Origin of the sequence: Komagataeibacter sp. FNDCR2 (assembly GCF_021295395.1) — a bacterium.
In the GTDB taxonomy this organism is placed as follows: Bacteria; Pseudomonadota; Alphaproteobacteria; order Acetobacterales; family Acetobacteraceae; genus Komagataeibacter.
Window position 1 is genome coordinate 1,602,844 of sequence record NZ_JAIWOU010000001.1, and the last position, 57,253, is coordinate 1,660,096.

General features: G+C 64.3%; 55 protein-coding genes, 1 tRNA gene and 1 riboswitch (2 of these 57 running past the window's edge). Of the genes, 25 read left to right on the plus strand and 31 right to left on the minus strand.

Going from position 1 to position 57,253, the window contains the following annotated elements; all coding sequences use genetic code 11:
• From LDL28_RS07565 to LDL28_RS07575, 3 genes are all read right to left on the minus strand, one after another.
• Positions 1–899: the 5' portion of a glycosyltransferase family 2 protein gene (locus LDL28_RS07565; RefSeq protein WP_233058000.1), read on the minus strand. It extends 424 nt beyond the left edge of the window; only the first 899 of its 1,323 coding nucleotides appear in the window; it begins with the start codon at positions 897–899; the stop codon falls past the left edge of the window.
• Positions 900–1,099: 200 nt separating this feature from the next.
• A complete protein-coding gene (locus LDL28_RS07570; protein WP_233058001.1) occupies positions 1,100–2,845 on the minus strand; it encodes a Hint domain-containing protein in 1,746 nt (581 codons plus the stop codon).
• A 331-nt stretch (positions 2,846–3,176) separates the two neighbouring features.
• Entirely contained in the window at positions 3,177–4,076 is a 900-nt protein-coding gene (locus LDL28_RS07575; RefSeq protein WP_233058002.1) for a 3'-5' exonuclease, read from the minus strand.
• 156 nt (positions 4,077–4,232) lie between these two features.
• Here LDL28_RS07575 and LDL28_RS07580 point away from each other — a divergent pair, with 156 nt between their 5' ends.
• Entirely contained in the window at positions 4,233–5,201 is a 969-nt protein-coding gene (locus LDL28_RS07580) for an ion channel (protein WP_233058003.1), read from the plus strand.
• Positions 5,131–6,297, plus strand: coding sequence for a retroviral-like aspartic protease family protein (locus tag LDL28_RS07585; RefSeq protein ID WP_233058004.1), 1,167 nt, complete (start codon positions 5,131–5,133; stop codon positions 6,295–6,297). Before LDL28_RS07580 ends, LDL28_RS07585 begins: the two co-directional genes overlap by 71 nt.
• Before the next feature lie 7 nt (positions 6,298–6,304).
• Here the strand turns inward: LDL28_RS07585 and LDL28_RS07590 are convergent, their stop codons facing one another.
• The 5 genes from LDL28_RS07590 to LDL28_RS07610 all read right to left on the minus strand — a co-directional run bounded on the left by LDL28_RS07590 (position 6,305) and on the right by LDL28_RS07610 (position 11,720).
• On the minus strand, positions 6,305–8,062 hold the full coding sequence (locus LDL28_RS07590) for an ABC transporter ATP-binding protein (RefSeq protein ID WP_370636370.1): 1,758 nt from the start codon (positions 8,060–8,062) through the stop codon (positions 6,305–6,307).
• Between the two features lie 193 nt (positions 8,063–8,255).
• Positions 8,256–9,593, minus strand: coding sequence for a DUF763 domain-containing protein (locus tag LDL28_RS07595; protein ID WP_233058006.1), 1,338 nt, complete (start codon positions 9,591–9,593; stop codon positions 8,256–8,258).
• Between the two features lie 22 nt (positions 9,594–9,615).
• The gene (gene mntR, locus LDL28_RS07600) at positions 9,616–10,134 is read right to left on the minus strand and encodes a manganese-binding transcriptional regulator MntR (protein ID WP_255663110.1); all 519 of its coding nucleotides are present in this window, start codon (positions 10,132–10,134) and stop codon (positions 9,616–9,618) included.
• Entirely contained in the window at positions 10,131–11,012 is an 882-nt protein-coding gene (gene purU / locus LDL28_RS07605; RefSeq protein ID WP_233058007.1) for a formyltetrahydrofolate deformylase, read from the minus strand. The genes mntR and purU overlap by 4 nt, the downstream gene beginning before the upstream one ends.
• Before the next feature lie 30 nt (positions 11,013–11,042).
• Positions 11,043–11,720 carry a peroxiredoxin gene (locus tag LDL28_RS07610; RefSeq protein WP_233058008.1) on the minus strand — a complete coding sequence of 226 codons (678 nt, stop codon included), beginning with the start codon at positions 11,718–11,720 and terminating at the stop codon, positions 11,043–11,045.
• An 89-nt stretch (positions 11,721–11,809) separates the two neighbouring features.
• Between LDL28_RS07610 and LDL28_RS07615 the strand changes: the two genes are divergently transcribed.
• The 3 genes from LDL28_RS07615 (at position 11,810) to LDL28_RS07625 (ending at position 14,716) form a co-directional block, all read left to right on the plus strand.
• On the plus strand, positions 11,810–12,733 hold the full coding sequence (locus tag LDL28_RS07615) for an MBL fold metallo-hydrolase (RefSeq protein WP_233058009.1): 924 nt from the start codon (positions 11,810–11,812) through the stop codon (positions 12,731–12,733).
• Positions 12,734–12,791: 58 nt separating this feature from the next.
• The gene (locus tag LDL28_RS07620) at positions 12,792–14,078 is read left to right on the plus strand and encodes an FAD/NAD(P)-binding oxidoreductase (RefSeq protein ID WP_233058010.1); all 1,287 of its coding nucleotides are present in this window, start codon (positions 12,792–12,794) and stop codon (positions 14,076–14,078) included.
• 68 nt (positions 14,079–14,146) lie between these two features.
• Positions 14,147–14,716 (plus strand): DUF1643 domain-containing protein, encoded by a 570-nt coding sequence (locus LDL28_RS07625; RefSeq protein ID WP_233058011.1) that lies wholly within the window; start codon positions 14,147–14,149, stop codon positions 14,714–14,716.
• A gap of 32 nt (positions 14,717–14,748) precedes the next feature.
• Here LDL28_RS07625 and dinB read toward each other — a convergent pair whose 3' ends face one another.
• Positions 14,749–15,834, minus strand: a complete 1,086-nt coding sequence (gene dinB, locus LDL28_RS07630) for a DNA polymerase IV (protein WP_233058012.1) — start codon at positions 15,832–15,834, stop codon at positions 14,749–14,751.
• A gap of 420 nt (positions 15,835–16,254) precedes the next feature.
• Between dinB and LDL28_RS07635 the strand changes: the two genes are divergently transcribed.
• From LDL28_RS07635 to LDL28_RS07645, 3 genes are all read left to right on the plus strand, one after another.
• A complete protein-coding gene (locus LDL28_RS07635; protein ID WP_233058013.1) occupies positions 16,255–16,965 on the plus strand; it encodes a YfdX family protein in 711 nt (236 codons plus the stop codon).
• A gap of 102 nt (positions 16,966–17,067) precedes the next feature.
• Positions 17,068–17,685, plus strand: coding sequence for a hypothetical protein (locus LDL28_RS07640; protein WP_233059230.1), 618 nt, complete (start codon positions 17,068–17,070; stop codon positions 17,683–17,685).
• 181 nt (positions 17,686–17,866) lie between these two features.
• A complete protein-coding gene (locus LDL28_RS07645; RefSeq protein ID WP_233058014.1) occupies positions 17,867–18,118 on the plus strand; it encodes a hypothetical protein in 252 nt (83 codons plus the stop codon).
• Positions 18,119–18,137: 19 nt separating this feature from the next.
• On the opposite strand, the gene LDL28_RS07650 is transcribed toward LDL28_RS07645, so the two are convergent.
• From LDL28_RS07650 to secA, 19 genes are all read right to left on the minus strand, one after another.
• Entirely contained in the window at positions 18,138–18,581 is a 444-nt protein-coding gene (locus tag LDL28_RS07650) for a hypothetical protein (protein ID WP_233058015.1), read from the minus strand.
• A 324-nt stretch (positions 18,582–18,905) separates the two neighbouring features.
• On the minus strand, positions 18,906–19,631 hold the full coding sequence (locus LDL28_RS07655; protein WP_233058016.1) for a response regulator transcription factor: 726 nt from the start codon (positions 19,629–19,631) through the stop codon (positions 18,906–18,908).
• Positions 19,632–19,768: 137 nt separating this feature from the next.
• Positions 19,769–20,572, minus strand: coding sequence for a bifunctional hydroxymethylpyrimidine kinase/phosphomethylpyrimidine kinase (thiD, locus tag LDL28_RS07660; protein WP_233058017.1), 804 nt, complete (start codon positions 20,570–20,572; stop codon positions 19,769–19,771).
• A 3-nt stretch (positions 20,573–20,575) separates the two neighbouring features.
• Positions 20,576–21,934 (minus strand): phosphoglucosamine mutase, encoded by a 1,359-nt coding sequence (gene glmM, locus LDL28_RS07665; protein ID WP_233058018.1) that lies wholly within the window; start codon positions 21,932–21,934, stop codon positions 20,576–20,578.
• Between the two features lie 51 nt (positions 21,935–21,985).
• Positions 21,986–23,023, minus strand: coding sequence for a dihydropteroate synthase (gene folP / locus LDL28_RS07670; protein ID WP_233058019.1), 1,038 nt, complete (start codon positions 23,021–23,023; stop codon positions 21,986–21,988).
• A 110-nt stretch (positions 23,024–23,133) separates the two neighbouring features.
• The gene (ftsH, locus tag LDL28_RS07675) at positions 23,134–25,065 is read right to left on the minus strand and encodes an ATP-dependent zinc metalloprotease FtsH (RefSeq protein ID WP_233058020.1); all 1,932 of its coding nucleotides are present in this window, start codon (positions 25,063–25,065) and stop codon (positions 23,134–23,136) included.
• 133 nt (positions 25,066–25,198) lie between these two features.
• Positions 25,199–26,467, minus strand: coding sequence for a tRNA lysidine(34) synthetase TilS (gene tilS, locus LDL28_RS07680; RefSeq protein WP_233058021.1), 1,269 nt, complete (start codon positions 26,465–26,467; stop codon positions 25,199–25,201).
• A gap of 16 nt (positions 26,468–26,483) precedes the next feature.
• The gene (locus LDL28_RS07685; protein ID WP_233058022.1) at positions 26,484–27,242 is read right to left on the minus strand and encodes a hypothetical protein; all 759 of its coding nucleotides are present in this window, start codon (positions 27,240–27,242) and stop codon (positions 26,484–26,486) included.
• Positions 27,243–27,358: 116 nt separating this feature from the next.
• Entirely contained in the window at positions 27,359–27,829 is a 471-nt protein-coding gene (gene pal / locus LDL28_RS07690; protein WP_233058023.1) for a peptidoglycan-associated lipoprotein Pal, read from the minus strand.
• Between the two features lie 249 nt (positions 27,830–28,078).
• Entirely contained in the window at positions 28,079–29,449 is a 1,371-nt protein-coding gene (gene tolB / locus LDL28_RS07695) for a Tol-Pal system beta propeller repeat protein TolB (protein ID WP_233058024.1), read from the minus strand.
• A gap of 31 nt (positions 29,450–29,480) precedes the next feature.
• On the minus strand, positions 29,481–30,473 hold the full coding sequence (locus LDL28_RS07700; protein WP_233058025.1) for an energy transducer TonB: 993 nt from the start codon (positions 30,471–30,473) through the stop codon (positions 29,481–29,483).
• 29 nt (positions 30,474–30,502) lie between these two features.
• A complete protein-coding gene (gene tolR, locus LDL28_RS07705; protein ID WP_233059231.1) occupies positions 30,503–30,940 on the minus strand; it encodes a protein TolR in 438 nt (145 codons plus the stop codon).
• A gap of 2 nt (positions 30,941–30,942) precedes the next feature.
• A complete protein-coding gene (gene tolQ / locus LDL28_RS07710; protein ID WP_233059232.1) occupies positions 30,943–31,608 on the minus strand; it encodes a protein TolQ in 666 nt (221 codons plus the stop codon).
• Positions 31,609–31,809: 201 nt separating this feature from the next.
• Positions 31,810–32,226 (minus strand): YbgC/FadM family acyl-CoA thioesterase, encoded by a 417-nt coding sequence (locus LDL28_RS07715; RefSeq protein ID WP_255663111.1) that lies wholly within the window; start codon positions 32,224–32,226, stop codon positions 31,810–31,812.
• Positions 32,216–33,274 carry a Holliday junction branch migration DNA helicase RuvB gene (gene ruvB / locus LDL28_RS07720; protein ID WP_233058026.1) on the minus strand — a complete coding sequence of 353 codons (1,059 nt, stop codon included), beginning with the start codon at positions 33,272–33,274 and terminating at the stop codon, positions 32,216–32,218. Before ruvB ends, LDL28_RS07715 begins: the two co-directional genes overlap by 11 nt.
• Positions 33,271–33,894, minus strand: coding sequence for a Holliday junction branch migration protein RuvA (ruvA, locus tag LDL28_RS07725; protein WP_233058027.1), 624 nt, complete (start codon positions 33,892–33,894; stop codon positions 33,271–33,273). Before ruvA ends, ruvB begins: the two co-directional genes overlap by 4 nt.
• A complete protein-coding gene (gene ruvC / locus LDL28_RS07730; protein WP_233058028.1) occupies positions 33,891–34,397 on the minus strand; it encodes a crossover junction endodeoxyribonuclease RuvC in 507 nt (168 codons plus the stop codon). Before ruvC ends, ruvA begins: the two co-directional genes overlap by 4 nt.
• Positions 34,398–34,405: 8 nt before the next feature.
• Entirely contained in the window at positions 34,406–35,155 is a 750-nt protein-coding gene (locus tag LDL28_RS07735; protein ID WP_233058029.1) for a YebC/PmpR family DNA-binding transcriptional regulator, read from the minus strand.
• A 57-nt stretch (positions 35,156–35,212) separates the two neighbouring features.
• Positions 35,213–37,954, minus strand: coding sequence for a preprotein translocase subunit SecA (gene secA, locus LDL28_RS07740; RefSeq protein WP_233058030.1), 2,742 nt, complete (start codon positions 37,952–37,954; stop codon positions 35,213–35,215).
• Between the two features lie 284 nt (positions 37,955–38,238).
• On the opposite strand from secA, the gene LDL28_RS07745 reads away from it, so the two are divergent.
• From LDL28_RS07745 to LDL28_RS07795, 11 genes are all read left to right on the plus strand, one after another.
• Complete coding sequence (locus LDL28_RS07745; RefSeq protein ID WP_233058031.1) at positions 38,239–39,108, plus strand: peptidylprolyl isomerase; 870 nt, start codon at positions 38,239–38,241, stop codon at positions 39,106–39,108.
• A gap of 99 nt (positions 39,109–39,207) precedes the next feature.
• Positions 39,208–40,443, plus strand: coding sequence for a bifunctional glutamate N-acetyltransferase/amino-acid acetyltransferase ArgJ (argJ, locus tag LDL28_RS07750; RefSeq protein WP_233058032.1), 1,236 nt, complete (start codon positions 39,208–39,210; stop codon positions 40,441–40,443).
• 110 nt (positions 40,444–40,553) lie between these two features.
• On the plus strand, positions 40,554–41,144 hold the full coding sequence (locus tag LDL28_RS07755) for an RDD family protein (RefSeq protein ID WP_025813700.1): 591 nt from the start codon (positions 40,554–40,556) through the stop codon (positions 41,142–41,144).
• 195 nt (positions 41,145–41,339) lie between these two features.
• On the plus strand, positions 41,340–43,871 hold the full coding sequence (locus LDL28_RS07760) for a mechanosensitive ion channel domain-containing protein (protein ID WP_233058033.1): 2,532 nt from the start codon (positions 41,340–41,342) through the stop codon (positions 43,869–43,871).
• Complete coding sequence (locus LDL28_RS07765; protein WP_233058034.1) at positions 43,864–44,598, plus strand: 2OG-Fe dioxygenase family protein; 735 nt, start codon at positions 43,864–43,866, stop codon at positions 44,596–44,598. The genes LDL28_RS07760 and LDL28_RS07765 overlap by 8 nt, the downstream gene beginning before the upstream one ends.
• Complete coding sequence (locus tag LDL28_RS07770; protein ID WP_233058035.1) at positions 44,595–45,644, plus strand: hypothetical protein; 1,050 nt, start codon at positions 44,595–44,597, stop codon at positions 45,642–45,644. Before LDL28_RS07765 ends, LDL28_RS07770 begins: the two co-directional genes overlap by 4 nt.
• A 237-nt stretch (positions 45,645–45,881) precedes the next feature.
• A complete protein-coding gene (locus LDL28_RS07775; protein WP_233058036.1) occupies positions 45,882–47,018 on the plus strand; it encodes an ABC transporter permease in 1,137 nt (378 codons plus the stop codon).
• 5 nt (positions 47,019–47,023) lie between these two features.
• Complete coding sequence (locus tag LDL28_RS07780) at positions 47,024–47,827, plus strand: ABC transporter ATP-binding protein (protein WP_233058037.1); 804 nt, start codon at positions 47,024–47,026, stop codon at positions 47,825–47,827.
• A 5-nt stretch (positions 47,828–47,832) separates the two neighbouring features.
• Positions 47,833–48,786, plus strand: a complete 954-nt coding sequence (locus LDL28_RS07785) for an MlaD family protein (RefSeq protein ID WP_233058038.1) — start codon at positions 47,833–47,835, stop codon at positions 48,784–48,786.
• Entirely contained in the window at positions 48,783–49,451 is a 669-nt protein-coding gene (locus LDL28_RS07790; RefSeq protein WP_233058039.1) for a membrane integrity-associated transporter subunit PqiC, read from the plus strand. The genes LDL28_RS07785 and LDL28_RS07790 overlap by 4 nt, the downstream gene beginning before the upstream one ends.
• A gap of 77 nt (positions 49,452–49,528) precedes the next feature.
• Positions 49,529–50,035, plus strand: coding sequence for a hypothetical protein (locus tag LDL28_RS07795; protein WP_370636277.1), 507 nt, complete (start codon positions 49,529–49,531; stop codon positions 50,033–50,035).
• Between the two features lie 22 nt (positions 50,036–50,057).
• On the opposite strand, the gene LDL28_RS07800 is transcribed toward LDL28_RS07795, so the two are convergent.
• Positions 50,058–50,131 (minus strand) — tRNA-Gly (locus LDL28_RS07800).
• Positions 50,132–50,252: 121 nt separating this feature from the next.
• Positions 50,253–50,333: riboswitch (SAM riboswitch) on the plus strand.
• Positions 50,334–50,458: 125 nt separating this feature from the next.
• On the opposite strand from LDL28_RS07800, the gene metZ reads away from it, so the two are divergent.
• The 3 genes from metZ to folE are packed head-to-tail and all read left to right on the plus strand — an operon-like array spanning position 50,459 to position 52,820.
• Complete coding sequence (gene metZ, locus LDL28_RS07805) at positions 50,459–51,661, plus strand: O-succinylhomoserine sulfhydrylase (protein WP_233058040.1); 1,203 nt, start codon at positions 50,459–50,461, stop codon at positions 51,659–51,661.
• A 19-nt stretch (positions 51,662–51,680) separates the two neighbouring features.
• Positions 51,681–52,157 carry a Co2+/Mg2+ efflux protein ApaG gene (gene apaG / locus LDL28_RS07810; RefSeq protein ID WP_233058041.1) on the plus strand — a complete coding sequence of 159 codons (477 nt, stop codon included), beginning with the start codon at positions 51,681–51,683 and terminating at the stop codon, positions 52,155–52,157.
• A gap of 57 nt (positions 52,158–52,214) precedes the next feature.
• Positions 52,215–52,820 (plus strand): GTP cyclohydrolase I FolE, encoded by a 606-nt coding sequence (gene folE, locus LDL28_RS07815; RefSeq protein ID WP_233058042.1) that lies wholly within the window; start codon positions 52,215–52,217, stop codon positions 52,818–52,820.
• Positions 52,821–52,851: 31 nt separating this feature from the next.
• On the opposite strand, the gene LDL28_RS07820 is transcribed toward folE, so the two are convergent.
• Positions 52,852–53,427: a DJ-1/PfpI family protein gene (locus LDL28_RS07820; RefSeq protein ID WP_233058043.1), complete on the minus strand. Its 576-nt coding sequence runs from the start codon at positions 53,425–53,427 to the stop codon at positions 52,852–52,854.
• 136 nt (positions 53,428–53,563) lie between these two features.
• Positions 53,564–54,118, minus strand: coding sequence for a molybdenum cofactor biosynthesis protein B (gene moaB, locus LDL28_RS07825; RefSeq protein WP_233058044.1), 555 nt, complete (start codon positions 54,116–54,118; stop codon positions 53,564–53,566).
• A 263-nt stretch (positions 54,119–54,381) separates the two neighbouring features.
• Here moaB and LDL28_RS07830 point away from each other — a divergent pair, with 263 nt between their 5' ends.
• The 3 genes from LDL28_RS07830 to LDL28_RS07840 all read left to right on the plus strand — a co-directional run.
• Positions 54,382–55,860 carry a carbohydrate porin gene (locus LDL28_RS07830; protein ID WP_370636278.1) on the plus strand — a complete coding sequence of 493 codons (1,479 nt, stop codon included), beginning with the start codon at positions 54,382–54,384 and terminating at the stop codon, positions 55,858–55,860.
• A 45-nt stretch (positions 55,861–55,905) separates the two neighbouring features.
• Positions 55,906–56,889 carry a phosphotransferase enzyme family protein gene (locus tag LDL28_RS07835; protein WP_233058046.1) on the plus strand — a complete coding sequence of 328 codons (984 nt, stop codon included), beginning with the start codon at positions 55,906–55,908 and terminating at the stop codon, positions 56,887–56,889.
• 297 nt (positions 56,890–57,186) lie between these two features.
• A protein-coding gene (locus LDL28_RS07840; RefSeq protein ID WP_233058047.1) for a hypothetical protein crosses the window boundary here: on the plus strand, positions 57,187–57,253 show its beginning. It continues 116 nt past the right edge of the window; 67 of the gene's 183 nt are visible here — the first part of the coding sequence; the start codon lies at positions 57,187–57,189; the stop codon falls past the right edge of the window.

The following is a 57,253-nucleotide window of genomic DNA, read 5'->3' on the forward strand; positions in this document are numbered from 1 at the left end:
GAAATGTTCCGGCCCGGCATCCGGGCAGGCACCGTTACTTTCGTGGCGTTTTGTACTATATTGTTCCAGTAATCACACAGCGATACATTTTCCGCCGCGTTGAATGCGCGCATGGACTCTTCCAGCGCATTTTTCCGGCCCGCTTCCGTTTCATCCCATATGACCTGACCGGAAAACGCGCCCGTTGTTCCACGCCGTATCCGGTGCTTCAGATATTCCTTTGACTTGATCATGTAGTGATGAACACTGGCCGTATTTTCAATAACCTGTATTTCCGTGGCGGAAAGGGTATGGATATCGGACACCTCACGGTGCAGGACATCCACAACCCTTATATCCCCATAGGCGTGCCAGACGGGGTTATGCCAGAACCCGAAACCTTCGGGTGAGAAAATCTTGTCATCCAGCAGGGCAGCCGTCCTGCAGATATACTTGGTGTATTCATTAACACCCACGGCCCTTTTCGTATAATTTTCCAGAACTGGGCCGGGCGGGTTCCTTTCATGGCCATTATGACCAAAAACAATCCAGTAAAACAGGATACAGTCCGCTTCCGGGTAATGGGCGACCAGATCATCAATATCGCGGAACGCGGGAATGTTCAGGAATTCATCCACATCGAAAAAACTGACCCACTCCGTTTCCTGCTGGTAGTTGGTCAGGAAATGCAGGTACATCTGCTGCTGAAAGCCCTGCGTTGTAAAATGCACGAATGTAACAAAGGGATCCCGGCCTACAACAAAGGGTAAAATCTCCCGGTAAAGCTCATCCGGTCGGTCATCATTGCAGTACAGGTAGATATGATCGTATCCAATGGATTTATAATAGGTTATCCATTCAAGTATATAAGGCTTTTCCCATCTGGCACATACGACAACCGAGCAATTATAACGCTTCATTTCAACCCGTGACCCTTTGTTTTAAAATGACTGCCTGCTCTCCTGTCAGGATAAGGTTACGGCTTTGATCCTGATTTCTGGTAAGGGACTGGCGGGAAACCGAAGCGCCGGGACAACCCTGATAAAAAACAATAAACGTTTCTGGACGCCCCTTTTTTTCAAAAAGGCGGCGTCTGGTGAATGGTCCCCCAAGTGGATGTTCATGCCGTAAGGCGCGCGGGACCATGGGCCGTCTCCGCTGCCACGCGATAGGGGCCGGAGACGGGTATTTCCATACAGAGCAGACCGATGGACGCCGGATTACGCGCGCCCAGTTCCAGCAGCGCCTGCCCGTCCGTCCACCGGCTGGTCGGGCTTTCACCGCCATGCCATCCGTCCGGTGCGGCGGGCGCGAGATGCGACGTGATGGAGCGCCCGACATTCCCCTCAAACAGTTTTATATTTCGTACCAGAACACCAAAATGACGACGATCATCCACATAGGGGCCAACCGTATCGGATGGTCGGCTGGTACGCGACATGATCCGCACCGTGTGGACACAGGGCGGGATCATGAAAAAAGCAAACCCGTTGGCGCCATGCATGCTGCGGATGGTCACGCCGGAATCCGTTACGAGATGCAGGTCGGCATCCCCCGTTGTTTCCATGGCGGGGTAGCGGGGGGCAATATTGCTGGCCAGGGCACGCGCGGCAATGGCTTCAAAAACGGGGCGGACGACATCCACCGCAACCCCCAGCGGCGCGGCGCTGTCCCTGGCCCATGTCTTTTCCTGCCCCGGAAAGCCCACAACCGCCCCTGTCTGCCGGAATCCATGGCGGTTTCCGGTATCCAGATAGCTTTCCGTCAGGACACCATCCACCGTGATGATGGAATGATGCGCGGTTTCGAGATGGTAGTAAGTATAGGATGTAATACTCAGGTCGTAATAGATGCTGCGGTTATTGACCAGCATGCGGACGGGAATGAAGCACCCCTCCAGAAAAAGGCAGTGTTCAGGCGTAATCAGCATGTCCTTGTAGGGAACGCCCTGTGCTATGGCGTCCTTGAGAATACGCACGGGATAACCGGCTTCATCGGGGTATGGCCCCGGCCGCACGGTGGCCGACTGGCTGCCGACCCAGCTTACGGGGCGAAAGACCTGCGGCCCGTCGCCCGGCACCAGAACCTCATCACCAATCCTGACATCTTCAATGGCCACCTCACCGCGCGCGGTATGGACCATGGAACCGGACAGGAAGCAGACCAGCACCGTGCCCACGCCGTTTTTATCCGCAACCGTCGCAAGGTAGTTGCTCGCGCTGGGGTCCGTATCCTGATACGACCCGTTCAGTTCCAGCGTATCCCCATTGGAGAAGGTTATGGTGGACGTATCAAAAAGTGCGTCATAGCTTACGTCGGATACGGTTGCCGTCGCACCATTGCTTTCAACAATAATGTTATCTCCGGCGCCAAATCCGTTTATGCTGGCGCCGTCAAGCAGCGCCAGCCCATCACTGGATCCCACAAGGTTCAGCGTGCCGCCACCATTGCCGAAATTGAGTGTCAGCCCGGTAACGGCTGAAATCATGCCGTTACCGTCAAACGTACCGCCATTGGATATATTGACCGTAATCCCGGAAACCGCCGTCAGCAGCCCCCCCGCCAGGTTGGCGCTGCCGCCATCCGCGTTCACCACAACCGTGGTACCCAGGGCCACGGTACCGGTCGAGACCGTAACATAGGTGTTCTTTTCCGCGGTAATGGTATAGGTGCTGAGCGCCGTAACGGACGAATCCAGCAACCCGTTGAGGGAAATGCTCGCCGTGACCGGATCGCCATCCGTCGAGACGACATCAACACTGGCATTACCCGCGACGCCAAGAATGGCGACCGGGGCCAGGGTGTACGACCCGCCCTGCGTAATCGTATTTCCCGTATTGAAATACTCATTCCCGATACTGGTCATTTCTTACATTCCCACATGCCCGAGAGCCCACGCATTCACACTGTTTTCCTGCTGCCCACGTTGTTTCATGGAAATATGAAAAAAGGGTTTTCACGGATGCGCCACGCAACCGTTCCGCTGGTCATGAGCGTGGAGGGCGGCGGGAGTGCACGGCGGCAAGTTAGCCTGTCGCCATGTCATGGCGCCTCGGGAACACCACGGGCGGGGCTTTGGCAATATTCCCCTCACCATGAAACATCCCGCCAATCATCACGAAACGCCGCCTTTTGGGGAAAAGGCGGCGCCTGACAGGTTTTGTTATTTTATATCAGCCAGTTGATTCAAAAATCTTCTAACACCGGGTGGAAAAGCGGTCCCATGGCGTAATGCGGGTTACGGGCAGTTCGACAGGGCGGACATAGACCTCCGCCGACAGGAAGGCCAGTTCCCCCTCCACCTCCGCTTCCGGCAGGGAGATGGACCAGGCGCGCGGGTTGCCATCCGTTCCATCATTCCAGCGGTAGCCGCGCTGGCGCAGCATGTCCTTGTATTCATAGGGCGCGTTTTCGGCCCAGATGCGGCACAGTATCCGCCGCGCGTTTTCCAGCAGGGCCGCCAGTGCCGGACGGCCGGACACCGGCAGGGTCCGGTCAAGAATGGCGATGCCGGCCTGACAGTCATCCGTCGCGCGGTGCCCGTCAAACCAGAACCCCGACTGCATGCCCAGATAGGACAGCTTGCGTCCCTCATACCCTTCCGCCGCCCAGTCCACGTCCCGCATGGAGCACGCCCATGGCTTGGTGGTGAAGACAGGGCTGAAACGCTCCGCGAACTTGCGGTCAAAAGATGCATTATGTGCGATAATAAGTGAGGCGGGCGCAACAAAACCGGCCACCTCCTCAGGTGTGACGGACTGCCCGGCCACCATTTCGGGGGTAATGCCGGTCAGCGCCGTAATTTGCGCGGGGATAGGGCAGGACGGTTCCCGCAGGCGGCTGAAAGGCTCCAGGCTGCCCAGAATCCGCCCCTCCAGCGTATAGACGAACGGTACGATCCCGAATTCGATGATCTCGTCCTTCGCGGCATTGAGCCCCGTTGTCTCAAGGTCAAGAAACATGCCAAGCCGCGTGCCGGGTTCGGGCGGATAGGCCTCCAGCACCCGCGCCGCAAGCGGGCGCAGGACACGGTAGCGGCCGCTCCCCTCCAGCGCGGTGGCCATATGCTCCATCCGTTCGGGGGTCAGTTCTGTCATGTGGTGCCTCCTGCCAGCCATATGGGCATGGATATGCAAATCGCGCACGGCCCTGTCCATCACGGCGCAGATTGCCCCGCCGGGACGGCTGTAATATTACAAAATTTGTCAGGTCAGCACGATCCTGATGCCACATGATGTGCGGACCCGAACGCCATGGCCCAGAACGCCGCGCCTCCCCATACCCCACACCGCCCCGCACCGGGGCCACTGTCGGCCCGCGCCCACCGACTGGAAGACCGCGGGCATGACGCAATCATACGCGTGGGGCAGGTGGACCGGATCTGGTCGGACTTCTACCATCATGCGCTGACCGCCCCGTGGCGGACGTTCTTCTATGGCTCCCTGGTGCTCTATGTCGGCGTCAACCTGATATTCGCCCTGCTCTACATGGCCGATGGCGCGGGCATAAGCGGCGCGCATCCCGGCAGCTTTGCCGATTACTTCTTCTTCAGCGTACAGACGCTTTCCACCGTCGGTTATGGCGGCATGACCCCCATCAGCCGCACCGCCAACCTGATCGCAACGGTGGAAGTGCTGGGCGGCATGATGATCAACGCCCTGGCCACGGGGCTGATCTTCGCCCGCTTCTCGCGCCCGCGCGCGCGGGTCATGTTCAGCGGCAAGGTCCTTATCCTGGCGGAAGGCAACCAGCTTCACCTCGATATCCGCATCGCGAACTGCAGGCGCAGCCCGATCCTGTCGGTGGATGTGGAATTCGCCCTTGCGCGGCTCATCCGCACGCCAACCGGGCGGGTGGTGCGGCAGTTCGACCCGCTGCCCCTGCAGCAGGCCCATATTCCCGTGCTGCGCTTTGCCTGCACGCCCAGCCATGTCATCAACGAACAGAGCCCGCTTTATGGCCTGACGGAACATGACCTCTCGGCGGAGGAGGCTGAAATCATCGTCAGCCTGACCGGAACGGACGAAGCCTCCGGCCAGAGCGTGTTCGCACGTTCGGCTTACGGATTCGACCGCATGCTGTATAATCACCGCTTCGTGGATATCATAAACGCCGGGCCGGATGGACGGATCACCGTTGATTACAGCCGCTTTGACCAGACCGAATCCCCGCCCGACGAACGCGCCCGGACTGCGGACGCCATGGTGGACCTGCCTGACTGAACCCGCATCCCCCTTCCGCCACGTGGCCGCGCTGGCCCTTGCCCTGCTGGCCATCCCCTGCCTGCCCGCCTGCGCCGCCCCCCGTCATGCCACCGTCGCGCCACCCCCGCCGCCTGCTGAACTGTTCGGCCTGCCGGAAGCCTGCCTGGCGCATGTGATCGCGGTCCCTTTGCTGACCAATAGCGGCAGCCCCATCATTCCGGCCACGTTCAACGGTGTAAGCGGGCTGTCCTATGTCAGCGTGACACAGGGGCGGATGGGTGTTTACGCCCGCGCGCCCGATGATTTTCCCGTGGAGGCCCCGGTGCGCATCCAGACCATCGCGGGCACGGGCATGACCTACACCACCGTCCTGAACGAACTGCGCATAAGCAACGGAACCGCACGGGACATCCCCGCCGTAATGGAGGGCATTGGCTGGCCACAGCTCAACGACATGCCTGTTCTCGGCATTATCGGCTACGACATATTATGCAATTACAATGTGCTGTTTGATTTTCCGGCCCGGCGGATGGTCCTGTTCCTGACCACGGACGCCCCGGGCTGCACGCCCACGCGCAACTGGGTGGACGCGGATGGCATGGCCACCCCCCTGCTGCCCGACGCGGAGGGAAGGCTGACCGGCATCACCGTCCAGTTCGGGGATCATCCGGTGCGGATGGAAATCGAACCGGGGGCGGACATGTCCTCCCTCACGCGCAAGGTGGCGCGGGGCGTGGGGCTGAGTGCCGCAATCCTGCACAGGGACATGAATGTCCGCACCAATGCGGGCCGGATCCTGACCGGACGCCGGCATCATTTTGATGGTATCACCATCGGTGCATGGCGCGACCTGCCGCTGGACGTCAATATCGAGAAAACGACCTACAATGTTCTGGGCATGAACTTCCTGCGGCGCAGGCGCATCCTGCTGGCCTTCCCGCAGGGCATGGTGTTCATGTCCCCCCAGCAACCCGTGCCCGATGACCGGGGGCAGGCCACGCACGGCCTGCTCAGCACCCGCACCGCCATCGCCCGCCTGATCGACATGGCCCCGCCACCCGATGCGCCAGCCCCCGCGGGCACGGCCACGCCACCACCCCCGTCACCGCCCTGACTTCCCCCTACCCCGGCATGGCGCCCGCACCGGCCAGCAGCCTGTCACGATAGGGGCCGGGCACATGTTCCAGTTCCGCCATGCTGCCCTGCTGGGCAATACGCCCCTGTTCCATCACCACGATCCGGTCAAACCCGCGCAGGGTGGACAGCCGGTGCGCCACCGCGATCACGGTGCGCCCCACCATGAGCCGCTCCAGCGCGGCATGGACATGGCGCTCGCTTTCCCCATCCAGCGCGCTGGTCGCCTCGTCCAGGATCAGCACCGGCGCATTGCGCAGGAATGCGCGCGCGATGGCGATGCGCTGGCGTTGCCCGCCAGACAGCATCACCCCACGCTCCCCCACGATCGTATCGAAGCCCAGGGGCATGGCCGCAATGAAGCCCGTGCAGCCCGCGGCTTCCGCCGCCGCCTGGATTTCAGCCTCGGTCGCATCGGGGCGGCCGTAGCGGATATTCTCGCGCACGGAGCGGCGCAGCAGGTACACATCCTGCGGCACGACGGCCATGCTGGCACGCAGGCTGGCGTCATCAAGTTGCAGGATATTGATATCGTCTATCTCGACCGCGCCTTCCTGCGCGAAACGCTGGCGCTGCAACAGGGCCAGCACGGTGCTCTTGCCCGAACCGGACACCCCCACCAGCCCGATACGCGCGCCCGCCGGGATATCGAGATTGAAATGCGACAGCACCGGCGCGCCACCGGGATAGGCAAAGCTGACATCGCGCAGCCGGACGTGCCCCCGCCCCCCGTTGGGGGCCAGCATGAGCGTTTCCGCGACACCACTGCGCTCATGCGGGGCCAGCAGGTGATCCAGCGTTTCCGACAGCCGGGTGACATGCTTCATGGCTTCCACCATCGAAAACGCGAAATCGCGCGTGCAGTTCAGGATCAGGAACCCCAGTGTCGTCACCATCACCACATCACCCGTGGTGGCCCGGTGCATGCGCCATAACAGCACGGCCCACACCAGCAGCCCCGTGGTCATGAATGCGGTGACGAAGGAATGGATCATGCGCAGCTTTTCCATATACCGCAGCGAAAGGGTGTGCATGCCGGTCTCCCCCCCTATGCGCTGGCGCATGCGGGCATGTTCCGCGCCGATCATGCCATAGGCGCGCACCAGCGGCAGGTTCTGCACCACATCGAGCATTTCCCCATCCACCTCCGCCGCTTCGCGGGCATAGGACAGGTGCAGGCTCTGCCCACGCCCGGCCAGACGGTAGATGGCGAGCCCCACCCCCATCGTCATGGCCACCAGCGCCAGCGCCATCCACGGGCTGACCGTGCCCAGCGTCGCGATGGCCAGCAGCAGGTTCAGCCCGGCGGGAAGCAGGTTCCACGCCGCCATGTTCTCCAGCGATTCCACCGCCGCCGCAGCAGCCGAAACCCGGGCCGCCAGCGCGCCGGACAGCCTGTCCGCGAAATAGGTGGAGGCGTGGCCGGTCAGGTAGCGGAACAGGTCATGGCGCACATCGCCCCCCACGCGCACGATCACGCCCGACGCCGTCCACCCTGCCAGCCGCCACGCCGTGTTGTCACAGATGATGGTGAGGCAGAACAGGACGATGGACACCCATATGGCCTCACGCCCCTGCCGGCCTTCCGACATGCCGTTGACCAGATGGCGGATGATGGCGGATATGCCCACATTGCACGCAACCGCCACCATGATCGCGCCGATGATGGTGGCATGCCCCCGGCCATGCAGCCGCACGTAATGCAGGATGAAGGCAATCGGGTGATGGCGGTAGCGGTGCAGCATGGCCGCGCGCGCCACATCGGCGGGCGGGGCGGAGGGCGGTTGCACGGACAGGCTGGTGTCGGGTGGTGTCATGTAGGGTGCGGCCTCCGTGGTATGACGGTGTGGGACTGGGCGCGGCAAGACGGGCCGGGCGGGAGCATCCGCAGTTCCGCCGCATTTGCCCCGGTATCATACCCGCATGTCACGCGCTCCCTTACCCCGCCTGGCGGCACGCATCGTGATCGGGCTCCTGCTGGCCCTGTGGCTTGCCATCATGGCGCATGATCCCGTGTCCCTGCCCTTCTGAAACCGGGCGGGGCGGTGGTGGTTCATGACCAAATACGGACCGCCCCCCATATTCGTGCGAATGCGCGCGCTCATGGGCCATCATGTCGGAAAAGGACGGCCCCGTCGCCTCCCGCTCCAGCCGCCTTGCCGCGCTGTCGAGCCGACGGATGGCGTCGAGCCGTTCCTCCCGCCCCAGGCGCGCCGCCGCCACCGCCGCCTTCATGACCGACAGGGTGCGGTCATAAACCGCGACCGGCACCGGATAGGGGTGACGGTCCTTGCCCCCATGGGCAAGGGAAAACCGCGCCGGGTCAGAAAAACGGCAGGGCGCGCCATGCACCACTTCCGCCACCAGCGCCAGCGCCCGCACGGTGCGCGCGCCCACGCCGGGCACGCGCAGCAGGTCGGAAAAGTCCCGTGGCCCCGCTTCCGCCGCCGCCGTCAGCGCGCCATGCAGGCGGCGCATGTTCACATCCACGGGCCGGACATCGTGGCGGGCGGGCAGCAGCAGGTGCGGCAGTTCCCCCTGCGCCGGGGCAGGTGCCGGGGGCGCGCCCTCGATCCGCATGAGTTCATGGGTCAGCCGGTCCGGCCCCATCTCATGCAGCACGGCCATCTGCCCCCGGCGTGAGGCCCCGGCCCGCCTGTCCGTCAGGTTCATGATCGCACCGCCCGTGGCGCGCCCGTCAATGGCGGCGTGCGGGGCCTCGACAAAACTGTCCAGCCCTTCGGACAGCCAGTGATAGCGCCGCGCCATGCGCCGCCCGGTATGCATGCCCTGCTGGATGACGGTCCACCGCCCATCCGCCGCCACCACGAAGCCGTGCAAGTACAGGTCGAAGCCATCCTGCACGGCGGCGCTGTCCACCTTGGCCACCATGCGACTCGTCGCCACAAGCGGGATCGCGTCAAGGCCGGTGGCGTGGCCCACGTCCAGCAGCTCATCGGGCGTGCGGCGCGAATGGCGCCCCCGCCCGCCGCATACATACAGCCCCAGCTCATCCGACAGCGGGGCAAGCCCGCGCTTGAGCGCGCCGATGACGGCGGTTGTCATGCCCGAGGAATGCCAGTCCATGCCCATCACCGCGCCAAAGGACTGGAACCAGAACGGATGGGCCAGGCGGCGCAGGAACTCGTCGCGCCCGTAATGATGGATGATGGCCTGCGTCATGACCGCGCCAAGGCTGGCCATGCGCTGGCCAAGCCATGCGGGCACGCGGCCCGTATGCAGGGGCAGGTCGGCGGAGCCTGCGCGTCGGGTCATGGCGTCCCCTTACGGTAGTGGGTCAGTCGCGGCGTTTCTTTCCGCCCGCCCCGAGAAATTCGGCCAGTCCGGCATCGAGCGCATGGCGGAAGGCGTCCAGCGTTTCCGTGCCCACGTAATGTTCCATCCCCTCCGCATCGATGCGGGCATTGGCCTCGCTCACGCCCAGCGCGCGCAGGAACCGCTCGACCGTGTGGTGCCGCTCCCGGCTCTGCCCCGCCATGTCGTGCCCGGCTTCGGTCAGGAAGATACCACGATAGGGGCGGCGCGTGACCAGTCCATCCGCCTCCAGCCGCACGAGCATCTTGGCCACCGTGGGCTGCGATACGCCCAGCCGTGCGGCGATATCGACCTGCCGGGCTTCCTGCCCCTCGTGCAGCAGGTCATCGATCAGTTCGACATAATCCTCGATCAGGGCGGTCTTGCGCGCCAGACGCGCCTGCCGGAAACCGGCGCACTGCATATCCGGGTCGGGCATGGCGTCGGTGCGCGCGGTGGTGTGCCCCTCCGGCCCGGACCTGGCGTTTCCATCAGGCGTCATGGGCTGAACACGATCGTCTTGTGGCCGTTGGGGATGACGCGCCGTTCGGTAAAGTAGCGCACGGCGCGGGCCAGCACGCGGCGTTCGATATCGCGGCCCTTGCGGATCAGGTCATCGGGGCTGTCGGCATGGGTGATGCGCTCGACATCCTGTTCGATGATCGGGCCTTCATCCAGATCGGGCGTTACGAAATGGGCCGTCGCCCCGATCAGTTTCACCCCGCGCGCGAAGGCCTGGTGATAGGGTCGCGCCCCCTTGAAGCCGGGCAGGAAGGAATGGTGGATGTTGATGCACCGCCCCGCCAGCCACGCGCTCATCTGGTCCGACAGGATCTGCATGTAGCGCGCCAGCACCACCAGTTCCGCCCCCGTGTCCCGCACCACATGCTCGATCCGCGCTTCCTGCTCGGCACGGGTGGCGGCGGAAACCGGCAGGTAATGGAACGGCACGCCTTCGAGGTTGAGATGCGCGTAGGTCTCACGCGGGTGGTTGGAGATGATGGCGACCGGCTCGATGGCCAGTTCGCCGATACGCCAGCGATACAGAAGATCCACAAGGCAATGGTCGAAACGCGAGACCATGATGACGGTGCGGGTGGGGCGCGCGCTCTCGCGCACGGACCACTTCATGTCCAGCCGGGCGGCGATGCCGGACAGCACCTCATGCAGGGTGTCCAGTTCCGCCCCGCCGGCGGGCAGGCTGAACACGATGCGCATGAAAAAGACCCGGCTTTCACGCTCGTCGAACTGCTGCGCGCCCGCGATGTCACCGCCAAGTTCGAACAGCGCGCGACTGATCGCCGCCACGATGCCCGGCCGGTTCGGGCACGAAAGCGTCAGGACATAGGAACGGGTGGGAGTGGGTTCAGGCTCGGACATGCTTCCCCTGCTGCTGGCTGGCCAGATATACTAACGGGTGCGCGGGCGGCCCGTATCGTCGGGCATGACATTGTAGAACCAGCATTCCCCCGCCGCGCGCACATCCGCCTGCGTGGCCGGGACGGGCTGGACCACATCGCCGCCCGGCGTCCACCCTTCGGGGATCATGACCGCGCCGTCGTCGCTGCGGCGCAGGGCCGCGACAAGGCGGAGCAGTTCGTCTACCGAGCGGCCCACGGTCATGGGGTACCACAGCAGGGCGCGGATCGTGCCCTCCGGGTCGATCACGTAGGTCGCGCGCACCGTGGCGCTGTTCTGCGCGGTGGGGTCCAGCATGCCATAGGCGCGGGCCACCGCCATGGACGGATCCTCGACCAGCGGAAAGGGAATCTCGACACCGAAGCGGTCCTCGATCGCGTCCAGCCAGGCCAGGTGCGCGTACAGGCTGTCCACCGACAGGCCGAGCAGCGCGCAGTCCAGCGCGGCGAAGCGGTCCGCCGCCCGGGCCAGCGCGATGAATTCGCTGGTGCAGACCGGCGTGAAATCAGCCGGATGCGAAAACAGCAGGAGCCAGCGCCCCCGGAAATCCGACAGGCGCATCTCGCCTTTCGTGGTGCGGGCCTGGAAGTCCGGCGCCACGTCACCAATACGCAGCGGGCGCATGTCCATCACATGGCCGGCTGCCGGTATGCTGCCCTCAGTACTCATGTCCTGCCTTTTGCATCTGCCGCGCCTTGACGCAACCCATCTTATAACATACATTTATTATGTAATTTCGAAACTGTGGAAGGCATTCCATGCCAGACCCCGTCATAACGGCAGCCGCCAGCCAGATCGCCACTTGTCGCGCGAACGGACATGTTCCTGTTATCAGGACTTTTTTTGATAACCCGACCTTTACCGCCACCCATGTCGTGCATGACCCCGCCACCCGTAGCGCCGCCATAATCGACAGCGTCATGGATTATGACCCGGCATCGGGCAAAACCGACCACGACCTGGCCCAGGAGATCGTGGATTACGTGGCGGCCGAAAAGCTGAAGGTGGAATGGGTGCTCGAAACCCATGTCCATGCGGACCATCTCTCCGCCGCGCCATGGCTGCAGGAACGCGTGGGTGGCCAGCTCGGCATCGGGGACACCATCGTGCGCGTGCAGGACATTTTCGGCAAACTGTTCAACGCGGGCACCCGCTTCGCACGCGACGGGTCGCAGTTCGACCGCCTGTTCCATGATGGCGCGCGGTTCATGCTCGGCTCGCTGCCCGCCATCGCGCTGCACGTGCCCGGCCATACCCCGGCGGACATGGCCTATGTGATCGGGGATGCCGCCTTTATTGGCGATACGCTGTTCATGCCCGATTACGGCACGGCGCGCGCCGATTTTCCCGGTGGGGACGCGCGCATGCTGTACCACTCGATCCGGCGGCTCCTGTCCCTGCCGGAGGAGACGCGGGTCTTCCTGTGCCATGACTACATGGCGCCGGGGCGTGACGAATACGCGTGGGAGACCACCATCGGGGCGGAACGGCGCGGCAATATCCACGTTCATGACGGCGTGGATGAAAGTACGTTCGTACAGATGCGCACCGCGCGGGACGCCACGCTTTCCCTGCCAAACCTGATCATGCCGTCCGTGCAGGTCAACATGCGTGGTGGCAATCTGCCCGAACCGGAAGATAATGGTGTAAGTTACATCAAGATTCCGGTCAGCCGGTCCTGACGGGCCCGTTGCCGCCCCGCCACCGATTCCCTTTTCCACCCGATTACGGAGATCACTCATGACACAGACCGATCCATCCGCCCCCAACCTGTCCAGTTCCGCGCGCGGACTGACCTATGATGTCGTCGTGGTTGGCGGGGGCGCGGCGGGGCTGTCCACCGCGGCCAGCATCCTCAAGCGTCGCGGTGGCATCACGGTCGCGATCATCGAGCCTTCGGGGTCGCATTTCTACCAGCCGGGCTGGACGCTGGTGGGCGGCGGCGTGTTCAAGCAGTCCCAGACCCGCCGGTCGGAAAAGAAGCTGATCCCGGCCGGGGCCGACTGGGTGCAGGCGGCGGCCACCGGGTTCGAGCCCGAATCCAACCTCGTGCATCTCTCGAACGGTTCCTCCATCCGCTACAACGTGCTGGTCGTCGCGACCGGCCTCACGCTGGACTGGGACGGGATCGAGGGGCTGGGCGAGACGCTGGGCCGCAATGGCGTCACCTCGAACTACCGCTACGACCTGGCCCCCTATACCTGGCAACTGGTGCAGACGCTGGGGCGCGGCAACGCCGTGTTCACCCAGCCGCCCATGCCGATCAAATGCGCGGGCGCGCCCCAGAAGGCCATGTACCTGGCCTGTGACGCATGGCGTCGTCGCGGCCTGGCCGACAATATCAGCGTCTCCTTCCACACCGCCACGCCGGGGCTGTTCGGGGTGAAGGAATTCGTGCCGCCGCTCATGGAATACATCAAGCGCTACCATATCGACCTGCAACTGAAATCCCGCCTGACGAAGGTGGATGGCAAGAACCGCGTCGCCACGTTCGAGAACGTGGCCGATGATGGCACCAAGACCACGTCCGAGACGGAATTCGACATGCTGCATGTCGTCCCGCCCCAGCGCGCGCCCGATGTGGTGCGTGACAGCGCGCTTGCGGGGGATGGCGGCTGGGTGGCGGTTGACCCCGCGACGCTGCGCCACCTCAAGTTCGAGAACGTTTTCGCGCTGGGCGACGTGGCGGGCACCTCCAACGCCAAGACGGCCGCCGCCGTGCGCGTGCAGGCCCCGGTCGTGGCGGTCAACGTGCTGGCGACGCTGGACCAGCGCCCGATGGTGGCCGATTACGACGGCTACGGCGCCTGCCCGCTGACGGTTGAGCGCGGCAAGATCGTGCTGGCCGAATTCGGCTATGGCGGTAAGCTGGAGCCCACCCTGCCGCTGTGGCTGCTCAATGGCCGCAAGCCCACCCACCTTGCGTGGCTGCTGAAGGAATGGGTCATGCCGGTCATGTACTGGGATGGCATGCTCAAGGGCCGTGAACTGATGGTCGCCCCGCACAAGATCGGCACGCCGCGCTGATCCTGACCGGGATGCCACATGCCCGCGCGGGCTGGACGTCTGCGCGGGCATGCGTATGAATACCGCGCATGAACACCCAGCAACCCGCCCGGCACCATGTGGGCCATTCCCGCCCGCTCCGCCTGGCTGATGATGTGGTCAGCGAGGCCATCTACGGTGGCCCGGACAGATGCTACCGCTATACCCTGCGCCGCACATGGGATCCGGCGCGCCCCGCGATCATGTGGCTCATGATGAACCCCTCCGTCGCGACGGAGGAAGGCGATGACCGGACGGTGGCGAAATGCCAGCGTTACGCCCGCGCATGGGGGTACGGCACGCTTCTGGTGGGCAACACCTTCGCCTATCGCTGCACCGACCAGAAACGCCTGACGGAAGTGCCCGACCCCGTCGGCCCCGATAACGACCGCTACCTGCTGGACATGGCGCGCAAGGCCGACATGGTTGTCGCCGCCTATGGCTCCCCCCTGCTCAAGGGGCTTCTGGCGCGCGGGCCGGAGGTGGTGCGCATGCTCCAGCAGCACGGCATTACCGTCAACGCCATGCGCCTGAGCCGCCGGTCGGGTCGGCCTGAACATCCCCTTTACCTGCCCGCCGACCTGCGGCCCGAGCCGTTGCCGCCTTTTGCGGAAGCGTAAGCGGCCTGAAGGCTTTATCTTTCAGACAGTCCCTAACTGAACAGCATGAGTTGCCGTGGGGGCGATATATCGCCCCCCTGGCGCAGCCCCGATACGGTAATCCCCAACAACCTGATACCACGCGGGACCGGAAAACACGGGGCCAGAAGATTGAGGGCACGATGCCCAAGATCAGCGGCGTCACGCACCGGCTCGGTTTCGGTGCGCCCCCGCACGATCTGCCTGAAATCGTTATATTTGACCTTTATGGTCACGGTCACGCCCGTCAGGCGACGCGTCAGGCACCGGCTCCACACCAGTTCCGCCAGCGCGGTCATACAGGCCTGTGCGGCAGGCCAGTCATGAATATCGGCCTCATAAGTCCGCTCACCCCCCACGGAACGGCGCGGGCGGTTGGGCTCCACGGGGCGGTCGTCAAGACCGCGGGCGATGCCATAATAAAAATCAGCCGCCTTGCCAAAATGCCGCAACAGCCGCGACAGGGACTGCCCGCGCAGGTCAAGGCCGGTGCGGATGCCCAGCGCATGCATGCGCGCGGCGGTGGCCGGGCCGATGCCGTGGAATTCCTCCACCGGCAGGCTGGCCACGAAATCCGGCCCCATATCGGGTGTAATCACGAACAGCCCATCGGGCTTGCGATAGTCCGAAGCCAGCTTGGCCAGAAATTTGTTGTAGGATACGCCCGCCGATGCGGTCAGCCCGGTCTCGGCCCGGATCAGCGCACGGATGGCCGTGGCAAGAGCTGTGGTGGAGGGGTAGTGCTGTAAGGGCCGCGTCACGTCCAGATAGGCTTCATCAAGCGAGAGCGGCTGGATTACAGGGGTGAAGCGGGCAAATATCTCATGCACCTGCGCGGAGACGGCACGGTACACATCAAAACGCGGCGGCACGAATACAAGATCGGGACATTTGCGCAGCGCGGTCACCGATGGCATGGCCGACCGCACACCAAAGCGCCGGGCTTCGTAACTGGCCGCGGCGACCACACCCCGCCGCCCGTTGCCACCAACCGCCAGCGGCCTGCCACGCAGGGCCGGGTCGTCGCGCTGTTCGACCGAGGCGTAAAAGGCATCCATATCCACATGGATGATGCGGCGATGGGCGCTGTGCTGCGTCACGGCATGCCATGGTCCGGACGGTGCGCCCCGTCGGGCGCGGGCTGTGCGGTCACGCCCCGCAGGGGCATGACCGACACGGCATTATGGCTGATCAGCCGTTGCACTTCTTCTTCTTGAGGAAATACACAATCAGGCCGGTGATCGCGCCAAGAACCAGAATCCCCTTCAGGCAGGGGGTCTTGGCGGGACATTTCGGTGCACATTCAGACATGGTTCATTCCTTGATAGACAGCACGCTCCGAACAGGAACGGCACACCTGCATACTACCGCATGGTGAAAACATGACCATACCGCATTTTGTATTGTCCGCTCCCCCATGCCTGACATGCGGGGACAGGGCAGCCGCATTGCGCAGCGACGTCTTTCGTTACGGGAAGGCGCACGCAATGATGGCGTGACAGAGACTGGAGTATGAATCCATGAAGAAAATCGCCTTCCTGCCCGCAAGTCTGCTCATGCTCGGCACGGCGATCGGCGCCGCCCATGCCTCCCCTTCCGCCGGGCGGGCGGTCAACCGTGACTTTGCCAAGCTGTCCGCCGATGGCAGCCGTGCGTTTGACGATATCGCCCTGGCCCGCACGGCGCTGGCCAACAACGACACCGCCGGCGCGCGCAAGCTGCTGGCCGACGCCAATAACGCCCTGACCCGCGCCAAGGGCGACGACAAGGTGTTCATGAAGGCGGAATCCGCGCTGACCGCGCCGCGCAAGGCCCCCGCCGGCGCGCATACGCCCGCCGCCACCGCCACCACCCCGGCCGTGGCCTGGCTGCCGGTTGATGGCGAATACATCGTGACCGAGGATCTGGAGCCCACCTCCCCCAAGGGGACGGCGGTGGCCACGGCCAATACCAGCCTGAACAAGGGCAAGCCCGCACAGGCGGCGCAGAACCTGCAGGTGGCGGCGGTGGATGTTGACTTCGTGCTGGCCATCGCCCCGCTCGACGCCAGCGCAAGCGATGTCTATCGCGCCAGCAACCTGCTGGCGGGCAATGATGTGAAGAGTGCCGACAGCGCGCTGCAGGATGCCCAGAACTCCATCCGCTTCGTATCCGAGGACATGGTCGGCACCCCGACGGGAACGACTCCCGCCGCCGCGCCCAAAAACAAGAAGAAAGCCGCCGGTCACTGATAACCGGCCTGCTTCCGGTCCATCTTCATGCCATACCGGACTCCGGTCGCCGCCTCCCCCATCGGGGGGCGGTGCAAGCCACCCATGCGGGGCAGGTGGCGCATGGCGGTCCGCCTTGGGGCCGCCTGCGCGTGTCTTGCCGCCCTGACCCATACCGCATGGGCGGGTGGTGCGATCCGGCTCTGTCTGGAACGCCATACGGTGGAAGACAGCTTCGTGCAGGACACGCCGGTACGGCAGCCCGTGCAGGTTCCCGCCGGAACCGTGCTGAATTACGCCGGGCACGCCTTTGGCCCGGCTTCCGATCCGCTTGACCGTGCCCATGCCGCGCCGGACGGGGATGGCTGGCGCGACATTCCCCCGGCGGAAGAAGCCCGCAGGCGGCTGCTCCAGATGGAAGATATCGGTGGGAATTCCGGCTATCACCGCCCGCAGGCCGCCCTTATGACCACACGCGCCGTAACCCTGTCACACGCCCAGCCCTGTGCCACGCTTGGCGCAACGGCCGTGCTGTCGGCTGACTGGACATGGACGATGGATACCATCCCCGCCCGGCCCGACATGTATTTTCAGGCCTATGGCACCGTCCATGACGACCAGCTTGACCCGACATTCAATAACGATACCGACCCCTTCCAGTGGGTGGCGGCGCATGGTGGGCTGAACGCCATCGTGACACAGACAATTGATCAGTCGCTCACGCTCCACTCCCCCGATTAGGGGCTGCATCAATTTAATTATCCGCCCGATCCTGTACTTTCCCTGGCCTGATCCGTTGCCTGTGCGCAGGATCCGGGACCAGACCCACGGCCCGGTACTGCACATGGTGGCGTAACAAATTATGCGTGCTAGACAGGGTTCCTACGGTTCTGAATTCACGTATGGCAACCGATGGGAAACTATGGAGAACGGGATGGCGCTGTACCAGTCCGCACAGTTTATCGATACGTGGACCGATCCTGAATTCGACAAGATCCATCCCCCCCGTACCGTCGCCCCCCATTCAGGCATTTACCGCTGCGTGGGCTGCGGGGTGGAAATAGCCGTAAGCGAGGGGCAGCTCCTGCCCCCCATCCATGCCCACCCGCACCGCTCGGGCACGCAGGAGGCATGGCAGATGGTGGTCTATGCCGACCACCGACCCAAACAGTAGGAACGCAGCCGGGCGCACGTTACCACCAGCCGCCGCCCCACGGGCCACCGCCCCAGCCGCCACCCCAGCCCCACATGCCCCAGTTCCATGAGGCATCTTGGTACATATCGGCCGTCATCTGCTGCTGGTCCGCCAGATTCTGCGCCTGCACATAGGACATGTAGCGCCCATAGGCCGCCTGGTTCCCTACGTACAGGCAATTGCAGACCTTCGGGTCGGAATAGATGTAGAGCATATGATCCCCGAACGATTTCTGAAGAAATTTGTTGGGGGGCAGCTTCTGCAACATCATCTGCCGTTCCGGATTATTGGCGGGGCGCACGACGAATCCCGCCGCCGCCAGGCTGTTTTCCTTATCCACAATCCGGTCATGCAGGCTTTCACACGCAGTCAGGCCGGTAGTCGCGGCAAGCAGCAGCGCACCACTTGTATATAAATGCCTTAACGCCGTTCTGTTACCCATTGCTTGCTGCCTGTTTCCATCCTGTTGATCCCGGCATCCTGTCCCATCACGGGGGCGGAATAAAGATGCGGTAGAAAAAACATCCGCTTTATCTTGCGAAGTTTGATTTACCTCATGTGCGGTCAAGGGGGAACGGTGCGATAAAAGTCACGCGATGGGGGCATCGCACATCGAATCATCACTTTAAAACTTGGCAGGTTCCTCGGTTCGGGGAACCTGCCATTTTCTTTTATGCCCGGATTCTGCCGGCCCACCCCCACGCCACGGAACGCTCAGGCCGGATGGGCGGAGCCGCGAGAGACGGAATACCACCCGTACCCGTAATCATCTCGTCTGGAGATGCACGGACGATTCGCTCGAAGGCAGGGTGAAGGAGTTATTTTCATCACGCAGGACATATCCCTGCCCCCACACGGTGGAGATAAGCTGTCCCGCCCCGGCAAGTTGCAGTTTCTTGCGCAATTTACAGATGAACGCGTCAATGATCTTCATTTCCGGTTCATCCATGCCGCCGTACAGATGGTTCAGGAAGGCATCCTTGGTCAGGACCATGCCCTTGCGCAGCAGAAGCAGCTCAAGAATGATGTATTCCTTGCCGGTCAGATGCACATTGGCGCCATTGACCCTGACCTCGCGGCTATCGAGGCACAGCTCCAGCGGCCCGGCACGCAGGGTCGGCTCGCTATACCCTTTCGAACGGCGGACAATCGCCTGCATCCGCGCCGTCAGTTCCATGGATTCGTAAGGCCGGGTCACATAATCATCCGCCCCGGTCGAAAACGCCTTGACCTTGGCGGTGGCGGCACTTTCATCCGACAGGATCAGCACTGGCGTCGGCACCCGCGCCACCCGGCTGGTGCGGATGATTTCATAACTATCCATGTCCGGCATGCATATGTCCATAACGGCCAGGTCATAGTTATAGGATTTTAACATTCCCAGTGCATCATGCCCCGTATCGACATGATCTACTGTAAACCCGGCTCGTTCCATATGCCGGGTGGTCTCCTGGGCTTTTCGGGCATTAGGCTCAACAAGCAAAATCCGCATAACGACCATCCAGTAGATATTTACACTTCATCTACCTATAGGTGTGTTGCAACTAATGAACAACCTAAAGTTGACCGCATAGTACGATTGTCTCATGAATTTTATGCATATGCGGCGCCAATTTTTTTAAAGGATATTTAACCATTCCATTGTCCGGCCTGAACCCCATGGTTCAGGGGCCCCGCACCCGCGCCATAACCGGGGGCATCGGCAATGGCCGCCTGCACATAGGCCCGCCCGCGCACCACTGCATCGCGCAGTCCCATCCCCTGCCCCAGCCCGGTCGCAATCGCGCTGGCCAGGGTGCAGCCCGTTCCATGCGTGTGGCGGGTATGGATGCGACGGGTCACGAATTCCTCTGTCGCGCCCCCCTGTTCAACCAGTACATCCACCAGGTCATCACCCGCCATGTGACCGCCCTTGAGCAGGACCGCACGGGGGCCAAGCGCGAGCAGGTCACGGGCCGCCGCAAGCATATCGCCACGCTGTGTGATTGAACGCCCCAGCAGGGCCTCGGCTTCCGGCAGGTTGGGGGTCAGCACCGAGGCAAGCGGTAACAGGCGCGTGCGCAGCGTGGCCAGCGCGCTGTCATGCAGCAGGGCCGCCCCGCCCTTGGCCACCATGACCGGGTCAAGCACGTAAGGAATGTCAGGGGCGGTCCGCAGCACGTCGGCAATGGCCTCGATCACCGGCGTCTGGTCCAGCATGCCGCTCTTGAAGGCGTCAACCCCCAGGTCATCCATGACGCAGCGCATCTGGGCCACGACAAAGGCGGGCGGGACCGGCATGACATCGTGCACACCCAGGGTGTTCTGTGCCGTAAGTGCCGTTACCGCCGTCATGGCGAACCCACCCAGAACGGTGACGGTCTTGATATCCGCCTGAATACCCGCGCCGCCACCGCTGTCGCTGCCCGCCATGATGAGAATACGCCCGCGCATGGCTCAGCCCGCCATCTGGATGGCGCTGATCGATTCGCACATGGTCTCGACCACTTCCTTCACCAGGGCTTCATCTTCCGCCTCCACCATGACGCGGACCAGCGGCTCGGTCCCGCTTTCACGCAGCAGCAAGCGGCCCTGCGCGCCCAGCCGCGTCTCGGCCGCCGCGCGGGCCTCCTGCACCTGCGGGTCATGCAGCGGGCTTTTCCCGGCGAAACGGATATTACGCAATAATTGTGGATATGGCTGGAACAGGGTGCAGACCTCGCTGGCGGGGCGACCCGTCTCCACCACCTCGGCCAGGACCTGAAGGGCGGCCACCAGCCCGTCCCCCGTGGTGGCGAAATCGGACAGCACCATGTGGCCGGACTGCTCCCCCCCGATATTCGCGCCGAGTTCGCGCATTTTCTCGACCACGTAGCGGTCCCCCACCGCCGTGCGCGCCAGTTCCAGACCCTGTGATTCCAGATACCGCTCCAGCCCCATATTGGACATGACCGTGGCCACGATGTACCGGCTGGACAGCCGCCCCTGCCGCGCCCATGACTTGGAAATAAGGGCGAGGATCTGGTCGCCATCGACCAGACGGCCCTTTTCATCGGAAATCAGCACGCGATCGGCGTCGCCATCCAAGGCTATGCCGATATCGGCCCGATGGTGCAGCACCGCCGCGCACAGGGCCTCGGGCCGGGTGGAGCCACAGCCTTCGTTGATGTTGACGCCATTGGGGTCGCACCCGATACGCACGACTTCCGCCCCAAGCTCCCACAACGCGGTGGGGGCGACGCGGTAGGCGGCGCCGTTGGCGCAGTCGATCACAATGCGCAGCCCGTCCAGCCGCAGACCGCGCGGAAAGGAGGACTTCGCACTTTCCACATACCGGCCCGCCGCGTCGTTCAACCGGGAGGCACGGCCGATCTGGTCGGGAGCGGCCAGCATGGCCCCCAGATCCGAATTCATGGCCGCCTCGATCCCGGCTTCCGTTTCATCCGACAGCTTGAACCCGTCGGGGCCGAACAGCTTGATCCCGTTATCGCCATACGGATTATGGGAAGCCGAGATCATCACCCCCAGATCCGCCCGCAGCGAACGGGTCAGCATCGCGATGGCCGGTGTGGGCATCGGCCCCACCAGCGTCACATCCATCCCGGCGGACAGGAAACCGGACACAAGCGCGCATTCGATCATGTAGCCCGACAGTCGCGTGTCCTTGCCCAACAGGACGCTATGGCGGCGCGTGCCCTGCCTGAAATGCAGTCCCGCGGCCTGCCCCAGCTTCTGCGCCACTTCGACGGTCATGGGAAAACGGTTGGCGGTCCCCCGGATTCCATCAGTGCCGAACAGCTTTCTTGTTTTTACCATTACTGGGGGGTCTCCGGATGCATTCTGGTCTTACACGACCTACCTTACCTGCTATGACCGATCCAGCCCCTGTCTGACACGCAGGGCCTGCGTCATGGCTGGAACGTTGTGTACCCGTAATACGGTGCCGGAAAAAATCAGCCCCGGCAGGCTGGCCGCGATGGTGCCCGGATCGCGCCGGGCCGCATCGGGTTCGTGACAGATCTCACCAATCATCCGCTTGCGTGACACCCCCAGCAGCACCCGGCAGCCAAGGTTGGCCAGCAGCGGCAGGCGCGCCAGAAGTTCCAGATTGCCCGAAAGGGTCTTGGCGAAGCCGATGCCGGGGTCAACCAGTATGCGCGCGCGCGCGATGCCAGCCGCCACCGCATCCGCCACGCGCTGGCGCAACTCCCGGGTCACATCCACCGCGACATCCTGATAAACCGTGTGCTGGCTCATGGTTGCGGGGGTGCCGCGCATGTGCATGAGCACGACCGGACAGTCATGCCGCGCCACGACCGCACGGGCCAGCGGGTCATATGTCAGGGCCGAGACATCGTTGATGAGATCGGCCCCGGCCCGCAGCGCGCGGTCCATCACCATCGCCTGCCGGGTATCGACGGAAATCCGCATGTCATCAAGGGCGGAACATTCCCGCAGGGCGGTGATGACCGGCCCGATACGCCGCCACTCCTCCTCCACCGGGACGGGAGGCGCGCCGGGGCGGGTGCTTTCACCGCCAATATCGACCAGCCTGCACCCGGCCGCGTACATCCGCTGGATGGAATCAAGCGCCTCCCGGGCATCGTAATGCCGCCCACCATCGCTGAAGCTGTCAGGCGTGACATTGATGATTCCCATGACCTGCGCGCCCGGGGGCAACCCCGCATCCGGCAGGGGAGCACTGACCTGTTCCGCCACATCGGCCCAGCCCGGAGGAATGGCCGTTACGGGAACGATCCGGCCCCCTTCCCCACCGCCAGACAGCCTTGCCAGCGCAAAAGCATGCGGCCCGCCTGCAAGCCAGCGCGCGGCACCCGTCTCGACAGCCTGCCGCGCCGCCGGGCCATGCAGCAGGGCAAGGGGTTCAATCAGCCGGTTATCCATTCTTCTTCCATACGGTGTTTTCTGGCCGCCAGATACAAACATGGCGGGACGGCCACTGGCCACCCCGCCATGATCTGACGTTCCGGATAAGGAAGACGAACCGACTGTTTCTAACCCGCCGGCGCGGCATTGCCCCCTTCCGGCGCGGGAAGCGGCGCCACCGGCGCGGAGGGCGCGGAAGGCGGCACGGACGGACGCCGGTTTTCCGGCATCGGATCATCCACCACCACGCGTTCGATCTTCTCGCCGCGCAGGACCTGACGGATTTCCTCCCCCGTCAGGGTTTCATATTCCAGCAGCGCCGAACCCAGGCGATGCAACTGGTCGATATGGTCGAGCAGCAGGGTGCGCGCCCGGTCATAGGCCGCGTCGATCAGCTTGCGGACCTCGTTATCGATCTCGCGGGCGGTTTCCTCGGACACGTTCTTGTTCTGCGTCACGCTATGGCCAAGGAAGACTTCCTGCCCGTTGCCGCCATAGGCCACCATGCCGAGCTTTTCGCTCATGCCCCACTCGGTCACCATGCGGCGGGCGACGTCCGTCGCCATCTTGATATCGCCCGATGCGCCGGTGGAGACGTTATCGGGGCCGAAAATGATTTCCTCCGCCGCGCGGCCGCCCATGGCCAGCGTCAGCTTGCCAATGCACCACGACCGGCTTTCGGAATAACGATCCTTCTCCGGCAGGCTCATCACCATGCCCAGCGCACGGCCACGCGGGATGATGGTCGCCTTGTGCACGGGATCGGAACCCGGCGTGAGAATGCCGACCAGGGCATGACCACCTTCATGGTAGGCGGTCATTTTCTTCTCATCCTCGGTCATGACAAGGGAGCGGCGCTCGGCCCCCATCATCACTTTGTCCTTGGCGTTCTCGAATTCCAGCATGGCGACGGTGCGCTTGCCAAGGCGCGCGGCCATCAGCGCGGCCTCGTTGACCAGGTTGGCCAGATCCGCACCGGAGAAGCCGGGCGTGCCACGCGCGATGACCTTGGGGTCCACATCGGACGCCAGCGGCACCTTGCGCATATGGACGCGCAGGATCTTCTCACGGCCCGCCACATCCGGATTGGGAACAACCACCTGCCGGTCAAAACGGCCGGGACGCAGCAGGGCGGGATCAAGCACGTCGGGGCGGTTGGTCGCGGCGATCAGGATCACGCCCTCATTGCTGTCAAAGCCATCCATCTCGACCAGCATCTGGTTGAGTGTCTGCTCACGCTCATCATTGCCGCCACCAAGGCCCGCGCCACGATGGCGGCCCACGGCGTCGATTTCATCGATGAAGATGATGCACGGCGCGGCCTTCTTGCCCTGCTCGAACATGTCACGCACGCGCGATGCGCCGACACCCACGAACATCTCCACGAAATCGGAACCGGAGATGGTGAAGAACGGCACGTTCGCCTCACCCGCGATGGCGCGCGCCAGCAGCGTCTTACCCGTGCCGGGGGGGCCGACCAGCAGCACGCCCTTGGGGATCTTGCCGCCAAGGCGGGTGAACTTCTGCGGGTCGCGCAGGAAGTCCACGATTTCCTGCAGTTCGCCCTTGGCTTCATCAATGCCCGCCACGTCATCAAAGGTGACGCGGCCCTGCTTTTCGGTCAGCATGCGGGCACGGGACTTGCCAAAGCCCATGGCCCGGCCACCACCGGACTGCATCTGGCGCATGATGAAGATCCACGCACCCACCATCAGCAGCAGCGGCGCGTAATTGATCAGGTAGCGCAGGATCGGGTTGGTGTCGCTTTCCAGCGGCTTGGCGGCGACTTCCACCCCCTTTTCCGTCAGGCGCGAGATCAGGGTCGGATCCTGCGGGGCATAGGTGTCGAACGAGGTGCCATCCGTCAGCGTGCCGGTAATATTATGTTCCTGCACCACAACCGACCGGACATGCCCGCTGTTCACGTCCCCGATGAAATCGGAATATGCCAGTTGCTGCGATGCGTGCTGCACGCTTCCCGGCTGGAAAACATTAAACAGCAGCAGCAACAGGACGATGATGATAACCCACAGGGCCAGGTTCCGGCCGAAATTGTTCATCTTGCCTACTGTTCCATCCGCTGGCCCCTTCGCATCACCCGACAGCGGGCAGACGGACAGACGCCACGTTCACTACGTTTACCATACATAGGACGATCAAGGGATATTCACACCCCCCATCCATTACCTTTTGTTAAACCCCGCCAGCATACTGGCCACCGCCGCCAAACAGGGCGCCGGGCAGCACGGGATGAGGCGGCCGGTTCATGAAAGCCACATCAGCCGCCGCGCAATCCCGGTACAGGCCCGTATGTGGTACGGCCATGACATCATTTCCATACCATAATGCGGGCAGGGTGCGCAGCACGCAGGCGGGCCAGGGCGACCGGCCCCGCCCCGCGGGCCACCATGCCGCCACCGGACCCGCCGCCCCGATGCGCCATTGGGGCCGTAGCCGCCGTGCATGCAGCACGAAGCGCCGGTCCCACTCCGCGCCCGCGCGGGCAGGCATGGGGGGGGCGATCGCCGTTTCCTCACGCGCCAGCAGCCACTGCCCGTCGCGCCATGGCATGATCCGCACCCCCGCCAGCGTGGCGGCGCGTGGATGGCGGGCCAGTGCCGCCACGCCCTCGCGCCGTGGGGAATAATCGCGCCCCCCGATGACCCGGATCAGCGCCGCAAGAACCCGGACCGGCGCGAGGGCGGCAGGCAGCACCACCCAGCCCCCGGCATGGTAGCGGGCATGGGCGGCCAGCCAGCGTGCATCATCACGGTCCTGCGCCATGCGCGTCGCACCCGCCTGCATGGCCCCTGCCCGCAGCCGGGCATCAAGCCCCGTATCCCGCGCCAGCGCCTGGCGGGCACGGGCGCGTTCGGTGCGCAGGTCGGCATTGGACGGATCTTCCACCCATGTGACCCCCGCCGCGCGCACCGTTGCGTAAAGGGAGGCCTTGTCAAATGCCAGCAGGGGCCGGATCACGCGCACATCGGCCACCGGCGTAACCAGCGCCATCGCGGCCAGGCCGTCCTCCCCGCTGGCCGCGCGCCTGCGCATCATCACCGTTTCGGCCTGATCGCCCGCATGGTGGGCCACCAGCAGGTCCAGCGCGCCGATCTCGCGGCACGCGGCGAAAAGGGCCTGATACCGCATGCGCCGGGCGCGCTCCGCCATGCGCGGCCCCCGCTCCAGCCCATCCAGCACCAGCAGGCGGCCCGGTATGCCCAGCGCCGAAAGGCGGGTGATGGTCTCTTCCGCCTCGTGCCGGGATTCAGCACGCAGGCCGTGATCGACCACCAGCCCGACCACATTATCGCGCCACCGTCGCGCAAGGCAGGCCAGCGCCATACTGTCCGCCCCCCCCGATACGGCGATGGCCACCGGCATGCCCCGCCCCGGCCACGGTCCAAGCCGCGCCATGACGGTGGCGAAATCATGCATGCTGACCGGCTCCACCCGGTTCATTTATGGCAATCCGGGCTCAGCTACACTTGGCGCGCTTGCGATAGACCTGTTCGGCGGATTTGATACGGTCGGCGGGCGTGGGAAATTCGCTGGCCAGCTTGTCCAGCGCCTGACAGGCGGATGTCCTGTCATTCAGCGCCAGAAGGGTCGCCGCCACCCCCAGCAGCGCACTGGGCGCATGCGCGCCATGGGGCGCGCGGTTATAGGCGTCATAATAGGCCAGGGCGGACTGACGGTACTGCTTCTGCCCCGCAAGGGACTGGGCCATCAGATACTGCGCATCGACCTGCCTGGGGCCCTTGGGGCCGGACAGCACCTGCTGCGCGTCCGCCTGCGCGGTCACGTAATCATGCTGCAGCAGGGCGTCGTTCCCGGCTTTCAGCGCATCATCGGCGGTGCGCTTCGCCGCCGGGGGGGCAGCGGACTCCTTGCCTGCCGCAACGGGTGCCGCAGTGCCCGCGACGGGCGTGGAAGCGGGCGCCGCCCCATGGCCGTGCTGCATGGCGAAGTTCATGTCATCGATCTGTTTGCTCAGGGTCGCGTTCTGCTGCTGCACCTGATTGTTCAACTGGTCGATTTCACCGCGCATGTCGCGTGTCTGCTGTTCGAGCGTGTTGACCCGGTCCAGAAGCTGCAACATGAGGTTGCCGCTGTCATCATCGGCATGCGCGCCCCCGAGACAGGCCAGCGAGACACCACCGGCCAGCAGGGCCACCCTGCCCCACCGGCGGGGACGGGACGCGACCGAAAGGAAACATGACAACACAGACCGCATGGACCAGACCTTTCCGCACTACTACGCAGACATACCTAAAACAAAACCGGCCGGGCGATAAGCGCCCGACCGGTTTCATACACTCACTATCCCGCCACAAGGGCGTGGGCAGAAGCTTACTGCACCGCCGTGATGGCGTTACGGTTCTGGGCCCATGCCTGCTCGTCGTCACCAACGGCGGTGGGGCGGTCCTTGCCGTAGGAGATGGTCGTCAGACGCGACGCATCCACACCCTTGGCCACCAGGTAGTCATGCGCGGCGTTGGCGCGACGCTCACCCAGCGCGATGTTGTATTCCTCGGTGCCGCGATCATCGCAGTTACCGGCGATCTGCACATGCACCTGCGGGTATTTGGCAAGCCATGCCGCCTGCTTGTCCAGCGTCACCTTCGCATCGTCGGACAGGCCGCTCTTGTCGAACGCGAACAGGACACGGTCCCCAGCCGTCGCCACCAGGTCAGCCTCGCTACCCGGCGCAGGACCGACCTGCTGCGTGGCGGCGCCCGTGTTCACATTCTTGTTCGCATGATCGGAACAGGCCGCCAGAAGGAGGGCCATGCCAACCGCGCCAAAAAGCTTCAGTTTCATTACTTTTGATCCTGGATCGGTTTCTTGTATCGAAACCAGTTGTTGAATTTCCGGATTTAAATATGGAACGGCCCCGAGTCTCGTTACGTCCTGCCAAACAAGCTGTAAAAACAGAGACTCGCGATCGCTGGAAACCGTTGTCAGCTTAGCTTTCAAATCCGGCCTGCGTCAATGTTGGACAAACACATAGCGGCTATTTGATAACCAGTTAGGTGCCGGAATGGTATCCGTCCAACATATTGAAATAATTTATTTATTTAGTGGAGACCACGCCGGGTCGGACGCGCTGCCCGCCGGCAGGGCGCGCTCGTGGAAGCCAGTGATGTCAATTGTATTGATACCTGTTGCAAATCCGGCACCATTGCTGCCCCCCGAGCTCTGGCGGCAAAACGCCAGCACGCGGCCATTGGGGCAGAAAGACGGACTTTCCACGGTGAAGCCTTCCGTCAGAATCCGCTCCCCCGTGCCATCCGGCGCCATGACACCAAGCGAGAAACTGCCATTGGCGATACGCGAGAACGCGATCAGATCCCCGCGCGGCGACCAGACCGGAGAACCATAGCTGCCATGGCCATAGGAAATCCGCCGCGCATCCCCACCCGAAGCGCTCATGATATAAAGCTGCGGCGAACCGCCACGGTCCGAGTTGAAGACGAACTGCGTGCCATCGGGGCTGAAGGACGGGCTGGTGTCAATCGCGCCGGAATCCGTCACCTGCCGCCGCGCCATGGTCGCCAGGTCAACCACGTAAATATCGGAGCCCCCCCCGCGCGTGACAGACAGGATCACCGAACTCCCATCGGGCGCGAAACGCGGCGCGAAGGAAATGCCTGAAAAATCCCCAAGAATACGCTGCTGGCCCGTACTCAGGTTGAACAGGTAAACCCGCGGCCTGTAATTGGCGTAGGACAGGAAGGCCAGTTCACTATTGGCCGGATTGAAGCGCGGCATCAGCGTCAGCCACTGGCCATTCGTCAGGTAACGGCTGTTCGCCCCGTCCTGATCCATGATGGCGAGGCGCGTGGTCTGATGGGCGCGGGGGCCGGAACGGGCGATATAGGCGATGCGGGTATTGAAATATCCCTGTTCACCCAGCAGGCGGCCATAGATCACATCGGCAATGATATGCGCGATGCGGCGCCAGTCCTGTGCGGCGGCGGTATAGGCCGTGCCCTGAATCTGGCTGCCGGTCGATACATCCCACAGCCGGAATTCCACGCGCAGGGATCCCCTCTGGTCCATGACCCGGCCAGTCATGGCCGCGCGCGCGCCCATGGTCTTGTAGGTCGCGAAATCGGGCGTGCCCTGCGGCATGGTGGCGCTGATGGGCCGGAACAGGCCGCTATTGCCCAGATCGGCCGAAATGACATCCGTGATCTGCTGGGCAACGCCAGTGCCCAGCGAGGGCAGGACAATGGGAATCGGCGCGGTCCGGGCCTGATCGACCGTGATTTCCTCCGCACCGGGGGCGGCCTGCGCATGCGCCTGGCCCGGCGCGAACAGCGGCGTGGCCGCAAGCCCGCCGGCAACCCCCCCGGCCATGAAGCCACGTCGGCCGAAAGCCGCCGCAAGCCGTGCGGCATCATCATCGGGGATCAATGGCTTTACGCTTGACGTCATTTTCTTCTCCTCGCCTTCATCCCGCTTCATGTCAGGGACGGAATACGAATTTCAGTTGCCTGGTCTGGCCCAGCAGGTTCTGCGGAATGGGCAGCTTGGCGCAGGTGGGGCTGAGCACCGCGTCACGCGCGCGTTCCGCCAGGGCGCGATAGGCGGGATCGGAATCCACCTGCGCCTGTGTCTGCGGTGCGAAATCCACCAGTCGCGCCGTGCCGGTACCATCCACCGTAACGACCAGATGCGCGACAAACTGGGCATAATTGCGTGCGGCCGTATCTTCCGAATAGCAGCGGCGCACGGAATTGCCGATGGCCTTCTGCTCGGTCGCGCTCAGCGCGCTGGTAATATCCCCGTCCGGCGAACCGCCCCCATCGGGCGCGCCACCCTGCACCGGGTTGGGGCGCGCCTTGGGCGGGTGGGTCTGCTTCTGGTCCGCGCGGAAGGCGTCGAGCGTCGCCAGCAGGGAATGGGTATCGGGCACATGCTTCTTGGTCTCGTTCGGCTGTGTGATGCGCGACGCCTCCTGCACCTTTGGCGGCGCATCGGGCTGCGGCTGGGCCGAAGGGGGCACCGGCGCGTGCGCCTGCGTGGGCGTGGCCTTGGGCGGGGTGGGCGGCGGCGGCACGGCATCGGGCGCGGGCTGCTGCTCACGCGGGGGCGTGGGCGCGTCCGGCACGGGCCTGGGCGTCTCCTGCGGCGGTGGCATGGGGGGCGGTGGCGGCGGTGGGGGCGCCGCTTCCTCATTGGGGGCCTTTTCCGGCGGTGTGGGGGCCGGGGGGGCCTCCTGCTTTACCGGGGCGGGGGCTGGCGCGGGTTTGGGCGCGGGCTTGTCACCCTTATGGGGGGCCGAGGTGCCGCCATCGGTCGTGAATTCCATCTCGATCGTGGGCGGCGGCGGCGGCTCCTGCGGAACCGGCACCGGCAGCTTGAGCAGCACGGCCAGCAGCAGGGCGACATGCAGGCCGCCCGAGACCAGAACGGAGCGACGCATGAGAATGCGTTCGGAACGACGCGGTGGCACCACGGTCAGACGGCTCCCCGATCAGGTTGGGTTCAGTTTGCGCCGCCGGGCGGCTGCTGCGCGAGAAGGGCGACATGCGTGAACCCGCCCGCCGTGATCTGGCCCATGACCTGCATCACCCGGCCATAATCGATATGGGAATCACCCCGCACGAAAATGCGGTGTTCACGGTCATTCTGCGCCACGGCCTTGAGCTGATCGACCAGCTCATCCTGCGATACCGGCTCATCGCCCAGGTACAGATCCCCATTGGAGCGGATCGAGACCGTAATGGGCTTGGTGTCCGTGTTGACGGGGGCGGCGTCGGTCTTGGGCAGATCCACGTTCACGCCGCTTGTCATCATCGGCGCCGTCACCATGAAGATGATGAGCAGCACCAGCATCACGTCCACCAGCGGGGTGACGTTGATGTCCGCCATGGGCCGCCGCTTGCGCCGCCGCCCACGCAGGTCGCCCAGGCTCGCCCCCATGCTCACGCACCCCTTTCTTCGGACTGGCGCGACAGGATGGCGGCGAATTCCGTGCCGAACGCATCCAGCCGGTCCTCGAACACGCTCATGCTGTTGCTGATCACGTTATAGGCGATGACCGCCGGGATGGCGGTGACAAGGCCGATGGCGGTGGCGAACAGCGCCTCCGAAATGCCGGGCGCGACGACGGAAAGGTTGGTGTTGTGCATCGCCGCGATGGAGCCGAATGCGTGCATGATCCCCCACACCGTGCCGAACAGGCCGATAAACGGCGCAACCGGCCCGATGGTGGCAAGGAAAATGATCCACCGGTTCAGGCGATCCATCTCACGCGTGATGGTAATGGCCATGGCGCGGTTGACACGGTCCTGCACGCCGCCATGCACGAGGTCGATCCCCGAAATGCGTGACGAACGCCGCCATTCCCCCATGGCCGCGCCAAAGACCGCCGCCATGGGGTGGACCGGTTTCGCGCCATCGGAATCGTACAGGTCGTCCAGGCTGCCACCGGCCCAGAACCGTTCCTCGAAATCATTGCCCAACCGGTTGACCCGGCGGATGGTCGTGAATTTATCGAATATGATTGCCCAGACAACCACACTGCACGTCACCAACCCCACCATCACCAGCTTGACGACGATCGACGCATGCATGAACAGCGCCCACATCGACAGATCGCCCGCTGCGGCCCCGAGATTCGCCGCGTTAACCGCTTGGTCCAAATACGCCTCCTGCACACCTTGGCCGTTCGCTCAAACACGAAGATTGCCCAATTGGCAAGCCACGGCCAACCCGCTTTCCGCACAGCCCTGCGTCATGGTCAACCCATGGCACGAAAAGAACACGAAGGCCGCATGCCTTCATGCCGTTCAGGCGACCAGCGCGCGCAAGAGATCACGCCATAACGGCGGAAATCGGGCAGCACGCCCGTCATCGGCGCGCACGCAGGCCAGACGGACATCCAGCGTGCCGCAGCCCGCGCCCCCATCCGCGCCGACGCGCCGGAAGTCCTGCACGAGCCGGCAGCTCGCCGCGCCCAGTTCCGTCAGGCGAGTCGTGATGCACACGATATCGTCAAGCCGCAGGGGCGCGCGGTAGTCCATGGCGGCGTGGCGCACCACGAAGGCCAGCCCGTAATCGGCCAGCAGGTCGGATGCCGCCTGCCCCTGCGCGCGGATGGCCTCGGTGCGGGCGCGTTCGGCCAGGGCAAGGTAGCGGGCGTGATAGACCACGCCCCCCGCATCCGTATCCTCGTAATAAATGCGGAAATCTATTTTATGTTCCATCCGGCCCATCCCCCAGCAGGTCGCCCTGACCGGGCATGCGGGCGGGCGGTTGCAGGCCAAGGTGCCGCCAGCCCCGTTCCCCCAGCATGCGGCCACGGCTGGTCCGCAGCACAAGTCCCTCCTGAATCAGGTAGGGTTCGATCACGTCTTCCAGCGTGTCACGGGCTTCGGCCAGGGCGGCGGCAAGGGTTTCCACCCCCACCGGGCCACCGTGATGGTAGTCGGCAATGCGGCGCAGATAGCGGCGGTCCATGCCGTCCAGCCCCATCGAATCGACCTCCAGCCGCGACAGGGCGGCATCGGCCAGCGCCCGGTCCACCGGCCCGCGCCCCGCCCGCGCCACGGCGGCGAAATCACGCACTCGGCGCAGCAGTCGGCCCGCGATGCGCGGCGTGCCGCGTGAACGGCGGGCGATTTCCTCCGCCCCTTCGGGCGTCAGGTCGAATTCCAGCTTGCGCGCGCCACGCGTCACGATCTGGCACAGTTCCTCGGGCGTATAGAACACCAGCCGCAGCGGAATGCCGAAGCGGTCGCGCAGCGGGGTCGCCAGCAGGCCCGCGCGCGTGGTCGCGGCCACGAGGGTAAAGGGGGAAAGGTCGATACGCACCGAGCGCGCGGCCGGTCCCTCCCCGATGATCAGATCGAGCTGGAAATCCTCCATCGCCGGGTACAGCACCTCCTCGATGGCGGGATGCAGGCGATGGATTTCGTCGATGAACAGGACATCGCGCGGCTGGAGGTTGGTCAGGATGGCGGCCAGGTCGCCCGCGCGCTGGATCACCGGGCCGGAAGTGGCGCGAAAGCCCACGCCCAGTTCCCGGGCCACGATCTGCGCCAGCGTGGTCTTGCCCAGCCCCGGTGGCCCATGCAGCAGCACATGGTCCAGCGCATCGCCGCGCTGGCGGGCGGCGGCGATGAAGATGGCCAGGTTCTCACGGCTGGCCTTCTGCCCGGTGAAATCCTCCAGCGTCTGGGGGCGCAGCGAACTTTCGTTCCCGTCCTCCTCGCCCCGGCGGGCGTCTATCTCGCGCTCGGGGGGGAGGGTCATCGGGCCAGTTCCTTCAGCGCGTCACGGATCACGATATCCAGATCCACCCTGTCTTCAAGACGTTCGATGACCCGCTCCACCACGGGTTGCGCCTCGGCACGCCTGAAGCCAAGGCCGGACAGCGCCAGCAGCGCATCCGCCGCGATCCCGCGCGCGCCAGACCCGGCAGCCAAACCCGCCGCCGCCGCCGTGGCCCCCACGGGCAGGCCAGTGGGCATGCCCTCGCATTTATCGCGCAGTTCGGTCACGATACGCTGCGCCAGCCGCGCGCCCACGCCCCCCGCGCGGGTCAGCATGGCCTTGTCGCCCGCCGCGATTGCACTGATCAGGTCGGACGGCGGCAGGGTGGACAGGATGGCCAGCGCCACCTTGGCCCCCACGCCCTGCACCGTTGTCAGCAGGCGGAACCACGCGCGTTCCGAGGCCTCGGCAAAGCCGTAAAGCAGGATCGCGTCTTCCCGCACCACGGTTTCCACCAGCACGCAGGCCAGTTCCGGCGGTTGGGGAAGCGTGGCCAGCGTGCGGCTGGACGCCTGCACCAGATAGCCGACCCCGCTGACATCGATCACGCAGCGATCAGCCTCCACCTGCGCCAGCAGGCCCCGAAGCTGCGCGATCATGCCATCCTCGTCGCGCGCGCGATATGGGCGGCGCTGGCGCGGTGATGGGCGTGGCAGATGGCCACGGCCAGCGCATCCGCGGCATCCGCGCGCTTCAGCAGGGCGGTGGGCAGGATACGGCGGACCATCATGCTGACCTGTTCCTTCGTTGCGGCCCCGGTGCCCACAACCGCGCGCTTGACTGTCTTGGCCCCGTATTCGGATACGGGAATATCCAGCAGCATCGGCACCAGCAGCCCCACGCCGCGCGCGTATCCCAGCTTGAGCGTCGCGGCCCCGTTGCGGTTGACGTAGGTTTCCTCCACCGCCGCCTCATCGGGGGCGAAGCCGCGCGCCAGTTCCAGCAACCCGTCATGCAGGTGGCGCAGCCGCTCCGGCACCGACAGGGCCGAGTCGGTGGCGATCACGCCATCGGCCACATGCGTCAGCCGGTTGCCCTGCGCGCTCACCACACCCCAGCCGGTAAAACGCAGGCCGGGGTCGATGCCAAGGATGCGGACCACGCGCGCGATCAGGCCGAGAGCTTTTCGGCCACGTCGTCCGGCAGGTCAAAATTGGCGTACACGGCCTGCACGTCGTCGTGGTCTTCCAGCGTGTCGATCAGCTTGAACACGCTGCGCGCCTTTTCCTCGTCCAGTTCCACGGTGTTGCCCGGCCGCCAGTCCAGCTTGGCCGAAGCCGGTTCGCCAAAGCGGCTCTCAAGCGCGTCACGCACGGCGAAGAAAGCCTCGACCTGGCAGGTCACCTCATTCATGCCGTCCACGCTTTCGACATTCTCGGCCCCGGCCTCGAGCCCGGCCTCGATCAGGTCGTCCTCGCTCGCGGCGTCCTGCGGATAGGTGATGACGCCCAGCCGGGTGAACATGAAGGAGACCGAATTCGTCTCCCCCAGGGAGCCGCCATGCTTGGAAAACGCGGCGCGCACATCGGAAGCGGTGCGGTTGCGGTTATCCGTCAGCCCCTCCACGATCACGGCGACACCGGCGGGGCCGTACCCCTCGTAGCGCACTTCGGTATAGTCGTCGCCGCCGCCCGCGCCGCTGGCCTTCTTGATGGCTCGTTCGACCGTGTCCTTGGGCATGTTCACCTCACGCGCGGCCGAAATGGCGGCGCGCAGGCGCGGGTTCATGGCCGGGTCGGGCATGCCTTCACGCGCCGCCACGGTGATTTCACGAATGACCTTGGCAAACTGCTTTGCCCGCTTGGCGTCCTGCGCGCCCTTGCGGTGCATGATGTTCTTGAATTGGGAATGACCCGCCATCGTTCGTCCCTGATCCTGTTCTCGTCTATCGTTCTTGTCCGTGCGCCGGGCGGGCGGTCAGACCAGCCGCCCGTGGCAGTGCTTGTATTTCCGGCCCGACCCGCAGGGGCACGCCGCGTTGCGCGAGACCTCGCCCCAGCTTGACGGGTCATCGGGCATGATCGCGGCCCCCCCGATCGGCACCGCCATGGCGGGTGCCGCCTGCCGTCCCGCCGCATCGGGGATGAGACCGGGCCCCGGCTCGTTCTCCAGCCCCGGCACCTCGGGGTCGGAATGCACTTCCGCCACCCCGGCGAAGGGGTTGTCGAGCGGCGGCGGCGCCATTTCCACCCGCGCCATGGTGGAGGTGACCCGCACGCGCAGGTGGTCCAGCATGGAATGGAACAGTTCGAACGCCTCGTGCTTGAACTCGTTGAGCGGATCCTTCTGCCCATAGGCGCGCAGGCCGATGCCCTGGCGCAACTGGTCAAGGGCGAGGAGATGTTCCTTCCACACCGCATCGAATGTTGTCAGCAGCACCTGCTTTTCAACATAGCGCATGATGGAGGGGCCGAAATTCGCCGCCCGGCTGGCCTGGGACTGCGCCGCCGCCTGCTCGATCCGCTCGGTCACGACGCCCCCGTCCACGCCATCCTCCTCCGCCCACTGCGCGATGGGCAGGGTCAGGTTCAGCGTGGTCTGCACGTCCTGTGCCAGTTCGTCCTTCAGCCACTGTTCGGGGAAGGATTTTTCCGGGATGCGGCGGCCGACCATGTCATGCACCACGTCCTCGCGCATTTCGCCTATGATGGCGGACAGATCCTCCGCACCCATGTATTCCCGGCGCTGGGCATAGACTTCCTTGCGCTGGTCATTCATCACATCATCGTATTTGAGCGTGTTCTTGCGCATGTCGAAGTTGCGGGCCTCGACCTTTTTCTGCGCGCGCTCAAGGGCCTTGTTGATCCAGGGGTGGACGATGGCCTCCCCTTCCTTCAGGCCCAGCTTCTGGAGCATGTTGCCCATGCGGTCCGTGCCGAAAATACGCATGAGGTCATCTTCAAGCGAGATGAAGAAGCGCGAATTGCCGGGATCGCCCTGACGCCCCGCGCGGCCACGGAGCTGGTTGTCGATCCGGCGGCTTTCATGGCGTTCGGTGCCGATCACGTACAGCCCGCCCGCCGCGCGCACGGTCTCGTGGTCGCGGGCGACCTTCTCGCGCAGTTCGACCTCGCGCCGGGCGCGTTCCTCCGGGTCCTCGATGCCGCCAAGCTGCTGGCTGATCAGCATGTCCACATTGCCGCCCAGCTTGATGTCGGTGCCGCGCCCGGCCATGTTGGTGGCGATGGTGATGGCGCCCGGCGCGCCCGCCTGCGCCACGATCTCGGCCTCGAGTTCATGGAAGCGGGCGTTGAGAACGTTATGCTTGATGCCGTTCTGGCGCAGGAGCGAGGAAAGATATTCACTTTTCTCGATCGAGGTCGTGCCCACCAGCACCGGCTGGCCGGAGGTGGCGCTGATTTCCTTGATCAGGCTGCTCACCGCCTCGTATTTCTCGCGCGCGGTGAGATAGACCTCGTCATCATCGTCCTTGCGGGCGACGGGCAGGTTGGTGGGAATCTCGATCACGTCGAGCTTGTAGATATCCGCGAATTCATCCGCCTCGGTCATGGCGGTGCCGGTCATGCCCGACAGGCGTGGATACATGCGGAAGTAGTTCTGGAATGTGATCGAGGCCAGGGTCTGGTTTTCCTGCTGGACCTCCACGTGTTCCTTGGCTTCCAGCGCCTGGTGCAGCCCGTCCGAATAGCGGCGGCCCTCCATCATGCGGCCCGTGAACTCGTCGATGATGACGACCTTGCCGCCGCGCACGATGTAATCGACATCGCGCGTGAACAGCGTATGCGCGCGCAGCGACTGCTGGACATGGTGGATCACCGCCACGTTATGGCTGTCGTACAGCCCGCCCTCATCCAGCACGCCCGCGCCGCGCAGCAGTTCCTCGGCCTGTTCGGCGCCTTTTTCCGTCAGGATGACGGAGCGGAACTTCTCGTCCTTTTCATAGGTTTCGGGATCGGCCACCAGGGCGACCATCACCTCGTCCACCGAGCGGTAGAGGTCGGAGCTGTCCTCGGCCGGGCCGGAAATGATGAGCGGGGTGCGCGCCTCGTCAATCAGGATCGAGTCGACCTCATCGACGATGGCATGGTGGAAGGGGCGCTGGACCATGTCTTCCACGCGGTATTTCATGTTGTCGCGCAGGTAGTCGAAGCCGAATTCGTTATTGGTGCCGTAGGTGATGTCGGCACGATAGGCGGCGCGGCGCTCGTCTTCGGGGATGTTGGGCACGACCACGCCGATGGTCAGGCCCAGGAAGGAGTACAGCCTGCCCATCTGCTCGGCGTCGCGGCTGGCGAGATAGTCGTTGACCGTAACGACATGCACGCCCTGCCCCGCCAGCGCGCTGAGATAGACGGCCAGCGTCGCCACCAGGGTCTTGCCCTCACCCGTGCGCATTTCCGCGATCTTGCCGTCATGCAGCACCATGCCGCCGATAAGCTGCACATCGAAATGGCGCATGCCCAGCACGCGGCGCGAGGCCTCGCGGCACACCGCGAACGCTTCGGGCAGGAGCGCGTCAAGCGTCTCGCCTTTCGCGATGCGTTCACGGAATTCCGCCGTTTTCGCGGCCAGCCCCGCATCATCCAGCGCCTGAACCTGCGGCTCCAGCGCATTGATCGCGGGTACGCGCCGCTGATACGATTTCAGCGCCCGGTCATTGGCGGTTCCGAACAGAGCGCGGGCAATACTGGCGAACATGAAGACCTTCCAGGAATGACAGTCCCGCCTGGCCGCCAGAGACCGGCGGGACCGAAGACAGGCGTGGCGGATAAAATTCTCGCGCGGAAACATGAAATAGGACCCACACCGCCACGGGTCAACCGACGGACCGCAACGCCGCGGGCGCAACGGGGGAAAAACAGCCATCGGGCATCCGGCCCTTGCAGGCTGGGCAACCCTTCGCCATGATGCCCGCCGAACGCGTTCATAACTAGGGTTTTTTGCACATGCGGACGACCGGTCCGGCAAAGGCTGTCGCAACGATGGCCCTGCTTGCTTCCTCCTTCATCATTCCTCCTGCATTCGCGGCGTCTCCCGCCCCGGCCCCGGCCGCGCCGGCGCCCGCCGCCACGGCGGACCAGAATCCGGTCCTGGCCAGCGTGAACGGGCAGCCGATCCGCCTTGCCGATGTGCGTCAGGCCATGGCCTCGATGCCCGAGCAGCTACGCAAGCTGCCCGACAACATCATCGTGCCGATCCTGCTCAACCAGCTTGTGGACCAGCGCGCCATCCAGGCCGCCGCCACCAAGTCCGGCCTGGACAAGCAGCCCGACGTGCAGCAGCAGATGCAGACGGCGGCGCAGAACGCGCTGCAGAACGCCTATCTGTCCGCGCAGGTCACGCCGTCGCTGACGGATGACGCCATCAAGGCGTATTACGACAAGAATTACGCCAACAAGCCCGGCGCGGAAGAAATTCACGCCCGCCACATCCTGGTCCAGACCGAGGAACAGGCCACCGACATCATCAAGCAGCTCAAGGCGGGCGCCGATTTCGGCCAGCTGGCCGCCAAGCTGTCCAAGGATCCCGGTTCGGCCAAGCAGAACGGGGGCGACCTGGGCTGGTTCAAGAAGGGCGACATGCTGCCCACCTTCTGGGATGCGGCATCGACCATGCAGCCCAACAGCTACAGCCAGACGCCCGTGCACACCCAGTACGGCTGGCATGTGATCCAGGTGCTGGGCAAGCGCACCGCGCCAACGCCGACGCTTGACGCCATGCGCGACCAGATCCGCCAGAAGCTGATCCAGGAAGGCGTGCAGAAAGCGGTGAGCAACGCGCTGGCGCAGGTCAAGGTCGTCCGCTTCGGCCCCGACGGCAAGCCCCTGCCCGAGACCCAGCCCGAACACTGAGCGCACTGTCGCCCATGGGCGGAAACACCATCGGGTTTCCGCCCCGAGCTTCCCCCCGATTTCACGTATTACCCCGTTATTTCAGGATCCTGACCGACCATGGCCAACGCCCTGCCCGTGTCCCCCCTCGCCCGGCCACTGCCTGAACTGCCGCCGCTGGCCGGCGTGCGCTTCGGCGCGGCCGAGGCGGGCATCCGCTATACGGGGCGGACCGATCTGGTCATGGCGGAATTCGCGCCGGGCACGACCGTGGCCGGTGTCTATACCCGCAGCAAATGCCCCGGCGCCCCGGTTGACTGGTGCCGCGCCGCCATGGCCGATGGCCGTGCCCGCGCGCTGGTGGTCAACGCGGGCAACGCCAATGTCTTTACCGGGCGCGCGGGCTTCGAGGCGACACAGGCCAATGCAGCCGACGCCGCCCGTCTGGTCAACTGCGCGGCGAGCGAGGTGTTCCTCGCCTCCACCGGGGTCATCGGGGAAATCCTGCCCTACCAGAAGATTTCAGCAGCCCTGCCCGGCCTTTACGCCACCCTGTCCGATAACGGATGGGCGGATGCCGCGCGCGGCATCATGACCACCGATACCTTCCCCAAGGCCGCGACCCGCACGGCGCGGATCGGCGGGACCGCCGTGCGTATCCAGGGCATCGCCAAAGGCAGCGGCATGGTGGCGCCGGACATGGCCACCATGCTGTCCTTCATCGCCACCGACGCGGCCCTGCCCGCGGGCGTGATCCAGTCCCTGCTGACGGAGGGCGTGAACCGCAGCTTCAACTGCATCACGGTGGATTCGGATACCTCCACCTCCGACATGGTGCTTCTGTTCGCCACGGGCCAGGCGGGCAATGCGCCCGTCGCCACGGCGGATGACCCGGCGCTGGCCGATTTCCGCACCGCACTCGATTCCCTGCTGCTGGAACTGGCGCTGCTGGTGATCCGCGACGGGGAAGGCGTGACGAAGATGATGCATATCACCGTCACCGGCGCGACATCCGATGAATCGGCCCACCGGGTCGCGATGGCCGTGGCCAATTCCCCGCTGGTCAAGACCGCCGTCGCCGGTGAGGACGCCAACTGGGGCCGCGTGGTGATGGCGGTGGGCAAATGCGGCGAACCCGCCAATCGCGATACGCTGTCCGTCGGCATTGGCGGCACATGGATCGCGCGCCACGGCACGGTCGTACCCGGTTATGATGAAACCCCCGTCGTCGCCCACATGAAGGGCCAGGAAATCGAGATCACGATCGATCTTGGTCTGGCCAACGGCACGGCGCAGGCATGGGGCTGCGACCTGACACACGGCTATATCGACATAAACGGTTCCTACCGCAGCTAGGCGCGGGGCGCGCCTGAACGGGACGCGCCCGTTTTTCCTGTTCCGTTCCGCCCGCAGCAGTGGCAAAGCTGTTCGGGTAATCCAACGGCAGCCAGACAGGAACGCCCTGCATGACGAACCAGTTTTTCCGCCCCGCCTCGAGCCCACAGGATGTCTGGACCTATGGCGGCTTCTGGATCCGGGTTGTCGCCTATCTGATCGATTCCATCGTGATCTGGGCGCTCCTGGCCCTGCTGGGGCTGCTTCTGGTGCCGCCCAGCCTGTCGGTGTCCATATTCGACCAGCAGCCGATCAGGGGCAGCGGCGGGGATTACCGCATCTCCTACATCCAGCCCGCGGACTACACCATCCTGTCCACCACCCCCCACCTGCACTGGAATGGCAACGGGGTGTTCGAACTGGTGTCGCTGCTGCTGCCCGCCGCCTATTTCATCGTGTGCGAGGCCTCGACGCTACAGGCCACGCCGGGCAAGATCGCCTGCCGCATGCGGGTGACCGACCTGTATGGCAACCGCATCACGCTGCTGCGCGCGGCGGGGCGCTATTTTGGCAAGTACCTGTCCGCGCTGATCCTGGGGTTCGGCTTTCTCATGGTCATGTGGACGCAGCGCAAGCAGGGGCTGCATGACATCCTGGCCGGCACCTGCGTCATCCGCCGCGAAGCCCGCGCCGTGGCCCCGCCACCGCCGCAATGGGGCTGAAATAACGGAAAAGACACGTATAAATGCAACCTTGGCCCCGCTGGCAATCTTTTATTACTCTGCAACCCGAGTCTTTCGGGGCAGCGTGACAGTCGGCCCGTAGCCCGCGCGGCATGCGGGCAGGGTTCTGTCCGGGTGGGAAAGTCCAGCACTCTTCCGCCCGATTTCGTGTTTCCAAGGAGGTGAACAATCGGCATGCCGGCCCATTTCGTGACGACAGCCCATCCCGCGCCGACCCGTTTCCCACGGCGCGGTTTCCTGACCGTGCTGGCAGCCTTCATGCTGGTGTTCCTGCCATGGGCCTTCCCGGCCCGGGCGGCGGATGGGGCGGCGGCCCAGGGGGCCGGATCGCCCGGCATGAACGCCCAGCAGGCGCAGCAGGTTCTCTCGGTCATGAACGATCCGCAAAAGCGCGAGGCGTTCACCCGCACCCTTCAGGCCATCGCCAACGGCCTGCCCGCGCCGCAGCCCGCCCCCACGCCCGCCAAACCGGCCGCGGCCAGTAGCGACGTATCGCTTGAGCCGGACAGCATCAGCAGCGAAACGATGAACGAGCTGACCCACATGCGCGACATCGCGTTGCGGCAGGGCCAGAACTTCATCGCGCTATTCAAGGATCTGGCCTTCGTGGGGCGGTGGGTCCATTCCATCCTGTCGAACACGGATTCACGCCAGATCCTGCTTGACGCCCTCAGCCGCGCGGGCCTGATCTTCATACTGGCGCTGGTTGCCGAACGCGCGCTGTCCATCGCCACGCGCAAGCCGCTGGCCGCCGTGACCGCGCGCGCGGTCGCGACCGAAGCCCGGCTGAACCAGCGCCTGACCACCGAGGACCGCAAGGAAGACCAGCCGCCCCCGGCCGCTCCCGCATCCAGCGCGGACGCCAGGGCCGAACAGCAGACCGAGCAGACCCGCCAGCAGGACGACCGCAAGCAGCACGAGACCCTGCGTGTCATCACGCGCGTGCCGTATTCGCTGCTGCATTTCCTGATCAAGCTGCTGCCCGTGGCGCTGTTCCTCGGGCTTGGCTATGGCGGATCGGCCGTGCTGACCTCCACCAACCAGGCCGCGATGGTCACGATCACGCTGACCAACGCCTATGTCATCGCCCGCGTGATCTACCTGCTGCTTGAGACGATATTCGTCCCGCATTCGCCCACCATCCGCCTGTGCAGCGCATCCGACGCGACGGCACGCATGGTCACGCGGTGGTGGAACTTCCTTGTCGCCGCGCCCTCCATCGTGGTCTGCCTGTCCACGCTGGGCAGCGTGTTCGCCATGCCCGCGCGCGGCACGGAAGCCATCATCCGCGCCGTGGTGCTGATCGAGCATATCCTTGTCGCGATCTTCATCTGGCGCATCCGCCACCATGTGGGCGCCGCCCTCCAGCCCTCGGCCCGGTTGCAGCAGAAGCCTTTCTGGCTGTTCGTGGGCCGGATGGTCCGGTTCTGGTGGATTCCGGCCATGTTCTTCGATCTGGCGCTCTGGCTGGTCTGGGCCACGCAGATCCGTGGCGGCTATACGTGGATCCTGCGCACGCTGTCGCTGACCATCGTGGTCATCCTGGCGGCACGCCTGCTGTCCGTTCTGGCGTTCAGCCTGCAAAACCGGATTTTCCATGTGCCCGCCGAGACGGAAAAACGCTATCCCGGCCTGCAGGCCCGCGTGGATTACTATTACCCGATCGCCCGCCGCGCGCTGTCCGTGCTGCTGACGTTCGTGACCGTGGTGCTCCTGCTCCAGTCCTGGGGGCTGCCCGCGATCCGGTTCTTCCTGCATGGCTCGCTTGGCCCCAAGATCGTCGGCGCGATGCTGACGATCATGATCGCCTACACCATCGCCATCATGGTGTGGGAAATCGTCAACGCCATGCTGCAGAACCAGATCACCCGGTTCGAAAGTTCGGAACAGGCGTCACGCGCGACACGCCTGCGCACGGTACTGCCGATCATCCGCACGGTGCTGCTGACCTTCATCATCATCATCGTGACGGTGACCACCCTGTCGCAGATCGGCATCAACGTGGCCCCGCTGCTGACGGGTGCGGGCATCATGGGCGCGGCCATCGCCTTCGGTTCGCAAAGCCTGGTCAAGGACTTCATCACCGGCTTCTTCATGCTGGTGGAAAACGCCATGCAGGTGGGGGACTGGGTTACGGCGGGCAGCGTCTCGGGCACGGTGGAACACCTGTCCATCCGCACCCTGCGGCTGCGCGCGGTGAACGGGGATCTGCACATCATTCCGTTCTCCTCGGTCACGTCCATCGCCAATACGTCGCGCGACTACAACCTTGTCGTGGTCAGCTTCATGCTTGACCTGTCGGAGAACCCGCACCGTGTCGCCGCCATCTTGCAAGATGAACTGGCGATCATGCGCAAGGACCGCGTCTATGGCCCGCTGATCAAGTCGGACTTCTCCTACCTGGGCGTGGAGCAGGCGGATGGCAACGGCTCGAAATTCCTGGGCTCCATCCGCACGGCGCCGGGCGCCAAATGGAAGGTTTACCGTGAATATTACAGCCGCCTTTCGGCCCGCATGGTAAAGGAGCGCGTGGCCTTCCCGATTCCCACATCCGTCAACCTGCTGGGTAACGGCCCCGCTGGCTCCCTGCGCATGAAGATGGAGGAATTCCCCGCCATGACCCCGCCCGCACCGGCCAGCGCCCCACCCGCGGCCGAGGGCAAGCCCGCCCCCACGCCAGAAGGAAAAGACCCCACACATGACTGATGGCCTGCCGCCGCTCCTTGCGCGCCTTGAATCCCCCCTGTTCACGGATGGCTACGCCTTCGTGCCCGCGGGTGAGATGCTGCCGCTGCTGGAGCGGTACGGCCTGCGGGAGTGGGACAGCTTCGCCACAAGCTGGAACCGCCTGGGGCTGGACCGTTACATGGCCGACGGCGGTCGCTACCGCCGCCGTCGCCATGCCACCTTCGCCATCAGCGCCGATGGCATCCAGCGCAAGAAACACCAGCCGCATTACCAGAGCCGTGACTACAACGAGCTCAATGGCGGGATCGAACGCTGGTTCCGGGCCGTGGAGCCGGAAACTGGCGCGCATCCGGCGCTGCTGGCCATCATGCGGCTCATGCACCGGATCGTAAGCGACCTGAGCGACCCGGGCAGCCTGCCCGATACATGGCACACGGAAGTCCACCAGTTCCGGATCGAGGCGCTGGAGGGCAATCCCGGCCTCCCCACGCCCGAGGGGCTGCACCGCGATGGCGTGGACTGGGTGATGGTGGTCATGATCCGGCGTGAAAACGTGATGTGCGGCGAAACCGCCATCCATGACCTGCAACGCAACCTGGTCGGCAGCTTCATGCTCGACCAGCCGTTTGATACGGCCATTGTCAATGACAACCGCGTCTATCATGGCGTAACCCCGGTGCGGCCGCTCGACCCGTCCCGTCCGGCCTATCGCGATGTGCTGGTTGTGACCTTCCGCCATCAATGACGCCCGCCCCACCGGGGCAGGACGGCCCGTGGCGACGGTTCTGCCTGACGGCCCTCCTTGCCATCATGATGGTCGGGGGGGGGCTGTACCTGTTCATCGTCACGGTGGACCCATGGAACATGCTGCCCCTTTCCCCCCCGCTCGGGCGTATTCCCATTACGTCGAACGCCCGCTACACCATGCCCGCGCTGGCCCGCAATCCGCGCTTTGATTCGGTCATTCTGGGCACATCGACCAGCCGGCTCATGCAGCCCGCCGTGCTGGACCCGGCGCTGGACGCCCATTTCCTCAATATGGCCATGAACAGCGCCAGCCCGTGGGAGCAGGCGCGCGAACTGGACATATTCCTGCGCCACCACCCCCGGCCGCGCATTGTCATGATCGGGATCGACGCGGCGTGGTGTCACCTCCGGCCGGGCAGCCTGACCACGCCCAACCGGCCATGGCCGGAATGGATGTACGGCCACCCGGCATGGCAGGGCTACCTGCACATGGCCAGCCTGTACGCCCTGCAGGAAGCCGCCAACCAGTTCCTGTGGCTGACCGGGCTGAAAACCCAGCTTTTCGGCGCGGATGGCTATACCAGCTTCGTCCCGCCCGACAGCCAGTACGACCCGGCCCGCGTGCGGACGATCTTCACCCGCTGGGGGCCGCCGGACAACAGCCCCGCCCCCCCCGGCATGGCCGATACGCCCCCCGCCAGCATGGACCTGCTGGCCGCCATGGTGGAACGCATGCCTGCCTCCACCATCAAGATCCTGTGGTTTCCACCCGGCTCCAGCACCCTGCACGGCGTGGCTGGCAGTGTCGCGGCCGCCCGGCTACAGGCGTGCCGGGTGGGTATCGGCAGGCTTGCGGCACGGACACCGCAGGCATTGGCGCTGGACTTCAACCACCCCCCTATCCTGACGGAAAACCGCGACAATTTCTGGGATCCGCTTCATTACCGGCAGTTCGTGGCCCGCCGGATCATGGCGGACATCGCCACCGCCGTACGGGACGGGCGGGTGGCGGATCCGGCGCTGGAGATCCTGCACCCCCGATAAGCCGGCACCCGTGCCGCCATGGGCGCTCCCGTCCAAAGCCATGCGCTGCCATCGCGGAGCCTCCCCGGTGGCGGGGCTTGTGCCGGACGGGTCATCTGGTATGGAAAATGGACTACCGTGAACTGCCCACCCATTCGCAGGCCCGATGCCGGCGGATGACAGGGACGGGGTGCATAATGTGCAGGATGCCCGCGCCACCGGGCGGGCAGGGTCGCGGCACAGAGGTTGGAGAGGCTGGTGAATACGTCCGTCAATGGTGCGCCGCAATGGCAGCTACAGCCCGAGGCGAACCGGACCCTTGTCGCGCTGTCAGGCAACTGGATCGCGCAGGAAGGACGTATTCCCGAATTTCCGGACTCCGCCCTCAAGGACATCCCGCACGGCGCGCCGGTGGAATTCAGCACCGGGCAGCTTGGCAAATGGGATACATCGCTGATCAGTTTCCTGTGGGAACTCAAGCGCCACGCGCTTGAGGCCCATCTGGACCTGCGCATCGACACCCTGCCCGAATCCGCGCACAAACTGCTCGACCTGCTCCCCGAAAACCCGCCCGCGCCCACACGCCCCGCGCCGCACACCTTCGCGCCCGTCGCGGCGGTGGGCCAGTTCACGCTCGATACGCTGAACGAGATCGGCTGCGTGAGCGAAATGGGCACCGCCGCCGCCCGTGGCGGGTTCGCGGCCGTGGTGGGGCGCGGGATGATGCGCACGGTCGATCTCATGACCGACCTCAACGCCGCGGGTCCGGCGGCGCTGCTGATCGTGGGGGTGGTGAACTTCCTTGTGGGCGCGATCCTGGCGTTCGTGGGGTCGGTGGAACTGCATAAATTCGCGGCCGACATCTATGTGGCCAGCCTTGTCGCCATTGCGATGGTGCGCGAGATGTCGGCCGTCATGACCGCCATCATCATGGCCGGGCGCACCGGCGGCGCCTATGCCGCGCGCATTTCGACCATGCAGGGAAATGAGGAAATCGATGCGCTGCAGGTCTTCGGCATCCCGGTGTCGAGCTACCTGATCCTGCCTTCGGTCCTGGCGCTCGCCTTCACCATGCCGCTGCTTTACCTGTATGGCTGCCTGATCGGCATGTTCGGCGGGTTCTGCGTCTCCTACATCATGCTGAACGTCTCGCCGCTGGGCTATTTCCATGAAACGCTCCAGGCCCTGCCGCTGGACCAGTTCACCTTCGGCTTCATCAAAAGCTTCGTATTCGGCACGTTCATCGGGCTGACCAGTTGCCGCATCGGGCTGAAGGCCGGGCGCAGCGCGGCGGATGTGGGCATCGCGGCGACCAAGGCCGTGGTGGTCGGCATCGTGGGTGTGATCGCGCTGGACGCGGTGTTCGCGGTTGTCGCCAATGTTATCGGGATCTGATCGCCATGAATAACCAGATGCCCACCACCGACGATCGCCCGACGCTGATTTCCGTCAGTGATCTCACGCTGGCCTTCGGTTCGCGCGTGATCCAGCATGATGTGTCCTTTCAGGTCAAGCGCGGCAGCATCTTCGCCGTGATGGGGGGCTCGGGCTGCGGCAAGAGCACGCTGCTCAAGAGCATGATCGGCCTGCTGCGCCCCAGGCAGGGCAGCTACATGGTGGGGAACGACGATTACTGGGCCGGTGACGACGAAAGCCGCATCCGCATCGGGCGGCGGTTTGGCGTCCTGTTCCAAAGTGGCGCGTTGTGGAGTTCCATGACGGTGGGCGAGAACGTGGCCCTGCCCATGCAGATGTTCACCAGCCTCAAGCCGCCCGTCATCCGCCAGCTTGTGGAACTCAAGCTGGGGCTGGTGGGCATGCTGCACGCCATTGACCAGTATCCCTCCGAACTCAGCGGGGGCATGCGCAAGCGCGCGGGGCTGGCGCGCGCCATGTCGCTGGACCCGGACATCCTGTTTTTCGATGAGCCTTCGGCGGGTCTCGACCCCATCACCTCCGCACGGCTGGATGACCTGATCCTGAACCTGCGCGACGGGCTGGGGGCGACCATCATCATCGTAAGCCACGAACTGTCCAGCCTGTTCCATATCGCCGATGACGGCATCTTCCTTGACGCGGACCAGAAAACCGCCGTCGCCCATGGCTCGCCCACATGGCTGCGCGACCATTGCGACGACCCGCTGGTCCACGCCTTCATGCACCGCGAACAGCTGGACACGTCCAGCGCGCACGAAAACGGTTAGTGCCGATGGCCGACAGGCAGACACTGATCGGCTCGGTCGTACTGGGTGTGGCGGCCATCGCGCTGGGCGTGCTGGTGGTGAAGGGCGGAATCCCCCTGCCGGGCCGGGGGAGCGAGGCCGTCGTGATCTTCGAAAGCCCGACCAACGGGCTGGATATCGGCTCGCCCGTCAATTTTCGCGGCCTGCCGGTGGGCGCGGTCAAGCGCATGACCGTGCAGGTCGATCCGGTCAACCACCACACCTATATGCCAGTCTATATCCTGTTCGACCCGGCGCACGAACCGGGGCGGGGCGACCTGCCGCCGCTGCGCGATATGGTGCGCGACGGGCTGCGGGCGGAAATGGCGCTGCACAGTCTGGTGACGGGGCAGACCGAAATCGACCTCGACCTGTCTCCCGCCACGCCAGCACTCCTGCATCCCGGCCTGGTTGACCTGCCGGAAATTCCGATGGGGCAGACGGCACTCCAGCAGCTTGAGACCCTGATGGTCGCCACCTCGATCAAGCAGCTCCACAATGACCTGCAGACCGCGCTGCTGAGTATCCGCAAGCTGGCGGCCGATATAAGCCGCGACCTGCCCGGCGTGCTGTCCAGCGTCCGCGCCACCGCCGCCCATGGGGACACGGCGGCAGACACCCTGCGCGCCACCGTGGCCGACCTGAAAGAGCGCTCCGCCATCACCATCAACGCGCTGGACCGGATGATCGTGACCAATGGCAGGCAGTTCGCCGCCCGCCGCGCGGAACTGCGCGAACTGATCGCCAATACCCACCAGACCATGGCGCAGGCGAACGAAACCCTTGCGGGGCTGCATGCCCTGATGGACCCGCAATCCCGTGACAGGCTGAATCTGGACGATACGATGCGAGATATTATGGAAGCAGGCTACGGGCTGCGCGGATTCGCCAATGAAGTCAAAAGTAATCCGCAACTTCTGCTGATGGGACGCAACCAATGAAAACGCGCCAGCCCGCTGTCTCCTCCTCCCGTTCGCATCCGGCCCTGCGGGCAGGTGGCGGACTGCTGCTCTCGGCCGTGATGCTTTCGGCGTGTTCCTCCGCACCCGTGCGCTTCTATACCTTGGGCGCGCCCGCCATCGCCACCGGGGCGCAGTCTGTCGGCACCACAACCCAGATTACCGACACCACCCCCGTAATCGAGGTCGAACGCGCCCGCCTGCCGGATTACCTGGACAGTCAGGACATCATGGTGCGCGACGGGCATGAAATCGTACGCAGCGGGCTGGGCCGCTGGGCCAGCCGCCTGTCGGTGGGCGCCACCAACCTGATCACCGCACGCCTGGCGGAAAAATGGCCCACGCTGTTCGTAACCGACCAGCCGCAGCCCGAAGGGCCGACATGGCGGCTCCAGATCAATATAAGCCGCCTTGATGTCAGCCGTGACGGCAATGCCGCCCTGAATGCGGACTGGGCCATCATCCCGCAGGATTCACGGGCTTCCATCCTGCGCAACCGCACTGTTATCGTGATGGAAAGCAACACCGCCAGCAATGCAAACATCGCCAAGGTAAACGAAAGCCTGCTGAACGAACTGAGCAACCGGATCGAGGCAAGCTGGCCCGCGCCCGAACAGCCCGCCGCCCGGCAGCAGGACAAAAGCTGAAGCCCCCCCCAAGGGGGAACCTTTGCGCGCAGGGGGCATTGGGGCGCAATATCGTACCAACCGTGGGAGCCTCCTCCATGCCGCGTCTCCTTCGCCACCTTCTGGTCGCGTGCCACCTGCTCCTGCCCGCGCTGCTGGCCACCGCAATGGGGCCGGGCACGGCATGGGCGCAGGGGAATCCGGTCATCCTGGCGCAACATCCCGGCACCGAGCCCGACCGGCAGGCGCGTGCGCTGGTGGCCCGCCCCCTGCATGACGCCGCCGCCCATGGCGAACGCCCCGTGCTGCTGACCGGCTCGGCCCAGCTTTCAACGGATCCGGGGCGCACCGCGCTGTTCGTACAGGTGCAGTCCGAGAGCCTGTGCGGCTCGGCGGGGTGTTCCACCTCGGTCTATCTGCCTGATGGACATGACTGGAAGCTGGTGCTGGATTCCGTCAGCGGGCCGATCACCATTACGCCACAGACACATGGCGAGATGCATGACCTGCTGGTGGATGGCACGGACCGCTGGATCTGGAACGGCGCGACCTATACCGACACGCAGGCCACGGCCAGCCCGCCGCCCATGGACGGGACACGATAAAACATCGTTTTTTTAGGGAAAATGGAGCGGGTGAAGGGAATCGAACCCTCGTATGCAGCTTGGGAAGCTGCCGTTCTACCATTGAACTACACCCGCAGGCCGAGCCTTCTATACTGCACAAGCATGGCAGATGCAATCACCCCCCTTTCATGATGCGCGGAGCAGTTGACGCACCCGGCCCTGATCCGCAATAAGCATGCATGTCCGGCACAGTGCGTGCCGGATCCCTCGTGATTTGATACGGCCGGCTTGCGGCGAGGTAAAACATACGCGCTAAAGAGGCCAGATCCCGTCGGCAGGGCGCGGGTATCATGGTTTCCACGGTCGTGAACCGCCCTTGCGGGCTGGCCTGTCGCGCATGAACCGCCGCTGGTCTCGGCCCGCTTGTCCAGATCACCCTGTTTGCAGGAATTTCCATTTCCCATGACTGACCAGCCTGACCCCAGATCGCTCCGTCCCGCCACCCGCCTGATCAACGCGGGCCTTGAACGCACCCCCTATGGGGAAACCAGCGAGGCGATGTTCCTGACCTCCGGCTTTGTCTATGACAACGCCGAACAGGCCGAAGGCACCTTTACGGGCGATGTCTCGCATTACCAGTATTCACGCTTTGGCAACCCGACCCTCTCCAACCTCGAACGCCGCCTGTGCGACCTTGAGGGCGCGGAAGCCTGCGCGCTGACCGCAACCGGCATGGGGGCCGTGTCCTCCGCGCTGCTGGCGCAGGTCCGTGCGGGGGACCGAGTTGTCGCATCCCGCGCGCTGTTTGGCTCGTGCCACTGGATCGTGGCGGAACTGCTGCCGCGCTACGGTGTCGAGACCGTGTTCGTCGATGGCGGCGACCTTGCCGCATGGAAGGACGCGCTGGCCCTGCCCACCCGCGCCGTGCTGCTGGAAAGCCCGTCCAACCCGATGCTCGACGTGCTCGACATCCGCATGATCTGCGATCTCGCGCACAAGGCCGGGGCGACCGTGGTGGTGGACAACGTGTTCGCCACCCCGCTGTACCAGAAGCCGCTGGAACTGGGGGCCGATGTGGTGGTGTATTCGTGCACCAAGCATATCGACGGGCAGGGCCGGGTGCTGGGCGGCGCGGTGCTGTCTTCGGCCAAATGGATTGATGAGGTGCTGCGCCCGTTCATCCGCAACACCGGCAACAGCCTGTCCCCCTTCAACGCCTGGGTCATGCTCAAGAGCATCGAGACACTGGCGCTGCGCGTGGACGCCATGACCCGCAACGCGGCGAAAGTGGCCGACTTCCTGGCCGACGCACCGGGCATCCGGCGCGTGTTCTATCCCGGCCGTGCGGACCACCCGCAATATGAACTGGCCAAAAAGCAGATGTCGGCCGGATCCACGCTGGTCGCCTTCGAGGTCGAGGGCGGCAAGGCGGAGGCGTTCGCGTTCATGAACGCGCTGCGCGTCATCTCGATTTCAAACAACCTGGGCGATGCGCGTTCCCTTGTCACGCATCCGGCCACCACCACGCACATGAAGCTGGCACCCGAGGAACGGGCCCGCCTTGGCATCAACGACGGTGCGATCCGCTTTTCCGTCGGGCTGGAAGATGCCGATGACCTGATCGACGACCTCAAGCGCGGCGTCGCGGCGCTGGCCAACCGGTAACCTGAGGAGCCTCCCCTCCATGAGCAAGAACCGGCCTTTCCCTCCCCCCGGTGGGGAAGGAGCGGAGTCCCCGCTGGGCGAGATAACGGACAGCACCCCCTGTTTCGAGGCCACGACCGATGACGTGCGCGTGGTTGTCCAGACCTTCTGGCTCGATGACCAGTCGGAGCCGGACGAGCACCGCTATGTGTGGGCTTACCGGATCCGCATCGAGAACCATGGCGGCGAACAGATCCAGCTCCTGCGCCGGAGCTGGCGCATTGTGGATGGGCAGGGCCGGATCGACCGCGTGGAGGGCGATGGCGTTGTGGGCGAACAGCCGGTTATCGACGCCAACGCCAGTTTCGAATACATGTCGGGCGCGGCACTTGAAACGCCAACCGGCTTCATGGGCGGCACGTACCACATGATCCGCCCGGCAAGCCGGGAGCACTTCGATGTCAGCATTCCCGTCTTCAGCCTGGACAGCCCGCACCATCCGACTGTCCTTCATTAAGTTTTTCCCCGTGGCACGCCCCTGCCGGGCCTGCCCCTGCCACAAGAACCGACAGCAATGACCACCATCAATCCCCGCCCTTCCCGCATGGAAGCCCAAGAGGCCGTACGCACCCTGCTGCGCTGGGCTGGTGAAGATCCGGACCGCGAGGGCCTGCACGACACGCCGGAGCGCGTCATCAGGTCGTATGATGAATTTTTCAGCGGCTATGCCGAAGATCCGGTTGACCTGCTGCGCCGCACCTTCTCCGAAGTCGATGACTATGACGAGATGGTGCTGCTGCGCGACATCCGCGTGGAGAGCCATTGCGAACACCACATGGTGCCCATCATCGGCGTGGCCCATGTCGCCTACCTGCCGCGCAAGCGCGTGGTCGGCATATCCAAGCTGGCCCGCGTGGTCGATGCCTATGCCCGGCGCTTCCAGATTCAGGAACGCCTGACGGCGCAGATCGCCAACACCATCAACGAGGAACTCCAGCCCTATGGCGTGGGCGTGGTGATCGAGGCGTCGCACCAGTGCATGACCACGCGCGGCGTGCATCGCCCCGGCGTGTCGATGGTGACCAGCCGCATGCTGGGCACGTTCCGCTCCAATTCCGACACGCGGCGGGAATTCCTGTCGATCCTGAACCGCCCCGCCCTGAACAGCAGCGGGATCTGAAACCGCACGCGCACCCGGCGTGCGCTAACGCTCAGAGCGTGACCTTCGCCCCCAGCACGGCGATGAACTGCGCCAGCCACGCCGGGTGGGCGGGCCATGCCGGGGCGGTGACCAGCCTGCCATCGGTTATCGCCGCATCAAGGGCGATATCGGCGTAAATCCCATCGGCCAGTTCCACCTCGGGGCGGCAGGCGGGATAGGCCGACACCTTGCGCCCGGAAATGATCCGGGCCGCCGCCAGCAACTGCCCCGCATGGCAGATGGCGGCAATGGGCCGGTCGGCAAAGGCGCGGACCAGTGCGATCACCCGCGCATCCAGCCGCAGGTATTCCGGCGCGCGCCCGCCGGGCAGGACCAGACCGGCGTAATCCCCGTGCCTTACGTCATCAAAACTGGCGGTCAGCGTGAAGCGGTGGCCGGGTTTTTCGCTATAGGTCTGCGCGCCCTCGAAATCATGGATGGCGGTCAGGACATGCTCCCCCTTCCCCCGGCCGGGACAGACCGCATCGACCTGATAGCCCAGCATGGTCAGGGCCTGATAGGGGACCATGACCTCGTAATCCTCGACGTAATCACCAGCCAGAAGCAGCAGTCTTGGTGCGCTCATATCCGTTTCTTTCCATCACGACGCATTCGGGTGCGGCTATTTTCCAAAAGCTTCATGAAACGCCGTCTTTATTGAAAAAGGACGGCGCCCAGAAACTTTTATCATTTCCTGTCAAATGGTTGTTTTAAATGATCGCTTAATGCCCATGCCCGTCGGGGACGAGATGTTCGCGCAGGCGGGGCATGAGTTCGACAAAATTGCAGGGCACATGGCGACTGTCGAGCTGCCAGACCAGAATGTCGTCCCATCCATCCTTCACCGCGCCGGACGAACCGGGCAGCGCGAACAGGTAAGTTCCGTTCGCCACGCCCGCGACGGCGCGGGACTGGATCGTCGAGGTTCCGATCTTCTGGTAGGACAGCATGCGGAACAGCTCCCCAAACCCCTCGATGCGCTTTTCGATCACCTGGTCAAACGCTTCAGGCGTGACGTCGCGGCCGGTCACGCCGGTGCCGCCGCTGGAAATGACGACATCGACCTGCTCATCCGCGATCCATCCGGACAGGGTGGCCGCGATCTGCCGGGCATCATCGGTCACGATGGCGCGGGCGGCCACGACATGACCGGCGCGGGCGATCCGTTCAGCCAGGATATCACCCGACCTGTCCGTTTCCGGGGTGCGGGTATCGGAAACTGTCAGTACCGCAATGCGGACGGGCAGGAAGGGTTTGTTCATATCTAGTCGCGACATTCTTCATGTTCACCATTCCGGCGGCCGGACGTCAACGGTCATTGGATTGTGATGGGATCCGAACCGAACCAGACCGGGGGAAATGAGTAATATGTGTGAACAAACACAAACCCCCGATGTATTTGTGCGTTGCACAAAAAAATACAACAAGGAATAGTGACGTACTATATCAATATATTGCTGTAGCAAAAAAAATCTCTTTAGTATTATTTTGCATGGCCTTAGTTTTTTTCATAATTCCCCCGTCAAGGTTTATATTAGGTATGAAATATGCTATCGATGTGCGAATGATCAGAACATTTGCCCGCTTTTTTATACCGCTGCCCCTGCTTCTTCTTGCCCTTTTCACCCTGAACAAGGCCGCCCTGGCGCAGGCCCTGCCGGGGGAAGGACAGGGTTTCGTGGGCGTACAGCCCAGCCTCAATGTCAACGCCCGACGCAATACATCGGTGCAGGATCCCGGGCAGTTTTTCAACGCGCCCTACGGCAACCAGCATCTTTTTGGTAACTGGTGGGGTGTCCAGCCCTTCCTGCTGAACCATGGCGTGCATATCGAAGCCGACGTGCATGAAGAACTGGCCGGCAATTTCCGTGGCGGCGCCAAGCAGGGCGTGACGGATGCCGGGCAGGTCGGGGTGGAAATCGACATCGACTGGAACAAGCTGGCGGGTGCGCCCAAGAATTTCTGGACCCACACCATGATCGTGAACGGTCACGGGCGTAACCTCAGCACCGACTACATCCACGATTCCCTTGGCGGCGTACAGCAGATTTATGGCGCGCGTGGCAACGTGGTCGCCCATCTTGTCTATATGTACGCCGAACAGTCCCTGTTCCATAACCGGCTCGATATCAGCGCGGGCTGGATTCCGGTGGGCAGCTTCTTCGCCGCCTCCCCGCTGTACTGCGAGTTCATGAACGTGTCGATCTGCGGTAACCCCGCGCCGGGTAAATACGTGCCGGGCGGGCGCGACTGGCCATCGGGCAACCTGGGCGTGGTGATGCGGGTCATGCCCACGGTCGATACCTATATCATGGCCAGCATGTTCGCCGTCTCGCCCCACTCCTTCAACGGCGGCATTTCGGGCTGGGCATGGGCACAGAGTGGTCTTGGCAAATTCTCCACCCCGGTTGAATTCGGCTGGCTGCCGGAATTCGGCCGCAACCATCTGGCCGGGCATTACAAGGCGGGGTACGGCTATGACAATTCGCAGTACGATGACCTGTATTCCGATATAAACGGTAACTCCGCCGTGCTCACCCACCAGCCTTTCCGCAAGCAGTCCGGTGTCAGCACCGCATGGTTCCAGGCGGACCAGATGATCGTGCGCAATGGCAAGGGACCGACCAACGGCCTGATCGCGCTGGCGGGCTACATGTACACCTCGGGCAAGATCTCGGCCATGAAGCAGCATGTCTGGGTCGGCATGATCGAAACCGGCGCGAAATGGGGCCGCCCGCTCGATACGGTGGGGGCGATGTTCCATTATTTCGAGATGAGCCGCGCCTCGGTCCTGCAACAGGAATCCTCGGTCCTGGCGGGCACGCCCTTCCTGAACAACCAGTGGGGCAGGGCATGGGGCATCCAGACGCATGAGGACGTGTACGAACTTTTCTACAACATCCACACCGCGCGCGGCATGAGCTTCCAGCCAGATTTCCAGTATATCAACCGTCCCGGCGGCACCACCACCTATCATGATGCGGCGGTGATGGGCCTGCAGTTCAACTGCCTGCTGTAACGCGCCCTTCATCCGCGCGGCGGCACGCGGTATGGCTGGCGGATCATGACCGATTCCGCCTTCCTGTACCACATGGCCCATGCCGCGCTGGCCGGATACGACCTGCGTGACGCGGGGCCTCACCTGCTTTCCATTTCAGAAAACGTCATTTTCCGGGTCGATACCGCCTGCGGGCCGCGCTACGCGCTGCGCCTGCACCGGCCGGGCTATCATACCGCCGCTGAAATCGGCAGCGAACTGGCCTGGCTTGGCGCGCTGCATGGGGCCGGGCTGGAAGTGCCGGTGCCCGTGCCCGGCCATGACGGCAGCCTTATCCGCACCCTGCCCGCGCCCGATGGCGTCACCCGCCACGCCGTGCTGTTCGCATGGATGGACGGCGCCGAGCCGACTCCGGACATCGACCCCATAGCCTTTACCCGTCTGGGCCGCGTGACCGCCCGGCTGCATGACCACAGCCGCCACTGGGCACGCCCCCCCGGTTTTACCCGCAAGGCATGGACCCCCGACACCATGACCGGCCCCCGCGCCCTGTGGGGACGGTGGGAAGCGGTTCCGGGCATGACCGACGGGGCGCATGAACTGATCGCGGCATGCCTGCGCCGGATCAATGCGGAACTGGAGGAATATGGCCGGCAACCGGAGCGGTTCGGGCTGATCCATGCCGACCTGCGGCTGGCCAACCTGCTGGTCAGCGGGGCGCATACCCGCCTGATTGATTTCGATGACTGTGGCATAAGCTGGTTCATGCAGGATCTGGCGGCGGCGCTCAGCTTTCATGAAGACCACCCTCACGCCCCCCGCTGGGTCGATCACTGGCTGCACGGCTATGCGATGGCGGGACAGGTGGCGCAGGCCGATCTGGATATTTTGCCCACGCTTGTCATCCAGCGGCGAATCCAGCTTCTGGCATGGACCGGCACCCATCGGCACACCGCGCAGGTGCAGGGCCTGGGGCCGGACTGGTTCACGCGCACGCTGGACTTATGCCACGCATGGCGGGAAGGCCGGTTGCTACGCGATATTGGCTGAACCGGGCCATCTGCGTGGCTGCGGTTCCTCCAAGTCTGGGGATTATTAGATATTTTTTAATTTGTATGGCGCGCGAAGTTCATCACATTAACTTTTGGAAATTTTGAGCAGCGGAATCGTGCTGGTGAAAAAGTTTCATGGAGCAAATTAACGTGATGAGCGGCGGCGTTTTTCAAGGCTGCCATGACTTTTATGCCTCATTCCTGACATGTATGACACGTATGGATTGTGTCGTTCGGTTAATAAGACGACCCAGCGGAGCCCGTCCCGTCCTTGGCACATAGCGGAAAAGCAGCAATGACCCCGGCAGTTGATCCCACCGCCTCCTCCCCCGCGCCCACGCCCGTCGTGGCCACGTTGCCGC

Coding starts and splice junctions, on each gene's coding strand:
- LDL28_RS07570 (WP_233058001.1), bottom strand. CDS start 2,845: ATGACCAGTATCGGGAATGAGTATTTCAATACGGGAAATACGATTACG.
- LDL28_RS07575 (WP_233058002.1), bottom strand. CDS start 4,076: ATGACAGAACTGACCCCCGAACGGATGGAGCATATGGCCACCGCGCTG.
- LDL28_RS07580 (WP_233058003.1), top strand. CDS start 4,233: ATGGCCCAGAACGCCGCGCCTCCCCATACCCCACACCGCCCCGCACCG.
- LDL28_RS07590 (WP_370636370.1), bottom strand. CDS start 8,062: ATGCTGCACCGCTACCGCCATCACCCGATTGCCTTCATCCTGCATTAC.
- LDL28_RS07595 (WP_233058006.1), bottom strand. CDS start 9,593: ATGACCCGACGCGCAGGCTCCGCCGACCTGCCCCTGCATACGGGCCGC.
- mntR (WP_255663110.1), bottom strand. CDS start 10,134: ATGACGCCTGATGGAAACGCCAGGTCCGGGCCGGAGGGGCACACCACC.
- purU (WP_233058007.1), bottom strand. CDS start 11,012: ATGTCCGAGCCTGAACCCACTCCCACCCGTTCCTATGTCCTGACGCTT.
- LDL28_RS07610 (WP_233058008.1), bottom strand. CDS start 11,720: ATGAGTACTGAGGGCAGCATACCGGCAGCCGGCCATGTGATGGACATG.
- LDL28_RS07615 (WP_233058009.1), top strand. CDS start 11,810: ATGCCAGACCCCGTCATAACGGCAGCCGCCAGCCAGATCGCCACTTGT.
- LDL28_RS07620 (WP_233058010.1), top strand. CDS start 12,792: ATGACACAGACCGATCCATCCGCCCCCAACCTGTCCAGTTCCGCGCGC.
- LDL28_RS07625 (WP_233058011.1), top strand. CDS start 14,147: ATGAACACCCAGCAACCCGCCCGGCACCATGTGGGCCATTCCCGCCCG.
- LDL28_RS07635 (WP_233058013.1), top strand. CDS start 16,255: ATGAAGAAAATCGCCTTCCTGCCCGCAAGTCTGCTCATGCTCGGCACG.
- LDL28_RS07640 (WP_233059230.1), top strand. CDS start 17,068: ATGGCGGTCCGCCTTGGGGCCGCCTGCGCGTGTCTTGCCGCCCTGACC.
- LDL28_RS07645 (WP_233058014.1), top strand. CDS start 17,867: ATGGAGAACGGGATGGCGCTGTACCAGTCCGCACAGTTTATCGATACG.
- LDL28_RS07650 (WP_233058015.1), bottom strand. CDS start 18,581: ATGGGTAACAGAACGGCGTTAAGGCATTTATATACAAGTGGTGCGCTG.
- LDL28_RS07655 (WP_233058016.1), bottom strand. CDS start 19,631: ATGCGGATTTTGCTTGTTGAGCCTAATGCCCGAAAAGCCCAGGAGACC.
- thiD (WP_233058017.1), bottom strand. CDS start 20,572: ATGCGCGGGCGTATTCTCATCATGGCGGGCAGCGACAGCGGTGGCGGC.
- glmM (WP_233058018.1), bottom strand. CDS start 21,934: ATGGTAAAAACAAGAAAGCTGTTCGGCACTGATGGAATCCGGGGGACC.
- folP (WP_233058019.1), bottom strand. CDS start 23,023: ATGGATAACCGGCTGATTGAACCCCTTGCCCTGCTGCATGGCCCGGCG.
- ftsH (WP_233058020.1), bottom strand. CDS start 25,065: ATGAACAATTTCGGCCGGAACCTGGCCCTGTGGGTTATCATCATCGTC.
- tilS (WP_233058021.1), bottom strand. CDS start 26,467: ATGAACCGGGTGGAGCCGGTCAGCATGCATGATTTCGCCACCGTCATG.
- LDL28_RS07685 (WP_233058022.1), bottom strand. CDS start 27,242: ATGCGGTCTGTGTTGTCATGTTTCCTTTCGGTCGCGTCCCGTCCCCGC.
- pal (WP_233058023.1), bottom strand. CDS start 27,829: ATGAAACTGAAGCTTTTTGGCGCGGTTGGCATGGCCCTCCTTCTGGCG.
- tolB (WP_233058024.1), bottom strand. CDS start 29,449: ATGACGTCAAGCGTAAAGCCATTGATCCCCGATGATGATGCCGCACGG.
- tolR (WP_233059231.1), bottom strand. CDS start 30,940: ATGGGGGCGAGCCTGGGCGACCTGCGTGGGCGGCGGCGCAAGCGGCGG.
- tolQ (WP_233059232.1), bottom strand. CDS start 31,608: ATGTGGGCGCTGTTCATGCATGCGTCGATCGTCGTCAAGCTGGTGATG.
- LDL28_RS07715 (WP_255663111.1), bottom strand. CDS start 32,226: ATGGAACATAAAATAGATTTCCGCATTTATTACGAGGATACGGATGCG.
- ruvB (WP_233058026.1), bottom strand. CDS start 33,274: ATGACCCTCCCCCCCGAGCGCGAGATAGACGCCCGCCGGGGCGAGGAG.
- ruvA (WP_233058027.1), bottom strand. CDS start 33,894: ATGATCGCGCAGCTTCGGGGCCTGCTGGCGCAGGTGGAGGCTGATCGC.
- LDL28_RS07735 (WP_233058029.1), bottom strand. CDS start 35,155: ATGGCGGGTCATTCCCAATTCAAGAACATCATGCACCGCAAGGGCGCG.
- secA (WP_233058030.1), bottom strand. CDS start 37,954: ATGTTCGCCAGTATTGCCCGCGCTCTGTTCGGAACCGCCAATGACCGG.
- LDL28_RS07745 (WP_233058031.1), top strand. CDS start 38,239: ATGGCCCTGCTTGCTTCCTCCTTCATCATTCCTCCTGCATTCGCGGCG.
- argJ (WP_233058032.1), top strand. CDS start 39,208: ATGGCCAACGCCCTGCCCGTGTCCCCCCTCGCCCGGCCACTGCCTGAA.
- LDL28_RS07755 (WP_025813700.1), top strand. CDS start 40,554: ATGACGAACCAGTTTTTCCGCCCCGCCTCGAGCCCACAGGATGTCTGG.
- LDL28_RS07760 (WP_233058033.1), top strand. CDS start 41,340: ATGCCGGCCCATTTCGTGACGACAGCCCATCCCGCGCCGACCCGTTTC.
- LDL28_RS07765 (WP_233058034.1), top strand. CDS start 43,864: ATGACTGATGGCCTGCCGCCGCTCCTTGCGCGCCTTGAATCCCCCCTG.
- LDL28_RS07770 (WP_233058035.1), top strand. CDS start 44,595: ATGACGCCCGCCCCACCGGGGCAGGACGGCCCGTGGCGACGGTTCTGC.
- LDL28_RS07780 (WP_233058037.1), top strand. CDS start 47,024: ATGAATAACCAGATGCCCACCACCGACGATCGCCCGACGCTGATTTCC.
- LDL28_RS07785 (WP_233058038.1), top strand. CDS start 47,833: ATGGCCGACAGGCAGACACTGATCGGCTCGGTCGTACTGGGTGTGGCG.
- LDL28_RS07790 (WP_233058039.1), top strand. CDS start 48,783: ATGAAAACGCGCCAGCCCGCTGTCTCCTCCTCCCGTTCGCATCCGGCC.
- LDL28_RS07795 (WP_370636277.1), top strand. CDS start 49,529: ATGCCGCGTCTCCTTCGCCACCTTCTGGTCGCGTGCCACCTGCTCCTG.
- metZ (WP_233058040.1), top strand. CDS start 50,459: ATGACTGACCAGCCTGACCCCAGATCGCTCCGTCCCGCCACCCGCCTG.
- apaG (WP_233058041.1), top strand. CDS start 51,681: ATGAGCAAGAACCGGCCTTTCCCTCCCCCCGGTGGGGAAGGAGCGGAG.
- folE (WP_233058042.1), top strand. CDS start 52,215: ATGACCACCATCAATCCCCGCCCTTCCCGCATGGAAGCCCAAGAGGCC.
- LDL28_RS07820 (WP_233058043.1), bottom strand. CDS start 53,427: ATGAGCGCACCAAGACTGCTGCTTCTGGCTGGTGATTACGTCGAGGAT.
- moaB (WP_233058044.1), bottom strand. CDS start 54,118: ATGTCGCGACTAGATATGAACAAACCCTTCCTGCCCGTCCGCATTGCG.
- LDL28_RS07830 (WP_370636278.1), top strand. CDS start 54,382: ATGAAATATGCTATCGATGTGCGAATGATCAGAACATTTGCCCGCTTT.
- LDL28_RS07835 (WP_233058046.1), top strand. CDS start 55,906: ATGACCGATTCCGCCTTCCTGTACCACATGGCCCATGCCGCGCTGGCC.